The organism is Pediococcus ethanolidurans, from assembly GCF_001437405.1.
Lineage (GTDB): Bacteria > Bacillota > Bacilli > Lactobacillales > Lactobacillaceae > Pediococcus > Pediococcus ethanolidurans.
The window spans coordinates 1-41,853 of sequence record NZ_JQBY01000019.1; the positions used below are offsets into that span (position 1 = coordinate 1).

The window sequence follows — 41,853 nt, forward strand, 5'->3', positions numbered from 1 at the left end:
CAAGTGTTCTTCTTGGCTTCAAATCGTGCCCGCTATTACACGTAAGGGTTAGTTTTCGTTCCGAAAACTTTAATGTTTCATACGATGTCGATTCTTGTGGCAAAAATCAGCCGCAAGAACTCGCACCCCATTCCAGACCGGGTGAGCCGCAGGACGGCATTTTAATCTAATTTTGTTACAAAAAACGCTTTTATATCAGGTAACGAGATGTGTTTTGGACTTTCAACCTTTAGTTATAAGATAAGTTAAAAAATTTATGATTAGCTACTGCGAATTTATTCGGGTGGCTTTTTATGTATAATTAGGAAATCAAACGCATTAAGAAGTAGTTTATCACTAGGATGTGAAGGCATATGCGAACGCAAACAAAAGTAAATTTAGTACAAGGGTTAGTTGGCGCCATTTTGTTATTGCTGCTCTACATTAGGATTAATAATTATTATCAGCTGACTCGTAGATGGGTCACAACATATACAAATCAATTACGATTCTATATTAGTTCGTTATGGATTCTGGCAGTATTAATGATTATCATCATGATAGTGTTCTTTGTTTATTCTGATCGGTCTCAAATTCAAAAAAATCTTGTGTTGACTCTTGCACTGCTAGTTGTAGGTGCTGGAGTTGTTTTTCAATTTTTGAATCAACCAAATTATACACGGGAACACGTTACACCAATTCCACTTTCAGCAAACCAAGTTATTCAAAAGATCTATAAATCAAAATATAGTTCATATGAGGATGGATTTTATTTTTATAATCCTGACAGTAAGCAGTACAAACAAATAAAAAAAGAAGTTCGGCGATATTCATTAAGTAGTCAAACTGACCTTTATAGTGTGAATATGAAAATGTTACATGATAAATTAGGTGAAAAGCGATATAAACAGTTACTTAAAAAAGTAGGCATCAAAAGTAACAATGCAATAATTTTCACCTATCGAGATGATGGTGTGAACCGGGTTAAAACATTTAATCGACTAGAAGATCGGCAAGTTCTTTTACGATTTGTTCATTATTTAAATGGTGATGAAACTGTGAACTTTTATTAAACTGAAAGTACCTAATTACACTTAATAACCTAATATAAAAATATTGGCAGTAGTAAAATTTCTTTTGAATTACGTCTTTCAGCAGATCCAGACTGGTACTTAGGGCAAGCTCTTTTTTTGACACGCACCCAGCTGGTGAACCGAAGAGTGACAGTCAAACTGCTTTTAGTGATTTAAATTAACTAGAGTCACCTTTGTACTTTCGATTTTTGCACCAGTATATATAAAAAGACCCAAAACACTGAATTAGCAATGTTTTGAGTCTTTTTATGATGATATGATAGCCCGCACGGGGTTCGAACCCGTAGCTCCGCCTTGAGAGGGCGACGTCTTAAACCAATTTGACCAGCGGGCAAAATTAGTACTGTTCTAATTTATCGTATTTGAGCCGCAAAGTCAACACCCTAGCCCGCAATTACTATTTTTTCATTTCTAAAATAGTTAAATAAACAAAGGTAATAAAAAGATACAGCCAGTACACAAATATTGCAATTAAAATAAAGGGGATAAATGAGTAATTCAGAATGTTTTCACTAACTAAACATAGGATGGCAATTACTGCCCAAACGACCAATTTTTCTTTTGTATCTGCTAGAACAGCCTTAAGATCGTGTCTATTCATAGGCTAGCTCAAGCATATAAACTTTTTTATCAAGAATATGGGCAGTGGTTACCCAAACTTCGTGATAACTTTTCATAGGTTTTTTGGTTAAGCTGTTGAAATAATCCATCAAAACGTTATATTTATCGACGAATTCATCAGATAGACGATCAACGAGTAAAGTCTCGTTTGGAAAATAAATTTCAGGATTGGCAACTTGAAGACGATCACTAAATTTTAACTGAACCACGTTAGTGTAACCTAATGTATTAATTTCAGCTCGATCAGGGTGTTTTTGAATCTGTGATAGAATGTTATAGATTGAATCTGAATTAGTAGCCATATTTTCACCTCGCAACAGTTCTATTGTAGCAAAAAGCAGAGTACTTGTCAGTTTCTAAGACGAGTTAAGTTAAAACGTGTGTTGACAGTTTTAAAGAAACACGGTAATATTATATAGGTAAATTTAATGGGCATTCGCCAAATGGTAAGGCCACGGACTCTGAATCCGTAATTTACTGGTTCGATCCCAGTATGCCCAATAATTGGTTAGAAAAAGACCATCATATCAACATTATGTTGACTATGATGGCCTTTTTAATTTAGTTAAAAGGATTATCCTTATTCAAAGGTGGACGAATATAGCCGGTGACAATTCCCATTTCACGCTTTGTTTTAGAGTCTAGTTTTTCTGGATCTGCGTCTGGTTTTACATACTTAAAAACAGCTTGTAAAGATTGGGTAGTCCGGCGATTGGCTAAATAAGAATCACTAATCACTTGTGATATACCAACTGCAATTTTTGTGTAATCTTCACCTGCTTTTAGCTGTTCTGTGGCCTTAGAAAGTGCCTTTTGTACTTTTGGTAATGACATAACTTCAGAATCAGTGGATGCTTTACTAATTAAATTATAGAGCTCTTGATATTTTTTATTCATAATACTCCCCCATATAGTAGAATCCTTATTTCTTGATAACGCTTTTATTATACGCCTTTCGGAATAAGATGACAAGAAGTGGTTATATAAACATATCGGTATTGCTGTTAGAATTAGTTCCAGTATGGTAGAAAAAAGGTGCTGCAAGTGATGGCTCTTTTAATATTAATATGATTTACCTAACGTCTTCCTTTAGACAAATTTGAATGTTAGTATAAGTCTAATTAAAAAGCGTTATTTGTGTCTTTTGCTAAAAATAAAAAATTTCAAAGAAGTTGATAACGTGACAACCATTGGATTCTTTTCACCGTCGACACCAATCACAGCAACCAGTCCTCAAAGGTTTAAACGCGCGCTTACTTTTCTTCAAAATAAGGGAATTAAGTTAGTTGCTGGAAACTTGACTGGTAAGCAGGACGGCTATCGCGCGGGTTCTATTCAAGCACGTGTAGCAGAGTTGAATGCATTAATTCAAAATCCACAAGTTGAAGTGATCATGGCGACAATTGGGGGTACCAATTCGAATGCACTTTTGCCTTATATTGATTATGAAACGCTTAAAAAGCATCCCAAGACTTTTGTTGGTTACTCTGATATGACGGCCATTCTTCTTGCCATCAAAATACGGGTTCCGGCCTGTCGAGTTTTGTATGGACCAGCTCTTGTAGCTTCATTTGGTGAATTTGAGCCGCTGGTATCACAAACTTGGCAAAATTTCATACATGTTTTGCAAACGCCTAATGGTGGAGCGGTAACTATTCAAGCACCAAAGCAATGGACAGATGAAGTTCTTAATTGGAATGAATTTACTCGTCCTAAAACATTACGTGACAATCAGTGGGTATACACAAGAACTACCCAGTTAAGTGGTCGCATTATGGGCGGTAATTTAAATACGATGTATGGTTTTATCAATTCGCCATATTTTCCTAAATTTTCCCATCATGATTTGCTGTTTATTGAAGATGCCGAAAAAGATGCGGCGACGGTTGAAAAGAATTTTGCCATGTTAAAAAATGCTGGAATTTTTTATCAAGTTAAAGGTATTATTCTAGGCAAACATGCCGTTTTTGATGATTGCGACACTGGTAGAAAACCACTTGATATTTTACAGGAGGTTTTGGACGATAATCATCTACCGATTATTGCTGATTATGTTAGTTGCCATACTGTTCCGATGATTACCACGCCCATTGGCAGTATGGCTTCGTTTGATGCCCAAAAGATGCAGGTCACATTTTCTAATTTTTAAATAAAAGCCACATATCATATAAAGGATGAATGCCTATGTTGAAGAAACCCAAAGCCCTAACCCCAAATAGTAAAATCGCGATTGTCAGTCTGTCTAGCGGCATTCTTGGCGAAAGTTTTGCTGATCATCAGTTACAATTAGGGATTAAACGTTTAAAAGAAGTGGAATTGGTGCCAATGTTAATGCCCAATGCTTTGAAAGGATTAACCTATTTAGCCCACCATCCACAGGCTCGGGCTGATGATTTGAAGACGGCCTTTGCCGATCCAGAAATTAAGGGGATTGTTTGCGCAATTGGTGGCGATGATACTTACCGGTTATTGCCTTATCTCTTAGAGGATGAAACATTTATTCATAATGTCCAGGCTTCTCCCAAGTTGTTTACTGGTTTTTCGGATACCACAATCAATCATCTGATGTTTTATCAATTAGGGATGCAGAGCTTTTATGGTCCCAATTTTCTAAATGATTTAGCGGAATTGGACCAAGAAATGCTACCTTACACAAAACATACTTTTATGAATTATTTTAGGAATGAAGCAACAACTTCAATTAAATCTAGTCCCGTTTGGTATGAAGAACGTGAAGATTTTTCACCAGCTGCTGTTGGAACCAAACGTGTTCAGCATGTTGAACAAAAAGGGTATGAGGTACTAAGAGGATCTGGGCAAGTTACTGGTAGATTACTGGGTGGCTGTCTTGATAGTTTGTATGACATTTTGTCAGGCACACGGTACCCAGATGAAAAAGGCGTTGCAGAAAAGTATCATTTATTTCCTAGTTTGGATGAGTGGCAAGATAAAATTTTGTTTATTGAAACAAGTGAGGAGAAGCCCGCGCCAGAGCTTTATAAAAAAATGTTACTTGCGTTAGATGCCGAGGGTATTTTTTCCGCTATTTCAGCAATCATTGTTGGCAAACCACAAGCAGAGGCTTTTTACGATGAGTATAACCGGATGTTACTTGCAGTTACCAAAAAATATAATTTGCCAATTTTGACAAATGTCAATTTTGGTCATGCTTATCCAAGAACTGCCCTTCCATATGGTGGGAAGATGCAAATCGATTTTGATCGAAAGTCATTGACACTTACGGAACCGATATTTGCGCAGGAAGAAACATTAAATAGATAACACAAAAAGTTGGTAGCTAACGGTAAAATGTTAGTTAGCAACTCTTTTTGTAAAAAACTAACTTTTTGCAACTTTTTGAACCAATCCAACCACTAATAAGTGAAAGGGGGTAAGTCACGTGAAGAATGTTAAATCTCGGATGGTTAAACGTGCGATTCATGGCGATCAACAGGCTTTTGCACAACTGATTTTAGCACAAACAGAATATTTAACGCGAACTGGATATTTATATTTATCGCGAGAAGTGGACGTACAAGATGCAATCAGTGAAACGACCTTAATTGCATTTCGCTCAATTGGTCAACTACAGAAACCAGAATTATTTCGAACTTGGTTAACTAAAATTTTGATTCGGCAGTGTTACAAGCGTTACGAAGAAAAAGCATATGAAGAATATGATGTCACAAAGCTCGCAAAATTGCCAAGCAGTTTAGTTGGTGCAACGGTTGATGAGAAACTGGATCTTTTGGGGGGATTAAAACAACTGAATAATCAGTATCGACAAGTACTACTTATGTTTTACTATCATGGATTATCTATTCACGAAATTAGCGATATCACGCAAATACCAGAGAATACCGTAAAATCTCATTTAAAACGCGGCAAAGCCCAGTTAAAAGAGTGGTTAGGAGGAGACTATTTTGAAGAATGAAAAGTTTTCGCAACTTGTTGACCAACTTAGTGCAGCTCAAAGAATAGATTCAGCAAAAACAAAGGCAACGATTGAACAAGTTTTGACAACTTCAGGAGTTCACATAAAACAGCGCCATCACCGTGTTATTTGGACTTTTGTAAGTTTAGTAGCAGCCATTTGTGTATTGACGCTCAGTGGAATGACTATTACTCCAGTGAATCATGTTATGGCACAAGCGCCAATTATTGGTAACTTTTTTGCCAAGTTCGATGATGACTTAGGTACCATTGTCGAAACAAATGGAAAATCACAGAAGCTGAATGTGACACGAACCTCAAGTGGAATGAAAGTAGTTTTAAATAGTGCTTATGTACAAGGTAAAGAAGTTGCCATTACAGGAACTGTTGATGGACTGGACAAACCTAAGGATGATTGGTTTGATTTTTACTTAGGTCGAAATGGCGTTAAATTTTCGCAAGATAGTATGGATATGACAAAAATTGCGAACGGACGTTATCGATTTTATTTAAATGGACAAATTAAAGGTGCCGTTCCGAAAAATACGATTAATTTTCCAATCGTGTTTACAAGTTTCAAAGGGAACTTTGGCCGCTGGGCGTTTAATTTACATTTAACTCCAAGCAAAGTATCCTCAAGAAAATTGAACGGAAAACTAACTGTTGCTAATGGAGATGTGAAATTAAAGCTTCTTGGAATTGATGAATATGCAGGTGGAACCGGATTACTGAAAATTCAACAGACTAAAAAGTTTGCAAAAGATGAATTTACAATATTTAATGTCAATGTCAATGTCAATAACAGCAAACAGAATTATTTACTTGCAAATTATGATCCGATTATTATTAGTGGCAGTGGTAAACAACAAGTGGTTGGTTATCGCGTTAAGAAAATGCCGAAGAATATTAAAAAAATTAAAATCGAACCTAGCTTAGATAAGATAGAAACCTCTCAACGAACGACATTGAGTTCTTTACCATTAACAATACGTGCTAAAAGAACTTCAGAAGTTTTCAAGTTCAAAAAAGCAAGTTTAAAGAGTGGTAAATTAACCTTACGTTACTATTTGACAGGTACCGGTTCTACAGATCATCAACTTATTTCACATAATGGTAATGCATTGGCGGCCATAAATATTATGGCAAAGACCTACCATGATAATGGAAATGACAGTGTTTTTGGGAATGATTACTTGGATCAAGGAAACCATCGTTTAATAAACACCAAAACTCACGAATTTGAGTCAACTTATGATCTATCACAAAAATCAGGATTAAAAAAACTCAAACTAAGTCAGTTACAACTACAGATTGATTATGAGGGATTACATGCTGTGCCAAAAATGAAACAACAAATTATTCAAGTTAAATAAAGGTAAGTTGTCTAAAATGACGGTAAACCAGTGCTAACACATGCTGGTTTATCGTTATTTTTAGTTTTAGTCATTAAATTATATAGAGCTACTATGTAGTTTATTTTTGTCTTGCAAATGCATAGATTAAGCGTATAATCATCAATTATGACAGTGTGTCATTTTTGAGGAGGAAGAAATGCCAAAAGCAACGTTCTTTAATTTAAATGAGGCCAAAAAGGCGCGACTGATGCGTGCCGCTCAACATGAGTTTTCACGTGCACCGTTACCCGAAGTTTCGGTCAGTGCAATTGTTGCCGACGCTCAGATTCCACGTGGTAGCTTTTATCAGTACTTCGAAGATAAGGAAGATTTATACTTTTATTATTTGGGTACATTAGTGAACAACATGGAGCAGCATCTTTTAAACCTAATTAAGGAAACCAAAGGTGATTTGTTTGTTTCCATGAGTCGCTTTTTTGATTATGCGGTTGAAGAAGTAATTGAAGGTCCTAATGCCGATATATTTAAAAACGATGTGGCGACTAATTTCCAACATGCACAGAATTCCAATCGCTTCGGTAAAGACCGTGCTAATTATCCATTTTTTAAAGCAATGCGTGATACGGAGGATGAAATTAATCAATCCGTTGATCAAACAAAACTGCGAGTGACAAATAGCGTGGAATTAAAAGAGTTACAACGACTTATTTTTATGGTGTTGGTACATACAATTGGTCATTATTTTCATTCTCAAAAAACAGATTCACCAGAAAACCTGGCCGACGTCAAAGCAGAATTTTCTATGACGTTGGACTGGCTTGCAAATGGCGCACTAAAATCAAAAAAGGAGCTTGGTTAAATGCTTAAATTATCACGTAAATACTTAGCCTGGTGGGCAGTAGGAATCGGTACCGTATTTTTAATCGTGCAAGTTATGTGTGATTTATGGTTACCCAATATTACTTCGGACATCATCAATAATGGTGTTGCTAAAAGTGATATTTCTTATATTTGGAATTCAGGTTATAAAATGCTGGCAATTTCATTTCTTGGAGTTTTAGCTTCTGGAGTGAATGTTTATTTTGCCGCCACACAATCACAACGAATGGGTAGTAAAATTCGTGATGCACTTTTTAAAAAGGTTTCTTTTTTGTCTAATCACGAGTTTGAACAATTTGGGGATGCATCCCTGATTACCCGAACCACAAATGATGTTATTCAAATTCAAAATGTCATGGTTATGATTTTACGAATGATGCTGCAATCGCCAATCATGTTGGTAGGAGCGGGATTTATGGCTTATAGTAAACAGCCTGAATTAACGGCAGTTTTCTTGGTTTCTTTGCCAGTCTTAGCTGTTTTTGTAGGAATCATCATGTATTTTGCGGTACCTTTATTTCAAGGTATGCAGAAAAAAATTGATCGAATTAACTTGGTTTTCCGTGAAGGATTAACTGGTGTTCGTGTTATTCGTGCTTTTAATCGGGATAAGTTTGAACAAGATCGTTTTGAAGGTGCCAACAAAGATTATACGAGTACAGCAATTAAAGTCTTTACAATTGTTTCCTTTATGTTTCCAATTATGACTTTGATAATGAGTGGAACTAACATGGGAATCATTTGGTACGGTGCAAAATTGATTTCTAACCAAACAATGCAGGTTGGTAATTTAGTTGCCTTTATGACCTATGCAGCACAAATCTTAATGAGTTTTATGATGCTTTCAATGGTTTTTGTTTTTATTCCGCGAGCATCTGCTTCTGCAAAACGAATTAATGAAGTTATTGAAATGAAAAACAGTGTTAAGGATCCAGTTCAACCAGTAGCAACCGATAATGCCTCAAAAACAGCTTCTCTGGAATTTAATCAAGTAAATTTCCGTTATAAAGGGGCTGAGCGATTAGCTATTGATGATGCTAATTTTAAAGCAACTGCTGGACAAACGGTGGCGATTATCGGGGGAACTGGTTCAGGTAAATCAACATTGGTTAGCTTAATTCCAAGGTTCTTTGATCCTGAAAAAGGAAAAATTCTGATTAATGGTACCGATGTGAAATCAATGAGTCAAAAAGATGTGCATGATCAAGTTTCCTTAGCACAACAAAAGTCAGTTCTTTTCAAAGGAACGATTCGTGAGAACATGAAATATGGTAATCCGGATGCGACCGATGATCAGATTTGGCGTGCTATGGAAATTGCGCAGGCTACTGAATTTATTCATAAAGATGAAGATGGACTTGATGCTTGGGTTGAACAAAATGGGGATAATTTCTCTGGCGGTCAAAAGCAACGTTTAACGATTGCGCGAACTTTGGTTAAACAAGCACCAATTTATGTCTTTGATGACTCGTTCTCTGCACTTGATTTTAAGACTGATGCGCAATTACGTCATTCATTGCGTGAGGATCCTCAGATTCAAAAGAGTGTAGTTGTTATTGTCGCTCAACGAATTGCGACCGTTGCTGATGCAGATTTAATTCTGGTTATTGATGGTGGTAAAATTGTTGGTCAAGGTACTCATCAAGAGTTAAAAGCCAATAATGAAACTTATCGTGAAATCATTGACTCACAAATCAAGAAGGGAGATCAGGCAAATGGCTAAAAATAGTGAAAAGAAGCCCCAACGTACCGGTGGTCACAGTGGCCACGGTATGGGCATGGGGATGCCAGTTGAAAAACCGCAACATTTCTGGAAAACAACTTGGCGTTTGCTGCGTTATCTTTCTCCTTGGATGGTTTTAGTTGGTCTAGTTTTAATTCTGGCAGCTGCCTCAGTTATTTTACAAATCAGAGCACCCAAAGTTTTAGGTGAAGCCACCACTCAGATTTTTGCGGGTGTAATGAAGGGTTCCGCACAAATGAAAGCTGGAATTGGCTTACACACGTTGCCCATTAACTTTACAAAGATTGTTCATATTTTAACAACTGTTGGTATTTTATACGGATTGTCTGCTTTGTTTAGTTTCGCACAACAAGCTGTCATGACGCAGGTTTCACAGCGAGCAGTTTTTCAAATGCGTAAAGATTTTAAAGCTAAATTACAACGCGTACCAGTTTCTTATTATGATACACACTCTAACGGTGATGTTATGAGTCGGATGTCCAATGATATGGATAACATTTCTGGAACTTTGCAGCAAAGTTTAACGCAGTTGGTTACCAGCGTGCTCCAATTTGTTGGTGTTTTGTACATGATGTTAACAATTAGTTGGAAACTGACTCTAATTGCTGTTTTGACTGTACCTCTCAGTTTAATCGTGGTCGCTTTTGTGGCACCTAAGTCACAGAAATTCTTTGCTGGACAACAAAAGCATTTAGGTTTATTAAACGATCAAGTTGAAGAAACTTATGCTGGACATACAGTTATTAAGAGTTTTAACCATGAAGATAAAGCAATTCAAGATTTTAAAAAGGAAAATGATAAGTATTTAAGTTATGCTTGGAAGGCACAATTTGTTTCCGGCTTGATTATGCCATTAATGAACTTTATTAAAAACTTGGGTTATGTTTTCGTTGCCGTTGTTGGTGGAATCGAAGTTGCTCATGGACAGATCACTTTAGGTAATGTCCAAGCCTTCCTTCAATATACCCAACAATTTTCACAGCCAATTACGCAGATTGCTAATTTAACGAATACAATTCAGATGACAATTGCTTCTGCAGAACGAATTTTTGCAGTTTTAGATGAACCAGAAATGGAAGAAACTCATGTGGAAATTCCAGATATGAAGAATCCAGATGCTGAAGTTATCTTTGACCATGTTGATTTTCGTTATGTAGAAGATACACCACTTATTCAAGACTTTAACTTGAAAGTTAATTCTGGTGAAATGGTTGCGATTGTGGGTCCAACTGGTGCGGGGAAAACTACGATCATTAACTTGCTTGAACGCTTCTATGACATTAAGGATGGATCGATCAAGTTAGACGGTGTTGATACTCGTAATTTAAGTCGGGCTAAGTTGCGTTCTGATTTTGCGATGGTTTTGCAGGATACATGGTTGTTTACCGGCACAATTCGTGAAAACATTAAGTATGGACGTGAAAGTGCGACCGATGAAGACATGGTGCAATCAGCTAAAGCAGCCCATGCTGATACCTTCATCCGTCAGCTCCCAGATGGGTACGACACAGTTCTAAACGAAGCTGCAAGCAATATTTCACAGGGACAACGCCAATTATTGACTATTGCACGAGCTTTCTTAGCTGATCCCAAGGTATTGATTTTGGATGAAGCGACGAGTTCTGTTGATACGCGGACAGAAGTTTTGATTCAGCATGCGATGAATAAATTGTTAAAGAATCGGACTAGTTTTGTTGTTGCGCATCGATTGTCAACAATTCGGAATGCACAAAATATTGTTGTGGTTAATCATGGTCAAATTGTCGAAACGGGTAATCATGATAGTTTGATGGCTCAAAATGGTTTCTATGCTGACTTGTACAACAGTCAGTTCTCTGGTAATGAAGTGATCTAAAAATTAGATTTTAAATTAAAAATACCACTATTCGCAGTTTGTCTCTTAATAAAGTGAGACAATTAATGAGTAGTGGTATTTTTAGTTTAATGATTAGGAGCAATATAAGATGAATGATCAATATTCAAATATAGAAAAACAAATAAAAAAAATGGTCGCGCAAAAAATTGTGCCAGGAGTTTCTTATGCCATTATTGATCATGAAAAGATCATAAAAAAAGTTTTAGGAAAAGCGGAAATTAAACCACAATCACGTTTGTTACGTCCAAAGATGACCTATGATGTGGCTTCCTTAACTAAGGTTGTGGGAACTGAAATAGTGATCAGCCAACTTGTGGAAGCAGGAAAACTCTCTTATGATCAACAAGTAGTGACTATTTTACCTAATTTTTTTGATTCAAGAATTACCATTCGTCATTTACTGACCCATACTTCAGGAATCACGGGTTATATTCCGCACCGAAATGAATTAAGTACGACAGCATTACTCAAGGCCTTGTTTACACTTGAAATTGGTCCTGACTTCAATCAAAAAGTGGTTTATTCCGATTTGAATTATATCTTTCTTGGATTAATTGTTGAACGTATTTTACACACGCCGGTTCAAGCTGCTATTACGGAGCACGTGTTAAAGCCCTTAAACTTGTTTCATTCTGAATTTGATCCGGATCCTCTAAGTTGCGTACCAACAGAGTGGAGTGATCAAGGTGGCCTTATTCAAGGAACGGTACATGATCCTAAGGCCCAGATTCTGGGTGCACATTGTGGTTCCGCTGGTCTTTTTTCGACGCTCGATGATCTAACTAAGTTTGTGAATTGGTTACTTCATCCAGAAATGAACACAACCGTTTTAAAGAGTGAAACTGTAAAACAGTTATTTAAAAATCAAACGGCTAATCCTAAGTTAATACGATCATTTGGGTGGGGATTGATTGAACAAGTTGATGATGGTAATGGCCACTGGGTATTAAAACATAGCGGGTTTACAGGCACCATGCTATTAGTAGATGCGACACGTCAACAAGGACTTATTTTTTTATCTAATCGTGTGCATCCTACCGCTGATAATCAAATTTATTTTAGTTATCGGCAGGCTGTTATTGATGCGTTTTTGCAAACAGATAAAAACTAATTTGAGTTAATGAGAAGAATAGCATGAAGTAATTTGAAATTAAAAATTTGTATATACATTTCCAAGCTGAATACTGAAAGCGCTTCGGTTTTATGGTAAACTATTCGTGTAGTAGTGGAATAAAGTTTTGTCTGACAAAATTGCTGAATTGTAGGAGCAGTTTTGCGTACGAAAAAGATATAAAAGATGAGGAGAGATAGTTTTGAGTGAACCGTTATTCTTGGCACCAGTATTTCATGAGAAAATCTGGGGTGGCAATAAATTAGCAACTGAGTTTGGATATAAAATACCTAGTGATAAAACCGGAGAATGTTGGGCAATTTCTGCTCATCCGCATGGTCCGGCTTCTGTGATTAATGGACCTTATAAGGGATTAACCTTGGATCAGGTTTGGACACAGCATCGTGAGGCTTTTGGTAACGCGAAGGGCGATGTTTTCCCACTGTTAACCAAAATCCTAGATGCGAACGATGATTTGTCGGTTCAGGTTCATCCTAATGATGCTTATGCAGCAGAGCATGAGCATGAATTGGGTAAAACTGAGTGCTGGTATGTGATCTCAGCAGAGCCAGGAGCAGAATTATATTATGGTCATAATGCGAAGACACGTGAAGAATTAGCAGATTGGATTAACCACGGAGAGTGGGATAAACTATTCCGACGTGTACCGGTTAAGGCTGGCGACTTTTACTATGTACCAAGTGGCATGATTCATGCTTTGGGTAAAGGTATCATGGTGCTTGAAACACAACAAAGTAGTGACACGACATACCGTTTGTATGATTTTGATCGAGTTGATAAGAAAACTGGTCAGAAACGTGAGTTGCATTTGAAACAATCTATTGATGTGACCACAGTGCCGCACCAGGATCCCAAGTTAAATATTGAAAAATCAAAGGTTGGTGATGCGGAAGTCACAACTTACGTAAAACCACCAGTTTCACCACATTTCTCAGTTTATCAATGGGCATTAAAAAATGGTACCGCAACTTTCAAACGGAGCACAGCACCTTATACGTTGGTTTCCGTTTTGAAGGGTGAAGGTAAGATTGAAGTTGATGGAAAGAGTTATGACATCAAGAAGGGTGTTCATTTTATCTTGCCATATCAGGTTAAAGAATGGACTTTGACAGGCGACTTACAGATTATTGCAAGTGAACCTGGAGAAGCATAAACTCAATAAAAAAAACGGTTAGCTTTGAATAATTCATTCATTGCTAACCGTTTTTTACTTAGAAAGTTTCGGGAATTTTTAATGCTTTTTGTTTAGTTAAATTGGCCTTTGGATATTTGCGTTCCAAAGCAGTAATTAAAAGTTTTTTTGCCAAAGAGCCATTACGAGTCAAAATGGGGCCATGAAAATAAGAGCCGTAAACATTTTTATAGATAACGCCTTCTGTTTTATCTTGGCCGTTATTGCCGTGACCACTTTCAACAATCCCGAGTGGCTTTTCGCCTTTGCCTAAATAGGTCATACCATTATGATTCTCAAACCCGTGGTATTCTTCTTGGGTTTGCTTATTTTTAATTATAATATCACCGATAAAGCGATTGTGATCTTGACTAAGCGTGTAATGATCTAAGGCACCGATCCCCGGAATCTTTTCGCCATCAGCGCCAATGTAATAATGGCCTAAAAGTTGATAACCACCACAAATGGCCAGCATTGGACCGCCTTCATTGATGTATTTGGTCAATTCTTCTTTTTTTGAGGGGATGTCTTTTGAAACAATTAATTGTTCATAATCCTGACCACCACCGAAGAATGCTAAATCAAAGTCCGTTGCTTTGAAATCATCGTCAATACTAATTACTTTTACGTTAAGTTGGGTATCCATTTGCTTGCCATAATATTTAAGTGCGAGTAAGTTGCCGTTATCACCATAGGTATTGAGCAGATTTCCGTAGAGATGAGCAACATTTAAGGAATATTTCAATTAAATTCCCTCCTTAATATAACCATCATCGGCTAATTGTTTGCGTAATTGTAACATCGCTGTGTAAGTTGCAAAAACATAAATGCGTTTTGTAGGTAAATCTTTAAATTTATTGATAGCAACATGTAAGTCTGGTTCCACGATTAACTTCTCATCTGGGACGCCAGCGACTTTCAAACGAAATGTAATATCTTTGTAGCGTTCGCCACCGGTCATGAATTGTTGAATATTCATTTTAGGTAGTTTTTCAAATTCACCATCCCAAATCCAACTGGTATCAATACCGTCAGCGTAATTTGCGTTTAATAAGCCAACCAATGAAAATGGTTCGGTTTCGGTTCCAACCATATCAATGACCTGATTTAAGCCAACCGGATTTTTGACTAGGACAATGGTTACTTCCTTGTCACCAACTTGAATTTGTTCTTGTCGGCCAAAAACGCGTTCATCTGGATCATTTAGAGCAGTTGCAATTTTATCGTCTTCAACGCCCATAAATTTACCAACAGCGTATGCAGCTAAAGCATTGTAAACATTATACAGGCCACCAATATGCAAATTAAAAGTAGTCTTATCAATTGTAAAAGTAGAAGTTGCAGGGGTTAATTGATCAACACTAGTTAATTGATAATTAAGGCTGGGACGTTTAAAGCCACAGTTAGGACAGAAATATTTGCCTAAGTTGCTGTAAACAATGAATTTGTAGTGCAAGACGTGCTGACAAACAGGACATAAAATACCATCTGTGTTAACGTCAGCAGTTGTATCATGGTCTGCCTGGTTATTAAATCCATAATATTGAATCGGATTGGGTAATTTTTTCGAGTTAAAAATGGAAGCATCACCGTTTGCTATGACGGTTGCTTCAGGAGCTAAAGCAATACCGTCTAAGATCTTTTGGTAAGTTGTATAAATTTCGCCGTAACGATCCATTTGATCACGAAAAATGTTTGTTAAAACAAATGCTAACGGTTTAATATATTTAGTCACCATAATAACGTTTGCTTCATCAACTTCTAAAACGGCGATTTGTCGTCCATTTTTGGATTTTTTAGCTGTTAAAAAAGTTGTCACAATTCCCTGTTCCATATTGGAGCCGCTTGGATTAGTAAGTACATGATCAAACTTTTGATTTAAGACTTTTACTGTTAGTGCTGTCGTCAATGTTTTTCCGTTGGTTCCGGTGATGACGATCACATCGTAATTTTTTCCCAAGACTTTTAAAATGTCAGGATCAATTTTTGTGGTTAATTTTCCGGGAAGAGAACTTCCACCATTTCGAAATTTATGCAAAAACCAGTAGGCTGATTTTCCAGTCGTAATTGCAAGTGTGCTTTTGAGTGACATGAGACTCCTCCATTAAGTTGTTAAAAGGCTGGAAAAACATCTTTTTTTCTAGCCATAATGTTTATATCTTGTAGCTTTATGTGCCACGTGCTAAATCCTAAAAGTTAATTTTAAGCCCTATGACACAAAAAAGAAAGTTATCAGAAAAAAAGAATGTCTTAAGATTATTTCGTTTTTATTCAGAGATGAAATTTTTCTGGTTATCGGCTATACTAAATAGGAAGTAAAAACAAAGGGAGAAACTACTTTGGCACAGTTATTTTTTCACTATGGCGCAATGAATAGTGGTAAATCGATTGAAATTTTAAAGGTTGCTCATAATTATGAAGAACAGCATAAATCTGTTATTTTAATGACTAGCGGCATTGACACAAGAAAGAGTGTTGGTGAAATTGCTAGTCGGATTGGATTGCATAGAACAGCTGAGCCTGTTTTTGACAAAACAGATATTTATCAGCGCGTTTCGGAACTGAATCCCGATGCGGCTTGTGTATTAATTGATGAGGCTCAGTTTTTAAAAAAGCATCATATTATTGAACTTGCAAAAATTGTGGATGATTTAAATATTCCAGTGATGACTTTTGGTCTTAAAAATGATTTTCGTAATGAATTATTTGAAGGTTCTAAATACCTACTAATCTATGCGGATAAGATTGAAGAAATGAAGACCATTTGTTGGTTCTGCAAACACAAAGCAATTATGAATTTACGATTTGCAAACGGTAAACCAGTCTATGAAGGAGAACAGGTTCAAATTGGTGGCAACGAAGCTTATTATCCAGTTTGTCGTCGTCATTATATGAATCCTCCTTTGGATGAAATGAGGAAAGATAGTTAATGAATGATTTTATTGATAAATTACAGGCAGTAGCTGATCGCTATGATGAGTTGAATGAACTTTTAGCTGATCCTGATGTAATTTCTGATTCACAGAAATTTACAGAACTGTCTAAAGAAGAAGCAAGTATTCGTGAAACAGTTGCTAAATTTCATGAATACAAAAAAGTTATTGGCCAAATTGCTGATGACGAAGAAATGCAACGTGAAAAACTTGATCCGGAAATGGATGAGTTAGTTAAATCCGAGCTTAGTACGTTAAAAAAACAACGTGATGACCTTGAGGAGCAAATTAAGGTTTTAATGTTACCAACGGACCCTAATGATGATAAAAACATTATTATGGAGATCCATGGTGCAGCTGGTGGGGATGAAGCTAGTTTGTTTGCCGCAGATCTTTTCAACATGTATTCTCGTTATGCTGAGAATCAAGGATGGAAAGTTCAAGTTGTTGATGAAAATGCAACTGAAGTGGGTGGTTTCAAAGAAATTGTGTTGATGATTTCTGGAGATCGTGTTTATTCCAAACTTAAGTATGAAAATGGTGCTCACCGAGTTCAACGTGTTCCTGTGACCGAGTCAGCAGGACGAGTGCATACCTCCACAGCAACAGTTGGTGTCATGCCTGAAGCTGAGGATGTGGATATTGATATTGATCCAAAAGATATCAGAACTGACGTCTATCGTTCATCTGGTGCCGGTGGTCAGCATATTAATAAAACTTCGTCTGCGGTTCGAATGACGCATTTACCAACCGGTATTGTAGTGGCGATGCAAGATGAACGTTCACAGCAGCAAAACCGTGTCAAAGCCATGCAGATTTTAAAGGCGCGTGTTTACGATTACTACCAAACGCGTGAACAGGATGCCTATGATGCAGAGCGGAAGAGTGCGGTTGGAACGGGCGATCGTTCTGAACGAATTCGTACTTATAATTATCCACAAAATCGCGTAACTGATCATCGGATTGGATTAAGTTTAAATAAACTGGATCGAATTATGAATGGAGAGTTAGATGAAATTATTGATGCTTTGATTTTAGACGATCAAGCAAAAAAGATGGAGCAACTTCGTAATGAATAACCCCACCTATTTAGAGGCCCTTAAGTGGGCTTTTTTGTATCTAAGACCCATTGACCAGGAAGGCATCGACGAAAGTGGCGCCAAGTTATTACTGGCTAACATGATGAATTGGAATAATACACAACTGATTTTGCATTATCGCGATTCAATGAAGTTAAGTGATTGGTTGACCTATCAAAAAAATATTCATCAGTATGCTAAGGGCGTTCCTGCTCAATATGTGACTAATCAAGCGACATTTTATGGTAACAATTTATTTGTAGATGAAAGAGTGTTGATTCCTCGTTTTGAAACGGAAGAGTTGGTTGAATGGGTACTTAAAGATAACGATGAGACCCACCGTACAGTTTTAGATATAGGCACTGGATCAGGAGCAATTGCGATTGCCTTAAAAAAACAGCGACCAAACTGGCAAATCACGGGGTCAGATATTTCTAAAGCTGCTTTGCAAGTTGCTCAAAAAAATGTTAACTTACAAAAAATTGAAGTTGCTTTGATTCAAAGTGATTTATTTGAAAATTTAGGTAATCAAAAGTTTGATATTATTGTGTCTAATCCGCCATATATCGCAGAATCAGAGAAAACTGTGATGGATCAGAGTGTCATTCAGTATGAACCCAATCAGGCGTTGTTTGCAAAAGAACAGGGTTTAGCGATTTATCGACAACTCAGTCAACAAGTGAAGGAGCATCTTACCGTTCACGGGCGACTATACTGTGAATTTGGCTATCATCAAAAACAGGCATTAGAAAATTTATTTCAGGATACAAGTAGTAATTATCAGGTAGAGTTTAAAAAAGACGTCACTAATCATGATCGCATGATGCGGGTAACGTTGAATAACGAGAGGAAGGTTTAATTTGGAAACAGAAATATATCATGCAGACACAGTAAAGGAAGCCGCCAAGAAAATACAGGCTGGCCAGCTGATTTCTTTTCCCACAGAAACGGTATATGGTTTAGGTGCGGATGCCACCAATGAAACAGCTGTTAAACAAGTTTATTTGGCTAAAGGTCGACCAAGCGATAATCCACTGATTGTGCACGTAGCTGATATTAAAACGGTGGAAAAATATGCTCAACCTTTATCCGCCAAAACTCGTTTATTAATGAAGACTTTTTGGCCGGGACCATTGACAATTATTTTGAAATTAAAACCCAATGCATTCTCAAAGAGTGTAACGGGGGGATTAGCAACCGCAGCTTTTCGAAATCCACGAAATGAAGTTACCCTTGATTTAATTCGCCAAGCGGGAGTTCCAATTGTGGGACCATCTGCCAATACTTCTGGCAAACCCAGTCCTACCGAAGCTAAACATGTTTATCATGATTTACAAGGAAAAATTGCGGGCATCTTAGATGATGGACCTACTCAAATTGGCGTGGAGTCTACCGTTATTGACATGTCAGGTGACGTACCCAGTATTTTACGACCAGGAGCAGTGAGTGAAGAAAAGCTTACCGAAATTATTGGCACGGTTCAGTCTGACCATCATAAGGTGGGTAAAGATGAAGTTCCTAAGGCCCCAGGAATGAAATATAAACATTATGCACCAAATGCACAAGTTTTGATTGTGCAAGATGGCCAGTGGCAAGATGCTTTAAACTGGGCAGCAAAACAAACCGGACCAGTGGGCGTGATGACAACTAAAAAAGTAAAAACAGCTAATCAGTTGCCTGAAAATGGCGAGTGGTTCTCATTGGGCGATGACATTCATTCTGCTAGTCATAATTTATTTGCGGGTTTGCGCCATTTTGACACAGAAAGCTCGGTGGCATATATTTTGGCGCAAGGTTTTGATAAAATAGGTTTAGGCGAAGCGTATATGAATCGTCTGGAAAAATCAGCAGGGCAACAATACTTTCAAACACCTAACAAATAGGAGGCGTTTTTTATGGATTATAAAAAAGCAGACCCTGAATTATGGGATGCCATTGCTGGCGAACAAAATCGTCAACAACACAATATTGAATTGATTGCATCTGAAAATATTGTGTCAAAAGCAGTTAGAGCCGCACAAGGTTCCGTTTTAACCAATAAGTATGCAGAAGGGTATCCGGGCAAACGTTATTACGGTGGCTGTTATTATATTGATCAGGTGGAACAATTAGCTATTGATCGTGCCAAAAAGTTGTTTGGTGCCGAATATGCAAACGTTCAACCTCATTCTGGTTCGCAGGCTAATGCAGCAGCATATGCCGCGTTTATCAAACCAGAAGATAAAATTTTAGGTATGGATTTGAATGCCGGTGGTCATTTAACGCATGGTGCTAAGGTTAGTTTTAGTGGTAAATTTTATCGATCGGCTAGTTATGGAATCGATCTAAAAACGGAACGCTTAAATTACGATGATATTCGCAAAATTGCGATTGCAGAGAAACCACAAATCATTGTGGCTGGCGCCTCTGCTTATAGTCGAGTTATTGACTGGCAGGCCTTTAGAAAAATTGCCGATGAAGTTGGGGCATATCTAATGGTGGATATGGCACATATTGCTGGTTTGGTGGCTACTGGTTTACATCCATCTCCAGTAGGAATTGCTGACGTGGTTACCACAACAACTCACAAAACTTTGCGGGGCCCTCGTGGTGGCATGATTCTTTCTCAAGAAAAATATGCAAAAAAAATCAATTCCGCTGTTTTCCCAACGACACAAGGAGGACCTTTGGAGCATGTGATTGCTGCCAAGGCAGTTGCTTTTGGTGAAGCCTTGAAACCAGAATTTAAGACTTACATGAAGCAAGTCAAAGCAAATGCTGACAAAATGGCAACTACCTTTGATGATTCAGAGTTAGTTCGTGTTGTGTCTGGTGGTACAGATAATCATTTAATGACTTTAGATCTCACTAAAACTGAAATGAATGGTCAGGAAGTCCAAGATTTATTAGATTCGATTTATATTACGGCTAATAAAGAAGCTATTCCAAATGAAAAACGTAGTCCCTTTAAAACAAGTGGGTTACGAATTGGCACACCGGCAATTACAACCCGCGGTTTTAATGAAGCAGATTGTGAAAAAGTTGCCCAAATTATTTTAGCAGCTTTGAAAAATCATAATTCACCAGAAAAATTAGCCGAACTTAAACAAGAAGTATTTGCTTTAACTGCAAAACATCCAATTGAAGTAAATTAATTGAATTTACCCTAGTTTTTTTGCGCCAAGTTAGCTACAATTGATAGAGATATTGAAGGGAGAGTGTAATTTATGGGTAAGTTCCAAGTTCTTGACCATCCGTTGATTCAACACAAGTTGACAATTATTAGAGATAAAAATTGTGGGACAAAAGTATTTAGAGAAGTTGTTAATGAAATCTCAGAACTAATGGCTTACGAGGTTTCGCGTGATATGCCGTTAGAGGATGTTAAAGTTGAGACACCAATTGGTTGGACAACCAAAAAAACACTTTCGGGTAAAAAAGTAGCTATTGTGCCAATTCTTCGGGCTGGACTGGGCATGGTTGATGGCATGCTTGAATTAATTCCAGCAGCTAAGGTCGGTCATATCGGTATGTACCGAGATGAAGAGACCTTAAAACCTGTTGAATATTTTGTTAAATTACCAAGTGACATTAGTGAACGCCAAATATTTGTCGTTGATCCAATGTTGGCAACTGGTGGTTCAGCAATTATGGCCATGGATGCTTTGAAGAAGCGTGGCGCAAAAGATTTGCGATTAGTGTGTTTGGTAGCTGCTCCTCAAGGCGTAAAAGCCTTACAAGAGGCTCATCCTGATGTTGATATTTATACAGCAGCTTTGGATGAAAAGTTAAATGAAGACGGTTATATCGTTCCTGGACTAGGGGATGCTGGTGATCGTTTGTTTGGTACAAAATAGTTCCAAGTGAACTTATTTTCAAAAAGAAGAGTAAAAAATGGGCATGTTGTTTATTTAAACAGATGTCGATTTTTTTGCTTCTTTTTTATTTTAATTGATTTATTTTGAACATAAAAACACCACGAATTTAGATGGGGTAAAAATGGAAAGCGCTTTATCGAAAATGCTGATTTATCAGGCGTGGAATGGATTTTTAAAAAGTGAAAAAAATCCTCCTTTTTTTGTATTTTTCTTAAATTGGTGGTATTATTTCATTTGTATTTTGAATAGGCATTACGATCTATTTTTATATAATTGTTGACGTTTTAGGGTGATTGACCTGCAATTCTTCAATAATTCACTAAGGCTAGGAAAAGAGGTGATCTTCTGTGAGTGGAGACTCTGTTTCTACTTTCCAATTTTTGGGGCTTACTTTTAATACGACCAATATTATTTCTGGATTACTTGCGGCAATTATTGTACTTGTAGTAGTGTTCTTGTTCTCAAGAAATTTGAAGTTGAAACCTACTGGAAAACAAAATGTTTTGGAGTGGTTAATAGACTTTACAAATAATATTGTTCGAGGCTCAGTGACAAATGGTGATGCACCGGACTTTGGTTTATATGCATTTACTTTGTTTTTATTCATTTTTGTATCTAACCAACTTGGATTATTCCTACAAATTGGTTGGAATGGTGTAACGTATGTGCGGAGTCCAACTTCAGATCCAATTGTGACGCTGACGTTTTCGTTAATAACGCTAATGTTGGCACATTTTTCTGGAGTCAAAAAGCTCGGCTTCAAGAAGTATTTTAAAGAATCATATTTAACGCCGTTTACATTTTGGCTACCAATTAGTGTTTTTACCGAATTGATTGACTTCCTTACGTTAGGTTTACGTATTTATGGGGTTATCTTTTCAGGAGAAATGTTACTGAAAATTATCGGAGAAATGGCCTTTTCTGGTGGAATCGGTATGACAATTGTTGCAATACCGATTGCGTTTATCTGGCAAGGATTCTCATTATTCTTGGGTAGTATTCAAGCGTATGTTTTCGTCACTTTGACTTCAGTTTATATTTCTCAACAAATTCAGACTGAGGAATAATTAATATTTTAGGAGGATTTAAAACTATGGGAGCTATTGCAGCAGGAATTATTATGTTCGGAGCCGCTATCGGTGGTGGTATCGGTGATGCCCTTGTTATTTCAAAAACGCTCGAAGGAATGGCACGCCAACCAGAATTATCTGGTCAATTAAGAACAACAATGTTCATTGGTGTTGGTCTTGTTGAAGCTATGCCTATTATCGCTTTCGTTGTGGCATTGTTAGTTATGAACAAGTAGTTTGATGTCATACAAGCAAACAAATAATAGGGTAGAAGGAGGTGTCAATAGATGCTCTCACATTTAGTGTTGGGTACTACAAATTCATTGTACCTTGGTGATATGTTGTTCTTTGCTCTCGTCTTTGTCCTACTTATGTGGGCAATTAAAGTTGTGGCCTGGGGCCCAGTTACAAAGATGATGAAAGAACGGGCAGATCGGATTTCTAACGATATCGATTCTGCCGAAAAGTCACGACAAGATGCTGAAAAATTAGCTCAAAAACGAGAAGAAGCGTTGAAGAATTCTCATGCCGAAGCCTCCACAATTGTAAGCAATGCGAAGGACAACGGTGCTAAACAGCGTGAACAGATTGTTGCAAGTGCCCAACAGGAAGCACAATCACTCAAGCAAAATGCTCAAAAAGACATTGAACAAGAGCGAAAAGATGCACTCAAAGGTGCTCAGAATGATGTGGCTAGTTTATCTATTGAAATTGCTTCTAAGATCATTCAAAAAGAATTAAACGCGCAGGATCAAAAACAGTTAATTGATTCTTACATTGAAGGGTTGGGGAAGCAAAATGAGTCTAGATAAGATGACAATTGCCAAACGATATTCAAAAGCCCTTTTTGATTTAGCTGTTGAAAAAGAACAACTTGAACCTGTTTATGATGACTTACAGCAACTTAAGCAAGTTTTCACTGAAGTTCCGAATTTAGAACAAGTATTAGGCGACGTTCGTTTAAATGATGAACAAAAATCGGCTATTATTGAAAATCTAAAAAAAGATGCTTCAGTTTATGTCAAAAATTTGATTCAAATGGTTTATGATTATGGTCGAATAAGTAATGTTATGGACATTATTGAGCAGTTTACAGTGCTCTACAATGAATATAATCATATTGCTTATGCAAACCTATCAACTGCGGTTAAAGTTGATTCAGATCAAAAGCAACGTTTGGCAGATGGATTTGCTAAACGAATCGGAGCTAAAAAAGTGATCATAAATAGTCAGCTCGATCCAAGTATTATTGGTGGAGCCGTACTAGAATCAAATGGTTTGATTTATGATGGCAGTATTCGTTCTAAAATGGCTAAGATCAAAAAAATGCTACTTAAATGAGATTTTGTGAAGAGGTGAAACTTTTATGAGCATTAAATCTGAGGAAATCAGTGCTCTAATTAAACAACAATTAGAAGGCTATCAAGACGAGCTTAATGTCGAAGAAACAGGTACCGTTACATATGTCGGTGATGGTATCGCCCGTGCTCATGGCTTAGATAATGCTCTTGCTGGTGAACTTCTAGAATTTTCTAACGGTGTTTACGGAATGGTTCAAAACCTTGAATCAAACGATGTCGGAATTGTTATTCTTGGTAGCTACGACGATATTCGTGAAGGTGACACAGTTAAGAGAACTGGACGAATCATGGAAGTTCCAGTTGGAGAAGCCTTAATCGGACGAGTTGTCAATACACTTGGTCAACCGATCGATGGTAAGGGTGAAATTAAAACAGATCATACACGCCCAGTTGAACGAAAAGCTCCTGGCGTTATGGAACGACAGTCAGTTAGCGAACCTCTTCAAACAGGGATTAAAGCGATTGACTCATTAGTTCCAATTGGTCGTGGTCAACGTGAGTTAATCATTGGTGACCGTAAAACAGGTAAAACATCTTTAGCAATTGATACGATTTTGAATCAAAAGAATCAAAATATTATTTGTATCTATGTTGCAATTGGTCAAAAGGAATCAACTGTACGTACACAGGTTGATACGCTCGAAAAGTTTGGTGCAATGGATTACACGATTGTTTTGAGTGCAGGTCCATCAGAGCCAGCCCCAATGCTGTACTTAGCTCCATATGCTGGCGCGGCAATGGGTGAGGAATTTATGTTCAATGGTAAACATGTTTTGATTGTGTATGATGATCTTTCAAAACAAGCTGATGCTTATCGTGAACTTTCCTTGATTTTGAGACGTCCGCCTGGTCGTGAAGCTTACCCTGGTGATATTTTCTATACGCATTCACGGTTACTAGAACGAGCAGCAAAATTGAATGACAAACTTGGAGCAGGATCAATGACGGCCTTACCGTTCGTTGAAACTAAGGCCGGCGATATCGCAGCTTATATTCCAACTAATGTTATTTCAATTACTGATGGTCAAATTTTCTTGGATAGTGACCTATTCTATTCTGGTACGCGTCCAGCTATTGACGCTGGTTCTTCTGTATCTCGTGTTGGTGGAGATGCACAGATTAAAGCTATGAAACGAGTAGCTGGAACATTGCGTTTGGATTTAGCTTCTTATCGTGAATTGGAATCATTTGCCCAATTTGGTTCTGATTTGGATGATGCCACCAAGGCAAAGCTAGCACGTGGAAGTCGTACTGTTGAAGTTTTGAAACAGCCATTGCATAAACCACTTGCTGTTGAGCATCAAGTTTTGATTTTGTATGCGTTGACGCACGGATTTTTGGATAAAATTGCTATTGATGATATTTTACGTTTTCAAGATGAACTGATCGCTTATGTTGATGGTTCACATGATGATTTGTTAGATGTCATTCGCAAAACCGGTGATTTACCAGATACCGACAAAATGGATGCTGCAATTCAAGAATTTGCAGATCAATTTCAACCAACAAAAGTAGAAGACGAAAGTACTTCTAAATAAAACAATGCTTTAATTGACAGAAAGTGGTGAGAAAAAATGGCAGCTTCAGAACAAGACGTTCTCAGACGAATTGACTCCACTAAGAAGACCAGTCAAATTACCACTGCGATGCAAATGGTTTCAACTGCAAAACTTAACCAGATTCAAAAACATACTTTTGGATACCGTGTTTATGCGGAAAAAGTTGAAAGTATTGTTGCCCATCTTGCAAAGTCACACTTAATGAGTGCCAATGCTGCTGGTAACGAAAAAAGCAATGAAGATGCTGATAGTACAATTTCAGCCACTGATTTATTGCAACAACGACCAGTTAAAAAAGTTGGGTTCTTGGTTATTACGTCTGATCGTGGGTTAGTTGGTAGCTATAATAGCTCGGTTCTCAAGCAAACTGAGGACTTCATTCAATCCACAGGTCATTCGGCTGATGACAGTGTAATCTTAGCTGTCGGAGGAACTGGCGCAGATTTTTATAAGGGACGTAATATGAATGTTGCTTATGAATTTCGTGGTGTGAGCGACGTACCAACTTTTAACGAAGTACGGGAAATTGTTCAAACTGCAACGTCAATGTATTCTAATCAAGTGTTTGATGAACTTTATGTTTGTTATAACCATTTTGTAAATCGCTTAACAAATAGATTTCATTCAATTAAAATGTTGCCAATTAGTGATGCTTTAGTTAAAAGTCAGGATGAAAAAAAAGAGCAGGGTAAAAAAGAACTAATGCCTGAGTATGAAACGGAACCTTCGGAAGCTGTTTTATTACAAGCTATTTTACCTCAGTATGCAGAAAGCCTTGTTTATGGGGCAATTTTGGATGCTAAGACTGCTGAACATGCATCAAGTTCAACAGCAATGCAAACTGCTTCTGATAATGCTAAAGATTTAATTTCATCACTTCAATTGCAATATAACCGTGCACGACAAAGTGCGATTACCACTGAAATCACTGAGATTACCGGTGGTCAGGCTGCACAAGAATAAATTTAGATGGGAGGAATTAACTAATAATGAGTACTGGTAAAGTTGTCCAAGTTATCGGACCTGTTGTTGATGTTGAATTTCCTCTGGATGGTAATTTACCTGATATTAATAATGCTTTAAACGTTAAAAAACCAGATGGTAGTATTTTGGTTGCCGAAGTTGCGCTTGAACTTGGTGATGGTGTGGTACGTACGATTGCCATGGATGGTACTGATGGTTTACAACGTGGATTGGAAGTTGAGGACACTGGTTCTTCAATTACGGTCCCTGTTGGCGATAAGACATTAGGTCGGGTTTTCAACGTCCTCGGAGAAACAATTGATAACGGTGAAAAATTTGGACCCGAAGTAAAACGTAATCCTATTCATCGTGAACCACCTAAGTATGATGACCTTAACCCCAGCATGGAGATTTTGGAAACAGGAATCAAAGTTATTGATTTACTGGCTCCATATATCCGTGGTGGTAAGGTTGGACTGTTCGGTGGTGCCGGTGTTGGTAAGACCGTTTTAATTCAGGAATTAATTCATAATATTGCACAGGAACACAATGGTATTTCCGTATTCACTGGTGTTGGAGAACGAACCCGTGAAGGAAATGATTTGTATTTCGAAATGAAGGCATCGGGAGTTCTTGAAAAAACTGCCATGGTGTATGGTCAGATGAATGAGCCGCCTGGTGCACGTATGCGGGTTGCTTTGACCGGTTTAACATTGGCGGAATATTTCCGTGATGTGGAAGGACAAGATGTGTTGTTATTTATTGATAACATTTTCCGATTCACTCAAGCCGGTTCTGAAGTATCCGCATTGCTTGGTCGTATTCCTTCTGCCGTTGGTTATCAACCAACGTTGGCTACTGAAATGGGTCAGTTGCAGGAACGAATTACTTCAACCAAGAAGGGATCAATTACTTCGATTCAGGCCGTTTACGTGCCTGCCGATGATTATACTGATCCTGCTCCAGCCACAACCTTCGCTCATTTGGATGCAACAACTAACTTGGAACGTAGCTTAACACAGCAAGGTATCTATCCTGCCGTTGATCCTTTAGCTTCTACTTCAAGTGCATTGGATCCATCTGTTGTTGGTGAAGAGCATTATAAAGTAGCTACAGATGTTCAGCATGTTTTACAACGTTATCGTGAGTTGCAAGATATCATTTCAATTTTAGGAATGGATGAATTGTCTGACGAAGAAAAAACGATTGTTGCTCGTGCTCGTCGAATTCAATTCTTCTTATCACAAAACTTCTCAGTTGCGGAACAGTTTACTGGTCAACCTGGTTCTTATGTCCCAGTTGAAGAAACAGTAAAAGGTTTCAAAGAAATTCTTGAAGGTAAATATGATGATTTACCTGAAGATGCCTTCCGTCAAGTCGGAAATATTGATGAAGTCGTTGAAAAAGCGAAGAAGTTAACTAGTGCCGCTAGCAAATAAGGGGGAATTCTAATTGGCTGATAAATCAGTATTAACCGTTAGTATCGTGACTCCTGATGGTCAAGTTTATGACGGAACATCCACTATGTTGGTTGTAAAAACACAAAACGGCCAGCTAGGAATCATGCCTAACCATGTCCCTATTATTGCGTCACTATCGATTGATGAAGTACGAATTAAGCATGATGACTCTAATAAAAAAGAGGATGCAGTTGCGGTTAATGGCGGCTTTGTGGAGTTTTCGGATAACACAGCCACGATTGTTGCGGATACTGCTGAAAATGAATCTGATATCGATGTTAATCGAGCTGAAAATGCGCGTCAACGAGCCCAAGAAACTATTCGGAAGGCCCAAGATGCTCATGACAACTCAGAGTTGCGTCGTGCCCAGATTTCGTTGCGTCGTGCAATTAATCGAATTAACGTTGCAAAACATTAATTACGATATAAAAAAGTCGAGAATTTTCTCGGCTTTTTTTGTTACATAAAAATACCAATGTCTCGCTATTTAAAATTTTTGTTATTAATTCGTTAAAGTGAGAAAGAAACGCGAATTTTTAGTATGGATATGATACTATTGTAATAAATCAAAGATTGAAGAGGATTTTATGAACTTATTTGGGATACAAGCTTTATTAACGTTGATATGTTATTTCTTTTTTATTTTGATTTCATTTTGGGCGATCCAAGGAATTCATTTAGAACGAATTCTTCATGTTTCGGATCCAAACCAATTTAAAGTACTGATTGTTTTGTTATCGATCGGGCTAGGCTATTTGAATAGCTCATTTTTTCTCGAATTAATTAATAATATTAGAAATTTAGGATACTTATTAAAATAGTGGAGGTTTCGTTCGTGGATAAGATTATTGTTAAGGGCGGCAATCGACTAAAAGGTGTAGTTGAGATTGAAGGCGCCAAAAATGCTGTTTTACCAATTTTGGCGGCTGGAATTTTGGCCAGTGAAGGTCAATTAAAACTCAGTAACGTTCCCATTTTGTCTGATGTGTATACCATGAATAATGTGCTGCGATTTTTGAACGTAGATGTGGAATTTGATGAAGAACAACATCAAATTCTGATGGATGCAACCAATAAAATTTCGACTGAGGCACCATTTGAATACGTTTCAAAAATGCGTGCTTCGGTAGTGGTTATGGGACCTTTATTAGCTAGAACGGGACATGCAAAAGTTGCTATGCCTGGTGGCTGTGCGATTGGCTCGCGTCCGATTGATTTACATCTGAAGGGATTAACAGCTCTAGGTGCACATATCACACAACATGATGGTTACATAGAAGCTAGTGCAAGAAAGCTGATTGGGACTAACATTTATTTAGATTTTCCTAGTGTTGGTGCCACACAGAATATCATGATGGCGGCGACTTTAGCTCAGGGTACTAGTGTGATTGAAAATGCGGCTTGTGAACCTGAGATCGTTGATTTAGCGATGATTCTCAATAAAATGGGTGCTCACGTGACGGGAGCCGGTACTGAGACTATTCGAATTGTTGGTGTCCGTCATCTCCATGGAACAGATCATGCCGTGGTGCAAGATCGTATTGAGGCAGGTACTTTTATGGTGGCAGCGGCTGCCACACAAGGCAATGTTTTAATTAAAGATGCGATCTCTGAGCACAATAAGCCACTGATTTCGAAAATGCGTGAAATGGGTGTACAGGTGATTGAAAATGATGAGGGAATTCGAGTAGTTGGTCCTAAACGATTACAACCAGTTTCAATTAAAACATTACCACATCCTGGATTTCCCACGGATATGCAACCTCAAATCTCTGTTTTGCAATTGTTGGCACATGGAACCAGCACTTTAACCGAAACCGTCTTTGAAAATCGATTCATGCATTTGGAAGAGTTACGCCGAATGAATGCGCAATATAAAATTGAAGGTTCGTCGGTCATTATGAATGGACCGACAAACTTTAGTGGTGCAGAAGTTGCTGCGACTGATTTGCGGGCTGGAGCGGCACTAGTGATTGCTGGCCTGGTAGCAAAGGGATACACACAAGTTACTAATTTAAAGTATTTAGATCGTGGTTATTATAATTTCCATGGTAAACTGAGTGCTTTGGGTGCCCAGATTAAACGCGTATCAGATCCGAATACAACATTAACGGTCAAAAATTAATTTTTTGATAAAAAAAGAAAACTAATGACGGTCGATTAACAACATTTAGTGAAACGTGTTGCTTAATTGACCGTCTGTTCGTTTGATTTTATGCCCTGATTTTGAGCAGATTTCATCTTTTGAGAGAATAATGGGTGTGCTATAATAGGCTGTTAGATTGGATATTTTAGAGAGGTGGATACATTTGAAAAGCTTATTTTTAATGTTTGTGCGTGCCTATCAAAAATTTATATCACCACTTTTTCCACCAAGTTGCCGATATTACCCAACCTGTTCTAATTACATGGTTGGAGCCCTAAAAAAACATGGTGCATTTAAGGGAACTCTAATGGGAATAGCACGGATCTTACGCTGTAATCCATTCGTTAAGGGTGGCTATGATCCTGTTCCGAACTACTTTACGTTGAAACGTAACCCACATCCTGATGAAAAAATATTAAATTAACTCGTATGGAGGAAAATATGTCTAAAAAGCAACAGAGTGTCAAAGTTCAAATAGAAGAAAAAGAAGTTAATGGAGAAACCATCCAGCAGCTATTCATTGCTAAAAATTTAATTGGCGAAATTACTCCGCAAGATAAGGAATTTGCGACTCATTTAATTGGCGGCGGAGATTTTACGGCGAAGTCATTAGACGATGCCGTTGAATGGCTTTTGCAAGAATACAATCTTCACCAGTAGGCATAAGCAGATTAAGGAAGGGTCTTTGTATTGAATAACGATTCACGAGTTAGAAGACGGGAAGGCGATTCTCGCATTGATTATGGAATAATTTTTTCGGTTTTAATGTTAGCTTTGATTGGCCTGGCTTCAATATACGTGGCTGCGTCGCATGATACGGGTAGTGTAAAGGTCATTCGGCAGGTTGCTTCACAATTAGTTTGGTATGTACTAGGGATCGCCGCGGTAGTTGTCATTATGCAGTTTGATTCTGAACAACTCTGGAGGCTAGCTCCATATGCATATTGGTTTGGTATTTTTCTGTTGGTGGCCGTTTTGCTGTTTTATAGTCGAACGTATGCGGCCAGCACAGGTGCCAAAAGTTGGTTTGCTTTTAAGGGATTTACTTTTCAGCCGTCTGAAGTGATGAAACCGGCTTATATTTTAATGATGGCCAAGGTTATTACAGATTTCAATGCTCAGCATAAACGACACACGATGCGATCTGATTGGCAGTTAATTGGTAAAATGATTCTTTGGACCATTCCCATTCCAGTACTATTACTTTTGCAACATGATTTTGGGACCATGCTTGTTTTTATTGCTATTTTTGCAGGATTGATCATTGTTTCTGGAATAACGTGGAGAATTCTGGTACCAGCATTTGTAACGGTTACTATTTTGGCCAGCAGCACACTAATGTTGGTAGTCAGTGACTGGGGACGAACGATATTATCACATGTTGGTTTCGAGAGTTATCAATTTAGCCGAATTGATACTTGGTTGCATCCTTCAGCAGATACAACTAATCAAGGCTATCAGCTATGGCAGAGCATTAAAGCCATTGGATCTGGTCAAATCTTTGGAAAAGGTTTCAATGTTTCTAATGTTTATGTACCAGTTCGTGAATCAGATATGATTTTTTCTGTAATCGGTGAAAACTTTGGCTTCATTGGAAGTGCTGTTTTAATTTTACTGTATATGCTTTTAATCTACCAAATGTTACGGGTAACTTTTGATACTAAAAATGCTTTCTATGCTTATATTGCCACTGGAACCATTATGATGATCCTATTTCATGTTTTAGAAAATATTGGCATGAACATTGGGTTGTTACCTTTAACTGGTATTCCGCTCCCCTTTGTAAGTCAAGGTGGGTCGGCACTTATTGGTAATATGATCGGAATTGGATTGATTATGTCGATGCGTTTCCATCATGATTCGTATAATACATTACAAAAAACAGATTTTTAAATAAAGCTAATATTTGTGGTTGACAGACATGAAATGAATGGGTATACTGCATTTAGTAGCTAAACATTAAAACAAGATGAGTAAATTGATTATTACTTTAAGAGAGTTCCCATTGGTGAGACGGAACAGTGAGGTTAGTTGAAGATGGTCTTGATTAGAAAAGGTATTTACGAGCAATCTGTAAGTGAATACTGGGTGCGCCCATTATAGCGTTAGAGTTGTTTGACTCGTTAAGGCCGACTTTGTGAAAAGTTGGTAAATTTGGGTGGTAACACGGAAGAGAAGTCTTTCGTCCTAGTTGATTTTTATATCAGCAGGACGGAGGACTTTTTTGTTTGGTTAAAAGAAAGAGGAGGTTGATTATTTGATAGAATTTAAAGATGTTTCTAAGACCTTCACAACAGAAAAGGGAACTGTTAAAGCAATTGAAGATGTGAATATGCAAATTGAGGATGGCGAAATCTTTGGAATAGTTGGATATTCCGGTGCTGGTAAGACAACCTTAATTCGAATGTTAAATGGTCTTGAAACACCAACGACTGGTGAGGTTGAAGTCAATGGTACAAAAATCTCTAAGTTGGATCGGGGAGCTTTAAGAAAAAAACGCCATAAAATTGGCATGATCTTTCAACATTTTAATCTATTATGGTCACGAACCGTTCGTAAGAACATTGAATTTCCCCTTGAAATTGCTAAAATTTCAAAAGCTGATCGAAAGAAAAAAGCAGATGAATTGATCAAGTTAGTTGGATTAGAGGGTAAGGAAGATGCTTATCCGTCTGAACTGTCCGGTGGACAAAAACAGCGGGTAGGCGTTGCTAGAGCTTTAGCAAATGATCCTGAAATTTTACTTTCAGATGAAGCAACCAGTGCTTTAGATCCACAGACAACCGATGAGGTTTTGGATTTGTTAATGGATATCAACAAACGTTTAGGAATTACGATTATCTTGATTACGCATGAAATGCATGTTATTCGAAAAATTTGTGATCATGTGGCTGTTTTAGACGGTGGTAAGATTATCGAATCTGGTCAAGTTCTAGATGTTTTCAAACATCCACAACAGCCAATTACCAAACGATTTGTTTATTCCGAGGCAGCACCATCACCGGAAGATACAAATGTAGTAGTTGAACAGCTGTTAAAAGAATATCCTAATGGCCGTATCATTCAGTTAACCTTTCATGGCAATCAAGCAAATCTGCCTATTGTATCTGAAATCATTCATAAGTTTCCAAAACTACGAATTAGCATTATTGAAGGAAATATTCATCAAACGCAGGAGGGTGCAATTGGGTCGCTGTTCTTGCAGTTAATTGGTGATGAACAGGATATCAAGGGCGCCTTAGATTATCTAAAGACGATGCGTGTTGAAACGGAGGTGATCGAACATGGGCGGTAATACTGGCTATTTTGAGTTTAGTACGGTTGATTGGAATCAAATGTGGAGTGCTACTTGGGAGACCATTTGGATGACGGTTGTTTCAATCGTCGCTGTCGCAGTTCTAGGTTATTTTATTGGTTTACTGCTATTTGAAACAAGTGGTAGTCATAATTTGATTGTTAGAATTATCAATTGGATTGTTGCTTTGTTTGTGAATGTGTTCCGATCCATTCCGTTTATTATTTTGATTGTTCTATTATTACCTTTTACCAAACAGGTGGTTGGGACAATCATTGGTCCTGTTGCCGCATTACCATCGTTGATCGTTTCAGCCGCACCGTTTTATGGACGAATGGTGGAATTGGCATTTCATGAAATTGATCGAGGCGTGTTAGAAGCCTCAGATGCTATGGGTGCAAGTCAATGGCAGATCATTACTAAAGTTTTGTTACCAGAGAGCTTACCGGCTTTGATTTCAGGTATTACTGTGACAACCATTTCTTTGATTGGTTACACGGCAATGGCCGGTGCAATCGGTGCTGGTGGCCTGGGAAATTTGGCTTACCAAGAAGGATTTGAGAGTAGTAATAACACGGTAACTTTGGTTGCCACGGTAATTATTGTGTTAATTGTTTTTGCTTTCCAATTTATCGGGGACTTCGCAACCCGAAAAGTTGATAAACGTGTACTTTAATTTTAGGAGGAGTTTGAATATGAAGAAGAGTAAAATTTTTAGTTTATTAGCAGTTGCTGCAACTGCATTGTTGTTGGTTTCTTGTGGTAAAAAAACAAGTACGAGTTCTAAAACAACCACCATTACGGTTGGAGCATCCGCGGTACCTCATGCCCAGATTTTAAAACATGTGCAACCTGAATTAAAAAAGGAAGGCGTCAATTTAAAAATTAAAGTTTTCCAAGATTATGTTTTACCAAACAAGGCCTTGGCTAACGGCGATATTGATGCTAACTATTTCCAACACATTCCATTCCTCAAGCAATGGAATAAGGCAAATAAGGGTAACTTAATTGATGCTGGTGCCGTTCATTTGGAACCAATTTCAGTATTTTCAAAAAAATATAAGAACTTAAAAAAACTTCCCAAGAATGCAACCGTGTTAGTTAGCAGCAATACCCCTGATTATGGGCGAGTTTTAACGATTTTTAAGGATGCTGGGTTAATCACTATTAAGAAGGGTGTGGATATTACAAGCGCTAACTTTAGTGATATCGCTTCTAATCCTAAACATTTACAATTCAAGCACAGCTACGAACCAAAGTTGATGCCTCAATTATATAAGAATAATCAGGGCGATGCTGTTGTGATTAATGCGAACTACGCGGTTCAAAGTGGCTTAAATCCAATCACACAATCAGTTGCAATTGAAAAATCTTCATCACCATATAAGAATATCATTGCAATTCGTCCTAATGAAAAGAATAATAAGGCGATCAAGAAATTGGTTAAGGCACTACAATCCAAGAGTACACAATCATGGATCAAGACTCATTACAAGGGTGCCGTTTTACCTGTAAAGTCTGTTAAATAAGTTCTCATATAAAAAGTTACCAAAACTGACACTATAGGCTTTGGTAACTTTTTTATATTGACCATCTTTTGAAAAATGGTACGATAAAGTTAATAATGAGAAAAGGGTGTTAAGATGCGAAAATTTGGAATTATTGGTTTAGGTAATGTTGGACGTACAGTTGCATATACTTTGGTTACAAAGGGAATTGCAGATTCCCTAGTACTTATTGATAAAGATCAGAAGAAGGCACGTGCGGAGCAATTAGACCTGCAGGATGCACAAGCAAGATTAAACACAACAACGCAAGTGACAATTCAGGATTATGATAACCTGAAAGATGTTGATATTTTGTATATCTCGGCTGGAGACATTTCAATTTCAACTAACGGTGGTGACCGCTTTGATGAATTCAAATTTACAGCTGCTGTTGTGAAAGAAATTGCACCTAAGATTGTTGCTTCAGGATTCAAAGGTTTTATTATCGATATTATGAATCCTTGTGATGCTGTGACAAGTTACTTACAGAAATTAACTGGATTTTCAAAACAACGCGTTTTTGGTACCGGAACTTTCTTAGATACAGCACGGATGCAGCGAGTTGTTGGTGAGAAATTAAATGTTAATCCGCGCAGTGTTGAAGGTTATGTGTTAGGGGAACACGGTAATACGCAATTTGTAGCTTGGTCAAGTGTTCGGGTCCAAGGTGAGGCGATTCAAGACTTACCTGAAGCTAAGAACTTTGATTTTGATAAGTTAGCTGATGAAGCTAAACAAGGAGCTTGGGAAGTTGCTTCAGGAAAAGGTTTCACTTCTGATGCCATTGCTACTTGTGGTGTGAGCTTGGGACAGGCAGTTTTGTCAGATGCCCGGTTAGTTTGCCCAGTATCAGGTTACAGTAAGAAGTATGATACGTATGTTGGTTTACCAGCAATCGTTGGTAAAAATGGAATCGAATCAGTTGTTGATTTACCATTAACAGACGAAGAAACAAAGAAATTTGCTAGCTCTGCTCAGATGATTCATGATAATGTGGCTAAACTAGGCTAAAAAAATTCAAAAAGCTTTTAAATCAAATTGAGACTGGGGAAAACTCTCAGTTTCTTTGATTTAAAGGCTTTTTTTGCTTGACAGAAAATTAGTTCTTCAGTATAGTTAATCACATGAGTAACTAACTAATTCACTAATGTGGGGGAATAAAACTGTGAAAACGCAAACGGTTATTGATGTTCAGAGTGTGACCAAAGTGTATGGAAAGAAAAACGAAAAACAGTACACAGCGCTAAAGGATGTTAATTTTAATGTTAAAAAAGGTGAATTCGTTGGCATAATGGGCGCTTCGGGTTCTGGTAAGACAACTTTGCTAAATATTTTAGCAACCATGGATCAACCGACGAAGGGCAATGTTTTAATTGCAAATCAAAATATCACACAATTGAAAGGCAATCAAATTTCAGATTTTCGTGCTAAACAAATTGGTTTCATTTTTCAGGATTTTAATCTTTTGGAAAGTTTGTCAAATGCGGAAAACATCGGGTTACCTTTAACTTTACAAGGCGTAAAGAAACGTCAAATAAATGAGTTAGTTCACCAAGTGGCTAGTCAATTAGGCATTAGTCAGTTATTAGATAAGTATCCAGTTGAAATATCTGGAGGACAAAAACAACGTGTTGCTGCAGCACGGGGATTAATTTCCCGACCACAAATACTGTTCGCTGATGAACCAACGGGAGCACTGGATTCCAAGAATGCTCGCGAACTCTTAGAGACTTTAAAACAAATTAATGATGAAGAACAAGTTTCTATTTTAATGGTTACGCACGATCCGTTTTCGGCTAGTTATTGTGAACGAATTCTATTTATAAAGGATGGTCAAATTGGTGAACAATTAGAAGCTGGAAAACAAAGTCGCACGAAGTTTTATCAAACAATTTTGAATAAACTTGGGACCTTTAACGATCAGGAGGAAACGATCGATGTTATTTAAGCTAGCATTCGTGAGCATTAAAGACAGCTGGCGTGATTACATGGTGTTATTCTCTGGATTGATAATTTCAAGTGCAATATTTTACATGTTTGAAGCAATCGCTACAAATCAAGCCTTAATCAAGGGAAATATTTCAATTGGATTAGCATCCGTTGTTTTTCAATTTGGCTCAGTGCTACTTGGAATAATTACACTAGTTTATATTGTCTATGCCAATTCTTTTTTGATGAATATGCGTGAACACGATTACGGATTGTTTATCATGTTGGGTGGCAAAAAGTCGCGCCTAGGTGTTCTAATCTTTTTAGAAACTTTATTAATTGGTGTTATTTCGACCGCGTTGGGAGTTCTCGTGGGTGTGGGACTTACTAAAGGATTGGCACAATTGTTAATGAGTCGATTGGATGTTCGGATGGCTCATTTTACTGCGTTAAACAATCTAGCTTTAATAGTGACGTTTGTCTTTTTTATCATTCTCTTTTTTATGGCTTCGATTATTAATCAATATAAGTTATTGCATCGACCAGTTTTGAAATTGCTTCGCGGGAACACAACTGCTGATAAGCCTATCAAGACAACTAGTTGGCGCTATGCGGAAGGCTTTTTGGGACTTATATTATTAGCGATCGGATACTGGGCAATGGCAACAATTGAAACCTTGACGTTGCTTTCCATCCCAATTGCGCTCGTAACGATTGTTTTGGGTACCTACTGTTTGTACAATGCCCTTTTTCAAATTCTTATTTTGACCTTGAAACGTGGACAACTGGCGTCTAAAGGACTAAATGGGTTTGCATTGGGACAATTAAATTTTCGTATCCGTGATTATACGAAGATGTTGGCGGTAGTTAGTATTTTGTTTGCCTTGGCATTAGGCGCGATTACGGTTGGAATGGGTTATCATCGTTTGATTCCAAGTATTGCGAGAGGTAGTTCTGCTTACGACTTGGTGGTTTATAAACCAACACCTAAAACGCAAAAGCTAGTTCAAAAACTGAATTTAAAGGAACAAACAACGTATACTAGAAAAATAAAGGGTAAAACAGTTTACTTTGATCAAAATGAGTTTCAAAAAATAGCTTTTCAAATAAGTAAGGTTAAACAAGAAAAGGTTATCGTTCAAAACGTTACGGTTAAAAAATTACAAAATAATGAACATGCACAAGAACAATTGCTAGGTTTACAAGCAAACTATGATTTACAACAGGTTAAATTGGTGACACATAGTAAATTCCAAAAGATCAAGGCCGGGGAATCTAAATTAACGTTATTAAAAACTAGTGGTCTTACTAAAAACACTTCTGTTTTGAAGCAGATTGCTACGATTCAGGCAAATCAGTTTTCTCAAAAAATGGCAATTCAAAATTTAGGTGGTGCCTACCCAGTCTATCAGGTAGCCAACGTTATGTTCGGTGGTTTAGAATTTGTCGGTTTCTTCTTAGGATTGGCATTTCTTACCATGCTTGCGAGTTGTTTAATGTTTAAAATTTTATCCGGTGCACAGACTGATAAAAGACGCTATCGAATGCTCAATCGGTTAGGAACCCGACAAAAATTGATTCGTCGTTCTATTCGAAGAGAATTAGGTGTGTTATTTCTGTTACCTGGCGTCTTAGGTGTGATTCATGTTATGTTTGGATTGAAAATGTTTGTTCCTTTAATGGGAAATCCCTATATTCATTTGCAAACACCATTTGGAATTTTCTTACTCCTGTATTTGGGTTATTATTTAATTACCGTGATTATTTATGAAAAATTAGTAGTGCCAACTGTAGATATGCAGTTTTGAGGTGGTGATGATATGCAATTTGATTTTAGTGGGCAAGAACCCATTTATCTACAAGTAGCTAATCAGATTGAAGAAGGAATTTTTACTGGCGCGTTTAAAGAAGAAACACAAGTTCCCTCAACGACAGAAATGTCGCGAGAATTTCATATAAATCCAGCCACAGTTTTAAAGGGAATGAATATTCTTGTGACTGAAAAGTTAGTTGAAAAGCGACGTGGACTTGGTATGTTTGTTAAAAAGGGTGCTTATCAATTAATTCTAGAAAAACGACAGAGTGCTTTTTTTGAAGACTATGTCAAAAAAATTGTGTCAGAAGCAAAAAATTTAAAATTATCAGAAGTTGAATTAATTAAGCTTATCCAAAGGGGGTTCAAAACAAATGGAGATTAAGATTTCTGAAATAACCAAGAAGTTTGGTAAAAAACAAATTCTGAATGGTGTTAGTTTGACGATCGAACCAAATCGTATTTACGGATTACTTGGACGAAATGGTGCCGGTAAGAGTACCTTACTCAATATTATTACGGATCGAATTTTTGCCAACGACGGCACTGTGACAATTGATGGTGTTTCTACTCATGAACATGATGAACTGCTAGGAAAAATATATTTAATGAGTGAAGTTAATCTTTATCAAAAACGTGTTCGTCTTCAGGAATTGTTCAAAGCTTCAAAAATCATGTATGGTGGATTTGATGAAACTTATGCAAAACATTTATGTGAGGCATTTGAGTTAAATCCTAAATTGAGATTTGGACAATTATCAACTGGTTATCGAACAATCTTTAAATTGATCATTGCACTTTGTTTACCGGTTGACTATGTTTTTTTAGATGAACCCATTCTTGGATTAGATGCTAATCACCGGGAGTTATTTTATAAAGAACTTTTAGATACGTATAGTAGTCATCCCCGCACCTTTGTGATTTCTACTCACATGATTGAAGAAATTGCCAACATGATTGAACATGTCTTTGTTCTAGAAAACGGTAAAATTTTGGTGGATGATGATGTGGATCATATGCTGTCACAGGCGTACGTGATTACAGGGCCAGGCGAAACTGTTGATCAATACACAGAAGGACTGAACATTATTGGTACTGAATCACTGGGAAATTTGAAGGGTAATTATGTGTTTGGAAGTTTAAATGATGATCGTGAAATTCCGGATACGGTTCAAATTTCACGAATGGATTTGCAGAAACTCTTTATTCATTTAACAAGTGGGGGAGGCACAGGCAAGTGAAAACTAAATCTGTCTTTAAAAATAAACTAAAACATAGTTTGAAAGGAGTAGGTTATACCTATCTTTTAACGCTTGTGGTGATGTTTGTTTTACCAGTTGTTTTTACATTTTTGTTTACAGGCAGTCTTAAAGGCGTTTCATTACATAATTTATTGCAAAATAACTTATTGCCTTTTATTTCAGTTTTGTTCTTATTTATTTCTTCATATCGTATTTACGGTCCGTTTAAATTCTATATTCAAAATGGTATTTCACGCCGAACAGTATGGAAGGCTACAATTGGAGTAGTTAGCCTATGTAGTTTATTAATGAGTTTGATTAATTATGGGTATTATTATATGGTAGTCGTCCCTAATGCAGGAAATGTGGATAACACATTTTACAATCAACTTTTTGGTCAGTTCTTAGGATTTCATAGTTTTTGGAATGTTCCGGCACAAATTTTTTACGAGTGGTTATTACTATGGTCATTTGCGGTTATCGGGACTTTCTTTGGTAGTTTATCGGCCTTATTTAAAAGAAGAACGCGGTTAATCATTTGGCTCACAGTTTTAATTGGTATTGTGGTTGTCATTCGATTTTTAATGCAATTTCATACTGCTATGAATTTAGACTGGACAGAGGACGTTATTAAGTTTTTAGTGGGTTACACAAAAACAGATGGTGAAGGGTTATGGAATCCATTTCATCCGATTGGTGTGATGATGGTTGCAATATTTGTGGGAACAGGTATTAATTATTGGTTACAGCAACATTTGATTTTAAAGAATCAATAGTTAAAAAGTGTGAAAATTAAGGTGTATTAGATTTTTCGTTTAGCTAAAATGACTGAAGAACACGTTTCTTTAGTTCTTCAAATACGCTAGCAAACGCAAAATCTAATACACCTCAATTTTTTAAAGGTTGAAATTAAAAACACGGACTGAAAATGTATTTTTTCAGTCTGTGTTTTATTGAATAGCAACCAGATGCTTATAAAATGCTGCATAGACGCCTTGAGAATATGGCACGTACCAAATGAAACCAATTCCAAAGCTACATAAGGATAAAATATACCAACCAAACAAGCTTAACTGTAACAAGAATAATTCAAGTTTGTGACCATCCATTAACTGACGGCTCATAGTAATACAATCAATGTATTCAATCCGATCACCATTTCCGGCAGCCAATTGATCCTTATAAATTAAATAGGATTGTGAATAGGCATAGTATTTAACGACTCCAGGAATGATGAAGAGTAAAGTCCACAGAAATAAGAAAATAAATTGAATGACAAAGATCGCAAGTGTTGGAATGAAATAACGGCGAGTAAAAACTTGAAAAGCACTTTTAATAGGTGCAAACTCGCGGTTAGGTTCACGTAACCAATCAAGAAAAGTGTAACTAATGCCAACACCAATAAAGGTAACAATTGCGCTACGAAGGAAATTCCATACGTTAGATGCGCCTGAATTGGAAGTCGTCTGTTGGGTGTAAGTATTAACTTCATGATTGAGCAAATGAGGATTCTTGATAACAAGGTAAAGGCCAAGTAAAATAGCTAAAGAAATGACGAAGCCGATAATTGCCCGAAGTACAATTGGGACAATTGCCGTCATTGAGGCTTGTCCCCAGTGCCCTTTAAAAACTTGTTTAACTTCACGTTTTAAATCTCGTCGGATTTGATGTTTTGACATGAAAAACTCCTCCTCTTTTATTCATTTTACCATGAACCGGTAAATAGACAATAATACGCAAAAAATGAATGCGAGTCAACGGTTTATTGGCACGTTTGATTTGGAGTGTCATTCACAAATGATAATGTCCGAAGTAA

44 protein-coding genes and 2 tRNA genes are annotated in these 41,853 nt (G+C 37.3%); 39 read left to right on the forward strand and 7 right to left on the reverse strand.

Going from position 1 to position 41,853, the window contains the following annotated elements:
• Positions 1-353: 353 nt before the first annotated feature.
• On the forward strand, positions 354-1,052 hold the full coding sequence (locus IV87_RS08160) for a hypothetical protein (RefSeq protein ID WP_057807228.1): 699 nt from the start codon (positions 354-356) through the stop codon (positions 1,050-1,052).
• A gap of 281 nt (positions 1,053-1,333) precedes the next feature.
• Here the strand turns inward: IV87_RS08160 and IV87_RS08165 are convergent.
• The 3 genes from IV87_RS08165 to IV87_RS08175 all read right to left on the reverse strand — a co-directional run bounded on the left by IV87_RS08165 (position 1,334) and on the right by IV87_RS08175 (position 1,996).
• Positions 1,334-1,406, reverse strand: a tRNA-Glu gene (locus IV87_RS08165).
• Positions 1,407-1,470: 64 nt separating this feature from the next.
• Positions 1,471-1,674, reverse strand: a complete 204-nt coding sequence (locus IV87_RS08170) for a hypothetical protein (RefSeq protein WP_057807230.1) — start codon at positions 1,672-1,674, stop codon at positions 1,471-1,473.
• On the reverse strand, positions 1,667-1,996 hold the full coding sequence (locus tag IV87_RS08175) for a hypothetical protein (RefSeq protein ID WP_057807232.1): 330 nt from the start codon (positions 1,994-1,996) through the stop codon (positions 1,667-1,669). Before IV87_RS08175 ends, IV87_RS08170 begins: the two co-directional genes overlap by 8 nt.
• Before the next feature lie 127 nt (positions 1,997-2,123).
• On the opposite strand from IV87_RS08175, the gene IV87_RS08180 reads away from it, so the two are divergent.
• Positions 2,124-2,195: transfer RNA gene (locus IV87_RS08180), tRNA-Gln, on the forward strand.
• A 60-nt stretch (positions 2,196-2,255) separates the two neighbouring features.
• Here the strand turns inward: IV87_RS08180 and IV87_RS08185 are convergent.
• Positions 2,256-2,591 carry a bacteriocin immunity family protein gene (locus IV87_RS08185; RefSeq protein WP_057807234.1) on the reverse strand — a complete coding sequence of 112 codons (336 nt, stop codon included), beginning with the start codon at positions 2,589-2,591 and terminating at the stop codon, positions 2,256-2,258.
• 283 nt (positions 2,592-2,874) lie between these two features.
• Here IV87_RS08185 and IV87_RS08190 point away from each other — a divergent pair, with 283 nt between their 5' ends.
• From IV87_RS08190 to manA, 9 genes are all read left to right on the forward strand, one after another.
• On the forward strand, positions 2,875-3,843 hold the full coding sequence (locus tag IV87_RS08190) for a S66 family peptidase (RefSeq protein WP_057807237.1): 969 nt from the start codon (positions 2,875-2,877) through the stop codon (positions 3,841-3,843).
• Between the two features lie 35 nt (positions 3,844-3,878).
• Positions 3,879-4,976 (forward strand): S66 family peptidase, encoded by a 1,098-nt coding sequence (locus IV87_RS08195; protein ID WP_371862116.1) that lies wholly within the window; start codon positions 3,879-3,881, stop codon positions 4,974-4,976.
• A 118-nt stretch (positions 4,977-5,094) separates the two neighbouring features.
• Complete coding sequence (locus IV87_RS08200; protein ID WP_057807239.1) at positions 5,095-5,628, forward strand: sigma-70 family RNA polymerase sigma factor; 534 nt, start codon at positions 5,095-5,097, stop codon at positions 5,626-5,628.
• Positions 5,618-7,000, forward strand: a complete 1,383-nt coding sequence (locus IV87_RS08205) for a DUF4179 domain-containing protein (protein WP_057807241.1) — start codon at positions 5,618-5,620, stop codon at positions 6,998-7,000. The genes IV87_RS08200 and IV87_RS08205 overlap by 11 nt, the downstream gene beginning before the upstream one ends.
• A 178-nt stretch (positions 7,001-7,178) precedes the next feature.
• Positions 7,179-7,841, forward strand: a complete 663-nt coding sequence (locus IV87_RS08210) for a TetR/AcrR family transcriptional regulator (RefSeq protein ID WP_057807243.1) — start codon at positions 7,179-7,181, stop codon at positions 7,839-7,841.
• Positions 7,842-9,584: an ABC transporter ATP-binding protein gene (locus IV87_RS08215; protein ID WP_057807245.1), complete on the forward strand. Its 1,743-nt coding sequence runs from the start codon at positions 7,842-7,844 to the stop codon at positions 9,582-9,584.
• Positions 9,577-11,460: an ABC transporter ATP-binding protein gene (locus tag IV87_RS08220; RefSeq protein ID WP_057807247.1), complete on the forward strand. Its 1,884-nt coding sequence runs from the start codon at positions 9,577-9,579 to the stop codon at positions 11,458-11,460. The genes IV87_RS08215 and IV87_RS08220 overlap by 8 nt, the downstream gene beginning before the upstream one ends.
• Positions 11,461-11,569: 109 nt before the next feature.
• Positions 11,570-12,592: a serine hydrolase domain-containing protein gene (locus tag IV87_RS08225; RefSeq protein WP_074693945.1), complete on the forward strand. Its 1,023-nt coding sequence runs from the start codon at positions 11,570-11,572 to the stop codon at positions 12,590-12,592.
• 202 nt (positions 12,593-12,794) lie between these two features.
• The gene (manA, locus tag IV87_RS08230) at positions 12,795-13,766 is read left to right on the forward strand and encodes a mannose-6-phosphate isomerase, class I (RefSeq protein WP_057807249.1); all 972 of its coding nucleotides are present in this window, start codon (positions 12,795-12,797) and stop codon (positions 13,764-13,766) included.
• A 58-nt stretch (positions 13,767-13,824) separates the two neighbouring features.
• On the opposite strand, the gene IV87_RS08235 is transcribed toward manA, so the two are convergent.
• Complete coding sequence (locus IV87_RS08235) at positions 13,825-14,529, reverse strand: type 1 glutamine amidotransferase (RefSeq protein WP_057807251.1); 705 nt, start codon at positions 14,527-14,529, stop codon at positions 13,825-13,827.
• The gene (locus IV87_RS08240; RefSeq protein WP_057807253.1) at positions 14,530-15,876 is read right to left on the reverse strand and encodes a Mur ligase family protein; all 1,347 of its coding nucleotides are present in this window, start codon (positions 15,874-15,876) and stop codon (positions 14,530-14,532) included. It abuts the gene before it with no gap.
• A 247-nt stretch (positions 15,877-16,123) separates the two neighbouring features.
• On the opposite strand from IV87_RS08240, the gene IV87_RS08245 reads away from it, so the two are divergent.
• The 28 genes from IV87_RS08245 (at position 16,124) to IV87_RS08380 (ending at position 40,813) form a co-directional block, all read left to right on the forward strand.
• Positions 16,124-16,714, forward strand: coding sequence for a thymidine kinase (locus tag IV87_RS08245; RefSeq protein WP_057807255.1), 591 nt, complete (start codon positions 16,124-16,126; stop codon positions 16,712-16,714).
• Complete coding sequence (gene prfA / locus IV87_RS08250) at positions 16,714-17,796, forward strand: peptide chain release factor 1 (RefSeq protein WP_057807257.1); 1,083 nt, start codon at positions 16,714-16,716, stop codon at positions 17,794-17,796. The genes IV87_RS08245 and prfA overlap by 1 nt, the downstream gene beginning before the upstream one ends.
• Positions 17,789-18,655: a peptide chain release factor N(5)-glutamine methyltransferase gene (gene prmC / locus IV87_RS08255; protein WP_057807258.1), complete on the forward strand. Its 867-nt coding sequence runs from the start codon at positions 17,789-17,791 to the stop codon at positions 18,653-18,655. Before prfA ends, prmC begins: the two co-directional genes overlap by 8 nt.
• A 1-nt stretch (position 18,656) precedes the next feature.
• A complete protein-coding gene (locus IV87_RS08260) occupies positions 18,657-19,679 on the forward strand; it encodes an L-threonylcarbamoyladenylate synthase (RefSeq protein ID WP_057807261.1) in 1,023 nt (340 codons plus the stop codon).
• Between the two features lie 12 nt (positions 19,680-19,691).
• Positions 19,692-20,930 carry a serine hydroxymethyltransferase gene (gene glyA, locus IV87_RS08265; protein WP_057807263.1) on the forward strand — a complete coding sequence of 413 codons (1,239 nt, stop codon included), beginning with the start codon at positions 19,692-19,694 and terminating at the stop codon, positions 20,928-20,930.
• Between the two features lie 72 nt (positions 20,931-21,002).
• Positions 21,003-21,632 (forward strand): uracil phosphoribosyltransferase, encoded by a 630-nt coding sequence (gene upp / locus IV87_RS08270; protein WP_057807265.1) that lies wholly within the window; start codon positions 21,003-21,005, stop codon positions 21,630-21,632.
• Positions 21,633-22,000: 368 nt separating this feature from the next.
• The gene (gene atpB / locus IV87_RS08275; RefSeq protein WP_057807267.1) at positions 22,001-22,720 is read left to right on the forward strand and encodes a F0F1 ATP synthase subunit A; all 720 of its coding nucleotides are present in this window, start codon (positions 22,001-22,003) and stop codon (positions 22,718-22,720) included.
• 26 nt (positions 22,721-22,746) lie between these two features.
• Positions 22,747-22,959: a F0F1 ATP synthase subunit C gene (gene atpE, locus IV87_RS08280; RefSeq protein ID WP_057807270.1), complete on the forward strand. Its 213-nt coding sequence runs from the start codon at positions 22,747-22,749 to the stop codon at positions 22,957-22,959.
• A gap of 51 nt (positions 22,960-23,010) precedes the next feature.
• Positions 23,011-23,535, forward strand: coding sequence for a F0F1 ATP synthase subunit B (gene atpF / locus IV87_RS08285; RefSeq protein WP_057807273.1), 525 nt, complete (start codon positions 23,011-23,013; stop codon positions 23,533-23,535).
• Positions 23,522-24,064: an ATP synthase F1 subunit delta gene (atpH, locus tag IV87_RS08290; protein WP_057807274.1), complete on the forward strand. Its 543-nt coding sequence runs from the start codon at positions 23,522-23,524 to the stop codon at positions 24,062-24,064. Before atpF ends, atpH begins: the two co-directional genes overlap by 14 nt.
• Before the next feature lie 25 nt (positions 24,065-24,089).
• Positions 24,090-25,622 (forward strand): F0F1 ATP synthase subunit alpha, encoded by a 1,533-nt coding sequence (gene atpA / locus IV87_RS08295; protein WP_057807276.1) that lies wholly within the window; start codon positions 24,090-24,092, stop codon positions 25,620-25,622.
• A gap of 36 nt (positions 25,623-25,658) precedes the next feature.
• Positions 25,659-26,606, forward strand: a complete 948-nt coding sequence (locus IV87_RS08300; RefSeq protein WP_057807278.1) for a F0F1 ATP synthase subunit gamma — start codon at positions 25,659-25,661, stop codon at positions 26,604-26,606.
• Positions 26,607-26,632: 26 nt separating this feature from the next.
• Positions 26,633-28,045, forward strand: coding sequence for a F0F1 ATP synthase subunit beta (gene atpD, locus IV87_RS08305; protein WP_057807280.1), 1,413 nt, complete (start codon positions 26,633-26,635; stop codon positions 28,043-28,045).
• A gap of 13 nt (positions 28,046-28,058) precedes the next feature.
• Positions 28,059-28,484 (forward strand): F0F1 ATP synthase subunit epsilon, encoded by a 426-nt coding sequence (locus IV87_RS08310; protein WP_057807282.1) that lies wholly within the window; start codon positions 28,059-28,061, stop codon positions 28,482-28,484.
• A gap of 169 nt (positions 28,485-28,653) precedes the next feature.
• A complete protein-coding gene (locus IV87_RS08315; RefSeq protein WP_057807284.1) occupies positions 28,654-28,887 on the forward strand; it encodes a DUF1146 family protein in 234 nt (77 codons plus the stop codon).
• 14 nt (positions 28,888-28,901) lie between these two features.
• Positions 28,902-30,191, forward strand: a complete 1,290-nt coding sequence (gene murA / locus IV87_RS08320) for a UDP-N-acetylglucosamine 1-carboxyvinyltransferase (RefSeq protein ID WP_057807287.1) — start codon at positions 28,902-28,904, stop codon at positions 30,189-30,191.
• Between the two features lie 184 nt (positions 30,192-30,375).
• A complete protein-coding gene (yidD, locus tag IV87_RS08325; RefSeq protein WP_074693943.1) occupies positions 30,376-30,636 on the forward strand; it encodes a membrane protein insertion efficiency factor YidD in 261 nt (86 codons plus the stop codon).
• Between the two features lie 17 nt (positions 30,637-30,653).
• Positions 30,654-30,872: a DUF2969 domain-containing protein gene (locus tag IV87_RS08330; protein ID WP_057807289.1), complete on the forward strand. Its 219-nt coding sequence runs from the start codon at positions 30,654-30,656 to the stop codon at positions 30,870-30,872.
• Positions 30,873-30,902: 30 nt separating this feature from the next.
• On the forward strand, positions 30,903-32,105 hold the full coding sequence (locus IV87_RS08335) for an FtsW/RodA/SpoVE family cell cycle protein (protein WP_057807291.1): 1,203 nt from the start codon (positions 30,903-30,905) through the stop codon (positions 32,103-32,105).
• 364 nt (positions 32,106-32,469) lie between these two features.
• Positions 32,470-33,507, forward strand: a complete 1,038-nt coding sequence (locus IV87_RS08340; protein WP_057807292.1) for a methionine ABC transporter ATP-binding protein — start codon at positions 32,470-32,472, stop codon at positions 33,505-33,507.
• The gene (locus tag IV87_RS08345; RefSeq protein WP_057807294.1) at positions 33,497-34,183 is read left to right on the forward strand and encodes a methionine ABC transporter permease; all 687 of its coding nucleotides are present in this window, start codon (positions 33,497-33,499) and stop codon (positions 34,181-34,183) included. Before IV87_RS08340 ends, IV87_RS08345 begins: the two co-directional genes overlap by 11 nt.
• 19 nt (positions 34,184-34,202) lie before the next feature.
• Positions 34,203-35,036 carry a MetQ/NlpA family ABC transporter substrate-binding protein gene (locus tag IV87_RS08350; RefSeq protein ID WP_057807296.1) on the forward strand — a complete coding sequence of 278 codons (834 nt, stop codon included), beginning with the start codon at positions 34,203-34,205 and terminating at the stop codon, positions 35,034-35,036.
• Positions 35,037-35,150: 114 nt separating this feature from the next.
• Positions 35,151-36,065 carry an L-lactate dehydrogenase gene (locus IV87_RS08355; RefSeq protein ID WP_057807298.1) on the forward strand — a complete coding sequence of 305 codons (915 nt, stop codon included), beginning with the start codon at positions 35,151-35,153 and terminating at the stop codon, positions 36,063-36,065.
• Positions 36,066-36,201: 136 nt separating this feature from the next.
• Positions 36,202-37,002: an ABC transporter ATP-binding protein gene (locus tag IV87_RS08360; protein WP_143053188.1), complete on the forward strand. Its 801-nt coding sequence runs from the start codon at positions 36,202-36,204 to the stop codon at positions 37,000-37,002.
• Positions 36,992-38,791 (forward strand): FtsX-like permease family protein, encoded by a 1,800-nt coding sequence (locus IV87_RS08365; protein WP_057807302.1) that lies wholly within the window; start codon positions 36,992-36,994, stop codon positions 38,789-38,791. Before IV87_RS08360 ends, IV87_RS08365 begins: the two co-directional genes overlap by 11 nt.
• A gap of 12 nt (positions 38,792-38,803) precedes the next feature.
• Positions 38,804-39,181 (forward strand): GntR family transcriptional regulator, encoded by a 378-nt coding sequence (locus tag IV87_RS08370; protein ID WP_057807304.1) that lies wholly within the window; start codon positions 38,804-38,806, stop codon positions 39,179-39,181.
• Positions 39,171-40,037: an ATP-binding cassette domain-containing protein gene (locus IV87_RS08375; protein WP_057807306.1), complete on the forward strand. Its 867-nt coding sequence runs from the start codon at positions 39,171-39,173 to the stop codon at positions 40,035-40,037. The genes IV87_RS08370 and IV87_RS08375 overlap by 11 nt, the downstream gene beginning before the upstream one ends.
• A complete protein-coding gene (locus tag IV87_RS08380; protein WP_057807308.1) occupies positions 40,034-40,813 on the forward strand; it encodes a hypothetical protein in 780 nt (259 codons plus the stop codon). The genes IV87_RS08375 and IV87_RS08380 overlap by 4 nt, the downstream gene beginning before the upstream one ends.
• Before the next feature lie 174 nt (positions 40,814-40,987).
• Here the strand turns inward: IV87_RS08380 and IV87_RS08385 are convergent, their stop codons facing one another.
• Positions 40,988-41,716, reverse strand: coding sequence for a DUF975 family protein (locus IV87_RS08385; protein ID WP_057807309.1), 729 nt, complete (start codon positions 41,714-41,716; stop codon positions 40,988-40,990).
• Between the last annotated feature and the right edge of the window lie 137 nt (positions 41,717-41,853).

Bases quoted from the DNA above. Each gene is read 5' to 3' on its own strand.
- IV87_RS08160 (WP_057807228.1), top strand. From the start codon at position 354: ATGCGAACGCAAACAAAAGTAAATTTAGTACAAGGGTTAGTTGGCGCC.
- IV87_RS08170 (WP_057807230.1), bottom strand. From the start codon at position 1,674: ATGAATAGACACGATCTTAAGGCTGTTCTAGCAGATACAAAAGAAAAA.
- IV87_RS08175 (WP_057807232.1), bottom strand. From the start codon at position 1,996: ATGGCTACTAATTCAGATTCAATCTATAACATTCTATCACAGATTCAA.
- IV87_RS08185 (WP_057807234.1), bottom strand. From the start codon at position 2,591: ATGAATAAAAAATATCAAGAGCTCTATAATTTAATTAGTAAAGCATCC.
- IV87_RS08195 (WP_371862116.1), top strand. From the start codon at position 3,879: ATGTTGAAGAAACCCAAAGCCCTAACCCCAAATAGTAAAATCGCGATT.
- IV87_RS08210 (WP_057807243.1), top strand. From the start codon at position 7,179: ATGCCAAAAGCAACGTTCTTTAATTTAAATGAGGCCAAAAAGGCGCGA.
- IV87_RS08215 (WP_057807245.1), top strand. From the start codon at position 7,842: ATGCTTAAATTATCACGTAAATACTTAGCCTGGTGGGCAGTAGGAATC.
- IV87_RS08220 (WP_057807247.1), top strand. From the start codon at position 9,577: ATGGCTAAAAATAGTGAAAAGAAGCCCCAACGTACCGGTGGTCACAGT.
- IV87_RS08225 (WP_074693945.1), top strand. From the start codon at position 11,570: ATGAATGATCAATATTCAAATATAGAAAAACAAATAAAAAAAATGGTC.
- IV87_RS08240 (WP_057807253.1), bottom strand. From the start codon at position 15,876: ATGTCACTCAAAAGCACACTTGCAATTACGACTGGAAAATCAGCCTAC.
- prfA (WP_057807257.1), top strand. From the start codon at position 16,714: ATGAATGATTTTATTGATAAATTACAGGCAGTAGCTGATCGCTATGAT.
- prmC (WP_057807258.1), top strand. From the start codon at position 17,789: ATGAATAACCCCACCTATTTAGAGGCCCTTAAGTGGGCTTTTTTGTAT.
- glyA (WP_057807263.1), top strand. From the start codon at position 19,692: ATGGATTATAAAAAAGCAGACCCTGAATTATGGGATGCCATTGCTGGC.
- upp (WP_057807265.1), top strand. From the start codon at position 21,003: ATGGGTAAGTTCCAAGTTCTTGACCATCCGTTGATTCAACACAAGTTG.
- atpE (WP_057807270.1), top strand. From the start codon at position 22,747: ATGGGAGCTATTGCAGCAGGAATTATTATGTTCGGAGCCGCTATCGGT.
- atpF (WP_057807273.1), top strand. From the start codon at position 23,011: ATGCTCTCACATTTAGTGTTGGGTACTACAAATTCATTGTACCTTGGT.
- atpH (WP_057807274.1), top strand. From the start codon at position 23,522: ATGAGTCTAGATAAGATGACAATTGCCAAACGATATTCAAAAGCCCTT.
- atpA (WP_057807276.1), top strand. From the start codon at position 24,090: ATGAGCATTAAATCTGAGGAAATCAGTGCTCTAATTAAACAACAATTA.
- IV87_RS08300 (WP_057807278.1), top strand. From the start codon at position 25,659: ATGGCAGCTTCAGAACAAGACGTTCTCAGACGAATTGACTCCACTAAG.
- atpD (WP_057807280.1), top strand. From the start codon at position 26,633: ATGAGTACTGGTAAAGTTGTCCAAGTTATCGGACCTGTTGTTGATGTT.
- IV87_RS08315 (WP_057807284.1), top strand. From the start codon at position 28,654: ATGAACTTATTTGGGATACAAGCTTTATTAACGTTGATATGTTATTTC.
- IV87_RS08330 (WP_057807289.1), top strand. From the start codon at position 30,654: ATGTCTAAAAAGCAACAGAGTGTCAAAGTTCAAATAGAAGAAAAAGAA.
- IV87_RS08345 (WP_057807294.1), top strand. From the start codon at position 33,497: ATGGGCGGTAATACTGGCTATTTTGAGTTTAGTACGGTTGATTGGAAT.
- IV87_RS08350 (WP_057807296.1), top strand. From the start codon at position 34,203: ATGAAGAAGAGTAAAATTTTTAGTTTATTAGCAGTTGCTGCAACTGCA.
- IV87_RS08355 (WP_057807298.1), top strand. From the start codon at position 35,151: ATGCGAAAATTTGGAATTATTGGTTTAGGTAATGTTGGACGTACAGTT.
- IV87_RS08360 (WP_143053188.1), top strand. From the start codon at position 36,202: ATGTGGGGGAATAAAACTGTGAAAACGCAAACGGTTATTGATGTTCAG.
- IV87_RS08365 (WP_057807302.1), top strand. From the start codon at position 36,992: ATGTTATTTAAGCTAGCATTCGTGAGCATTAAAGACAGCTGGCGTGAT.
- IV87_RS08370 (WP_057807304.1), top strand. From the start codon at position 38,804: ATGCAATTTGATTTTAGTGGGCAAGAACCCATTTATCTACAAGTAGCT.
- IV87_RS08375 (WP_057807306.1), top strand. From the start codon at position 39,171: ATGGAGATTAAGATTTCTGAAATAACCAAGAAGTTTGGTAAAAAACAA.
- IV87_RS08385 (WP_057807309.1), bottom strand. From the start codon at position 41,716: ATGTCAAAACATCAAATCCGACGAGATTTAAAACGTGAAGTTAAACAA.